General features: G+C 72.7%; 37 protein-coding genes (1 of these 37 only partly in view). 9 read left to right on the top strand and 28 right to left on the bottom strand.

All coding sequences use genetic code 11. The features are described 5' to 3' along the window. A partial coding sequence (locus tag FH608_RS47575; RefSeq protein WP_264372958.1) for a serine hydrolase domain-containing protein occupies nucleotides 1-632 on the bottom strand: 632 nt, incomplete at its 3' end. Nucleotides 633-904: 272 nt separating this feature from the next. On the opposite strand from FH608_RS47575, the gene FH608_RS54065 reads away from it, so the two are divergent. Next, nucleotides 905-3,571 (top strand): ATP-binding protein, encoded by a 2,667-nt coding sequence (locus tag FH608_RS54065; RefSeq protein ID WP_139637809.1) that lies wholly within the window; start codon nucleotides 905-907, stop codon nucleotides 3,569-3,571. Here FH608_RS54065 and FH608_RS47565 read toward each other — a convergent pair. The 6 genes from FH608_RS47565 to FH608_RS47540 all read right to left on the bottom strand — a co-directional run bounded on the left by FH608_RS47565 (nucleotide 3,568) and on the right by FH608_RS47540 (nucleotide 12,661). After that, a complete protein-coding gene (locus FH608_RS47565) occupies nucleotides 3,568-5,472 on the bottom strand; it encodes a hypothetical protein (RefSeq protein ID WP_139637808.1) in 1,905 nt (634 codons plus the stop codon). The genes FH608_RS54065 and FH608_RS47565 overlap by 4 nt on opposite strands. Beyond that, nucleotides 5,466-8,063: an alpha-mannosidase gene (locus tag FH608_RS47560; protein WP_139637807.1), complete on the bottom strand. Its 2,598-nt coding sequence runs from the start codon at nucleotides 8,061-8,063 to the stop codon at nucleotides 5,466-5,468. Before FH608_RS47560 ends, FH608_RS47565 begins: the two co-directional genes overlap by 7 nt. After that, on the bottom strand, nucleotides 8,048-8,710 hold the full coding sequence (locus tag FH608_RS47555; RefSeq protein WP_264372957.1) for a D-sedoheptulose-7-phosphate isomerase: 663 nt from the start codon (nucleotides 8,708-8,710) through the stop codon (nucleotides 8,048-8,050). The genes FH608_RS47560 and FH608_RS47555 overlap by 16 nt, the downstream gene beginning before the upstream one ends. Continuing rightward, nucleotides 8,703-9,674 carry an ROK family protein gene (locus FH608_RS47550; protein ID WP_139637806.1) on the bottom strand — a complete coding sequence of 324 codons (972 nt, stop codon included), beginning with the start codon at nucleotides 9,672-9,674 and terminating at the stop codon, nucleotides 8,703-8,705. The genes FH608_RS47555 and FH608_RS47550 overlap by 8 nt, the downstream gene beginning before the upstream one ends. Nucleotides 9,675-9,782: 108 nt before the next feature. Continuing rightward, nucleotides 9,783-10,823 carry a LacI family DNA-binding transcriptional regulator gene (locus tag FH608_RS47545; RefSeq protein ID WP_139637805.1) on the bottom strand — a complete coding sequence of 347 codons (1,041 nt, stop codon included), beginning with the start codon at nucleotides 10,821-10,823 and terminating at the stop codon, nucleotides 9,783-9,785. Next, nucleotides 10,820-12,661, bottom strand: coding sequence for an MBL fold metallo-hydrolase (locus tag FH608_RS47540; protein WP_226900527.1), 1,842 nt, complete (start codon nucleotides 12,659-12,661; stop codon nucleotides 10,820-10,822). The genes FH608_RS47545 and FH608_RS47540 overlap by 4 nt, the downstream gene beginning before the upstream one ends. A 131-nt stretch (nucleotides 12,662-12,792) precedes the next feature. On the opposite strand from FH608_RS47540, the gene FH608_RS47535 reads away from it, so the two are divergent. Next, the gene (locus FH608_RS47535; RefSeq protein WP_193319042.1) at nucleotides 12,793-14,532 is read left to right on the top strand and encodes a beta-N-acetylhexosaminidase family protein; all 1,740 of its coding nucleotides are present in this window, start codon (nucleotides 12,793-12,795) and stop codon (nucleotides 14,530-14,532) included. 48 nt (nucleotides 14,533-14,580) lie between these two features. Here FH608_RS47535 and FH608_RS47530 read toward each other — a convergent pair whose 3' ends face one another. From FH608_RS47530 to FH608_RS47505, 6 genes are read right to left on the bottom strand one after another with little or no spacing between them, the layout of a single operon-like run. Further along, nucleotides 14,581-16,086 carry an FAD-dependent oxidoreductase gene (locus tag FH608_RS47530; protein WP_139637802.1) on the bottom strand — a complete coding sequence of 502 codons (1,506 nt, stop codon included), beginning with the start codon at nucleotides 16,084-16,086 and terminating at the stop codon, nucleotides 14,581-14,583. After that, the gene (locus tag FH608_RS47525; protein WP_139637801.1) at nucleotides 16,083-17,792 is read right to left on the bottom strand and encodes an alpha-amylase family protein; all 1,710 of its coding nucleotides are present in this window, start codon (nucleotides 17,790-17,792) and stop codon (nucleotides 16,083-16,085) included. Before FH608_RS47525 ends, FH608_RS47530 begins: the two co-directional genes overlap by 4 nt. A 3-nt stretch (nucleotides 17,793-17,795) precedes the next feature. Continuing rightward, a complete protein-coding gene (locus FH608_RS47520; protein ID WP_139637800.1) occupies nucleotides 17,796-19,142 on the bottom strand; it encodes a GH1 family beta-glucosidase in 1,347 nt (448 codons plus the stop codon). After that, entirely contained in the window at nucleotides 19,139-19,966 is an 828-nt protein-coding gene (locus FH608_RS47515) for a carbohydrate ABC transporter permease (protein WP_193319041.1), read from the bottom strand. The genes FH608_RS47520 and FH608_RS47515 overlap by 4 nt, the downstream gene beginning before the upstream one ends. Then, nucleotides 19,963-20,895: a carbohydrate ABC transporter permease gene (locus tag FH608_RS47510; RefSeq protein WP_226900526.1), complete on the bottom strand. Its 933-nt coding sequence runs from the start codon at nucleotides 20,893-20,895 to the stop codon at nucleotides 19,963-19,965. Before FH608_RS47510 ends, FH608_RS47515 begins: the two co-directional genes overlap by 4 nt. A 1-nt stretch (nucleotide 20,896) precedes the next feature. Further along, nucleotides 20,897-22,288 (bottom strand): ABC transporter substrate-binding protein, encoded by a 1,392-nt coding sequence (locus FH608_RS47505; protein ID WP_139637799.1) that lies wholly within the window; start codon nucleotides 22,286-22,288, stop codon nucleotides 20,897-20,899. Nucleotides 22,289-22,649: 361 nt separating this feature from the next. Between FH608_RS47505 and FH608_RS47500 the strand changes: the two genes are divergently transcribed. Beyond that, the gene (locus FH608_RS47500; RefSeq protein WP_139637798.1) at nucleotides 22,650-23,252 is read left to right on the top strand and encodes a superoxide dismutase; all 603 of its coding nucleotides are present in this window, start codon (nucleotides 22,650-22,652) and stop codon (nucleotides 23,250-23,252) included. 14 nt (nucleotides 23,253-23,266) lie between these two features. On the opposite strand, the gene FH608_RS52245 is transcribed toward FH608_RS47500, so the two are convergent. Continuing rightward, entirely contained in the window at nucleotides 23,267-23,416 is a 150-nt protein-coding gene (locus FH608_RS52245; RefSeq protein ID WP_193319040.1) for a hypothetical protein, read from the bottom strand. Between the two features lie 287 nt (nucleotides 23,417-23,703). On the opposite strand from FH608_RS52245, the gene FH608_RS54275 reads away from it, so the two are divergent. Both FH608_RS54275 and FH608_RS47490 read left to right on the top strand, forming a co-directional pair. After that, complete coding sequence (locus FH608_RS54275) at nucleotides 23,704-24,705, top strand: iron chelate uptake ABC transporter family permease subunit (RefSeq protein WP_317135624.1); 1,002 nt, start codon at nucleotides 23,704-23,706, stop codon at nucleotides 24,703-24,705. Further along, a complete protein-coding gene (locus FH608_RS47490) occupies nucleotides 24,702-25,439 on the top strand; it encodes an ABC transporter ATP-binding protein (RefSeq protein WP_139637797.1) in 738 nt (245 codons plus the stop codon). Before FH608_RS54275 ends, FH608_RS47490 begins: the two co-directional genes overlap by 4 nt. A gap of 101 nt (nucleotides 25,440-25,540) precedes the next feature. Here the strand turns inward: FH608_RS47490 and FH608_RS47485 are convergent, their stop codons facing one another. The 3 genes from FH608_RS47485 to FH608_RS47475 form a co-directional block, all read right to left on the bottom strand. Beyond that, nucleotides 25,541-27,160 carry a solute symporter family protein gene (locus FH608_RS47485; protein ID WP_139637818.1) on the bottom strand — a complete coding sequence of 540 codons (1,620 nt, stop codon included), beginning with the start codon at nucleotides 27,158-27,160 and terminating at the stop codon, nucleotides 25,541-25,543. Between the two features lie 17 nt (nucleotides 27,161-27,177). After that, nucleotides 27,178-27,507 carry a DUF485 domain-containing protein gene (locus FH608_RS47480; protein WP_139637796.1) on the bottom strand — a complete coding sequence of 110 codons (330 nt, stop codon included), beginning with the start codon at nucleotides 27,505-27,507 and terminating at the stop codon, nucleotides 27,178-27,180. A 208-nt stretch (nucleotides 27,508-27,715) separates the two neighbouring features. After that, nucleotides 27,716-28,873 (bottom strand): trans-sulfuration enzyme family protein, encoded by a 1,158-nt coding sequence (locus FH608_RS47475; RefSeq protein ID WP_139637795.1) that lies wholly within the window; start codon nucleotides 28,871-28,873, stop codon nucleotides 27,716-27,718. A gap of 11 nt (nucleotides 28,874-28,884) precedes the next feature. On the opposite strand from FH608_RS47475, the gene FH608_RS47470 reads away from it, so the two are divergent. Together FH608_RS47470 and FH608_RS47465 are read left to right on the top strand one after the other, a co-directional pair. Further along, nucleotides 28,885-29,913: a LacI family DNA-binding transcriptional regulator gene (locus tag FH608_RS47470; protein ID WP_139637794.1), complete on the top strand. Its 1,029-nt coding sequence runs from the start codon at nucleotides 28,885-28,887 to the stop codon at nucleotides 29,911-29,913. Between the two features lie 77 nt (nucleotides 29,914-29,990). After that, entirely contained in the window at nucleotides 29,991-32,174 is a 2,184-nt protein-coding gene (locus FH608_RS47465) for a helicase-associated domain-containing protein (RefSeq protein WP_139637793.1), read from the top strand. A gap of 18 nt (nucleotides 32,175-32,192) precedes the next feature. Here FH608_RS47465 and FH608_RS47460 read toward each other — a convergent pair whose 3' ends face one another. The 6 genes from FH608_RS47460 to FH608_RS47435 all read right to left on the bottom strand — a co-directional run bounded on the left by FH608_RS47460 (nucleotide 32,193) and on the right by FH608_RS47435 (nucleotide 37,277). Then, complete coding sequence (locus FH608_RS47460; protein WP_226900525.1) at nucleotides 32,193-33,677, bottom strand: sodium/solute symporter; 1,485 nt, start codon at nucleotides 33,675-33,677, stop codon at nucleotides 32,193-32,195. Next, entirely contained in the window at nucleotides 33,674-34,054 is a 381-nt protein-coding gene (locus tag FH608_RS47455) for a hypothetical protein (RefSeq protein WP_139637792.1), read from the bottom strand. Before FH608_RS47455 ends, FH608_RS47460 begins: the two co-directional genes overlap by 4 nt. After that, a complete protein-coding gene (locus FH608_RS47450; protein WP_139637791.1) occupies nucleotides 34,051-34,800 on the bottom strand; it encodes a LytR/AlgR family response regulator transcription factor in 750 nt (249 codons plus the stop codon). The genes FH608_RS47455 and FH608_RS47450 overlap by 4 nt, the downstream gene beginning before the upstream one ends. A 33-nt stretch (nucleotides 34,801-34,833) precedes the next feature. Then, complete coding sequence (locus tag FH608_RS47445) at nucleotides 34,834-36,012, bottom strand: sensor histidine kinase (RefSeq protein ID WP_139637790.1); 1,179 nt, start codon at nucleotides 36,010-36,012, stop codon at nucleotides 34,834-34,836. A gap of 27 nt (nucleotides 36,013-36,039) precedes the next feature. Continuing rightward, nucleotides 36,040-36,444, bottom strand: coding sequence for an HIT family protein (locus FH608_RS47440; RefSeq protein ID WP_139637789.1), 405 nt, complete (start codon nucleotides 36,442-36,444; stop codon nucleotides 36,040-36,042). A gap of 107 nt (nucleotides 36,445-36,551) precedes the next feature. After that, entirely contained in the window at nucleotides 36,552-37,277 is a 726-nt protein-coding gene (locus FH608_RS47435; RefSeq protein ID WP_139637788.1) for a DUF1838 family protein, read from the bottom strand. 52 nt (nucleotides 37,278-37,329) lie between these two features. On the opposite strand from FH608_RS47435, the gene FH608_RS47430 reads away from it, so the two are divergent. Both FH608_RS47430 and FH608_RS47425 read left to right on the top strand, forming a co-directional pair. Continuing rightward, nucleotides 37,330-38,832 (top strand): MFS transporter, encoded by a 1,503-nt coding sequence (locus tag FH608_RS47430; protein ID WP_193319039.1) that lies wholly within the window; start codon nucleotides 37,330-37,332, stop codon nucleotides 38,830-38,832. After that, nucleotides 38,833-39,480 carry a TetR/AcrR family transcriptional regulator gene (locus tag FH608_RS47425; RefSeq protein ID WP_139637786.1) on the top strand — a complete coding sequence of 216 codons (648 nt, stop codon included), beginning with the start codon at nucleotides 38,833-38,835 and terminating at the stop codon, nucleotides 39,478-39,480. Nucleotides 39,481-39,486: 6 nt separating this feature from the next. Here the strand turns inward: FH608_RS47425 and FH608_RS47420 are convergent, their stop codons facing one another. From FH608_RS47420 to FH608_RS47405, 5 genes are all read right to left on the bottom strand, one after another. Further along, complete coding sequence (locus tag FH608_RS47420) at nucleotides 39,487-39,933, bottom strand: protease inhibitor I42 family protein (protein WP_226900531.1); 447 nt, start codon at nucleotides 39,931-39,933, stop codon at nucleotides 39,487-39,489. A 92-nt stretch (nucleotides 39,934-40,025) separates the two neighbouring features. Continuing rightward, nucleotides 40,026-40,730 carry a DUF3618 domain-containing protein gene (locus tag FH608_RS47415; RefSeq protein ID WP_139637784.1) on the bottom strand — a complete coding sequence of 235 codons (705 nt, stop codon included), beginning with the start codon at nucleotides 40,728-40,730 and terminating at the stop codon, nucleotides 40,026-40,028. Continuing rightward, on the bottom strand, nucleotides 40,727-41,107 hold the full coding sequence (locus tag FH608_RS47410; RefSeq protein WP_139637783.1) for a phage holin family protein: 381 nt from the start codon (nucleotides 41,105-41,107) through the stop codon (nucleotides 40,727-40,729). Before FH608_RS47410 ends, FH608_RS47415 begins: the two co-directional genes overlap by 4 nt. A gap of 50 nt (nucleotides 41,108-41,157) precedes the next feature. Next, nucleotides 41,158-41,334 (bottom strand): hypothetical protein, encoded by a 177-nt coding sequence (locus tag FH608_RS52240; RefSeq protein WP_153264146.1) that lies wholly within the window; start codon nucleotides 41,332-41,334, stop codon nucleotides 41,158-41,160. A 29-nt stretch (nucleotides 41,335-41,363) separates the two neighbouring features. Further along, nucleotides 41,364-41,687, bottom strand: the 3' portion of a protein-coding gene (locus tag FH608_RS47405; RefSeq protein ID WP_139637782.1) for a class I SAM-dependent methyltransferase. 444 nt of this gene lie beyond the right edge of the window; 324 of the gene's 768 nt are visible here — the last part of the coding sequence; the start codon falls outside the window, past its right edge; the stop codon is at nucleotides 41,364-41,366.

Raw genomic sequence — 41,687 nt, 5'->3', positions numbered from 1 at the left:
TCCTCGGCCTCGTCCCAGACCAGGAACTCGCCCGTTTCGGGGTCGGGGGCGTACAGGGTGGGCAGCCGGTCGATGTGCTCGGCGGGCACGTGGAAGCCGGTGTCGCTCATGCCCAGGGGGTCGAGGACGCGCTCGCGCAGGAACTCCTCGAACGGCCGGCCGGTGACGCGGGAGACCAGCACGCCGGCCAGGTCGCTGCTGATGTGGTACTGCCAGCGATGGCCGGGCTGGTGCATGAGGGGCAGTTCGCCCAGGCGGCGCAGCCATTCGTCCGGTTCGGGCACCTCGACCGGCAGGTTGGGGGTCAGGCCGCGCTCGAAGATCGCGTTCAGGATGGGGGTGCCGAGCGAGGTCATGTCCATGCCGAGGCCGAAGGTGGAGGTCAGCACGTCGCGCACGGTGATGGGCCGATGCGCCGGCACGGTCTCCTCCAGCGGGCCGTCGATCCGCCGCAGCACCCGCCGGTCGGCGAGTTCGGGCAGCCACCGCTCGACCGGGTCGTCCAGCCGCAGCCGGCACTCATCCAGCAGCACCATCGCCGCGGCGATCGAGACCGGCTTGGAGGTGGAGGCCATCCGGAAGATCGTGTCCCGGCGCATCGCCGCCCCACCGTCATGCCGCATCGTCCCCATCGCCTCGACGTGCGTCCGATCACCCCGGCTGACCAGCGCGACCAGCCCGGGAATCCGCCCCCATCGACATACCGGGCCAGCACGTCACGCAGCCTGCGCAGCCCGGACTCCGAGAAGCCCTTGTCGCCGTTCTCCATGATGAAATCTCCTTCGCGCACAGTGTCCGATCGTCAGAGCCCGTCCCCACCGGGCATCGAGAACGCTAGATCCGGGCGTGGCAGAAGGAATGAGTAAGGTGACTCATGATGTGTCGTAGGTAGCGGGGATGCGCGATGTTGCAGGGGCGGGCTGAGGAGGTCCGGGCCGTCGAGGCTCTCCTCGCCGAGGCGAGATCCGGGGCCGGCGGCGTCCTGGTGATCAGGGGCGAGCCCGGCATGGGGAAGTCCGCGCTCCTCGACCACGCCGCGCGGGCGGCCGCCGGGGCCGGCGTGCTGCGCGGGGCCGGCGTGGAGACCGAGGTCGAGCTGCCCTTCGCCGCCCTCCACCTGCTGCTGCGGCCGGCTCTCGACCGGCTCGACGCGCTCCCGGCACCGCAGGCCGCGGCGTTGCGCGGGGTGTTCGGGCTGGCGCCGGTGGCGGGGACCGACCGGTTCCTGGTCGGGCTGGCCGCGCTCACCCTGCTGTCGGAGCTGGCCGAGGAGCGCCCGCTGCTGGTCCTCGTCGACGACGCCCAGTGGCTGGACCGGGCCTCGGCTGAGGCTCTGGCGTTCGCGTCGCGGCGGTTGCGGTCCGAGGGCGTCACCCTGCTGATCGCGGCGCGCGACGACCGGGACGCCTTCCCCGCCACCGGGCTGCCGGAGCTGCGCCTCGGCGGGCTGCCGCGCGACGACGCCGAGCGCCTGCTCAGCGACGGCCTCCCCGCCCACCTGCGGGAGCAGGTGCTCAAGGAGGCCGACGGCAACCCGCTGGCCCTCATCGAGCTGTCCAGGGCCGCGTGCGAGGGCGAGTGGGAGCTCGGCGGGACGCTGCCGCTCACGCACCGGCTCCAGGAGGCCTTCACCGGCCAGATCCACCGGCTGCCGGAACCCGCCAGGAGGCTGCTCGCGGTGGCGGCCGCCGAGGACACCGGCGCTCTGGGGACCGTGCTGGCCGCGGCCGGCGCGCTCGGCATCCCCGCCGACGCGCTGGAGCCGGCCGAGCGGGCCGGGCTCGTCACGGTCACCGGCGGCGTCGTACGCTTCCGCCACCCGCTGCTGCGCTCGGCCGCCTACCAGGGAGCGCTCTCCTCCCAGCGCCGTGCGATCCACCGGGCGCTGGCCGGATCCGTGAGCGCCGACCGGCGGGCCTGGCACCTGGCCCTGGCCGCGACCGGGCCCGACGAGCACATCGCCGGCGCTCTGGAACGCTCTGCCGAGCAGGCCGGGGCCCGCCTCGGCTACGCGGCCATGGCGACGGCCTATGAGCGCGCCGCGTACCTCAGCACCGACCAGGGTCGCATGGCCCGCCGGCTGGCGGCGGCGGCCGGCGCGGCCGGCGAGGCAGGGCAGTCCGGCCGTGCGGCGGACCTGAGCGAGCGGGCCGCGCAGCTGACCGGCGACCCCGTCACCCTGGCCCGGCTCGCAGAGATCACCTCGACGGCGGAGCTCGACCAGGGGTCGCCGCGGCGAGCGGCGAGCGTCCTCATCGACGGGGCGGCCCCCATAGCCGGGACCGATCCCCGGTCGGCCGCCCGCATGCTCGCGGCCGCCTCGCGCAACGCCTGGGTCGGAGGCGACACCGCGCTGATCGCGGAGGCGTCACGGCTGCTCGACCGGCTCGGCCTTCCCCCGGAGGACGGTCTCGCCGCGCTCACCCGCGGGCTCGCTCACATCCACGGCGGCGACCTCGAGTCCGGGTACCCTCTGCTGGACGGCTTCCTCCGGCACGCCTCGCCGGCCGATGTCGAGGGGCAGCTGACGCTCACCCATCCCGTCTTCGTCGCCGGCCGCCTCGATCTCGCCCGTGACCTGTCCACCTCCCTGGCCGCCCGCTGCCGCGCGGAGGGCCGCATCCGGCTGCTCCCCTTCGTCCTCGACCAGCTCGCCTACAGCCGGCTCATGACCGGGCGCCACCGCGACGCGCGCGACAGCGCGGCGGAGGCGCTCCAGATCGCGCTGGACACCGGCCAGGCCCACCCCACCACGGGGCTGCGCGGCATGCTGGCCTGGCTGGCCGCCGTCGAGGGCGACGAGGAGCGCTGCCGCGCCATGGCCGAGGAGGGCGTCAGGTTCGCGCTCGCCCGCGGCTCCTGGCCCGTCGACCTGCTCGCGACCTGGGCGCTGGCCATGCTGGACCTGACCCAGGGACGCGACCAGGCCGCGCTCGACCGCCTCCAGATGCGCCCTCGCGGCTCGTCGCACTTCTCCCTCCGGGTCGTCGTCGACGAGGTCGAGGCCGCCGTCCGGCTGGGCACGCCCGAACGGGTGCTGGAGCCGCTGGCGCTCTTCCGGCGCTGGGCGGAGCTGTCGGGCGAGGCGTGGGCGGGCGCCCTGGTCGCGCGCTGCCACGGGCTGATCCACGATTCGGAGGAGCACTTCACCCGGGCGCTGGATCTGCACCGGCTGGCGGAGCAGCCGTACGAGCAGGCCAGAACGCACCTGGCCTACGGCGAGTGGCTGCGCCGCCGTCGCCGCAAGGCCGAGGCCCGCCCGCACCTGCGCCACGCCCGCGAGTCCTTCGAGCGCCTGGACGCCCGGCCCTGGGCCGATCGGGCAGCCGCCGAACTGCGCGCCGCCGGCGAAGCGCCGCCCACCCGCCGCCGCGCCGACCGGGGCGCCGCGCTGACCGCCCAGGAACTCCAGGTCGTACGGCTGGCCGCCACCGGCGCCACCAACCGCGACATCGCCGCCCACCTGCTCCTCAGCCCGCGCACCGTCGGGCAGCACCTCTACAAGGCCTTCCCCAAGCTGGGCGTCGTCTCCCGGACGGAGCTGGCCCGGCTTGAGCTCGACCGGCTCTAGCAACGAGCCCGTTCAGGGGGTGAGCCGCCGGGCGCGCCCGTGCGGAGGACCTCCTCGGCGTGCCGCCGTGCCTGCCCGCCCGCGATGACCTGCTCGCACGCCAGCAGCAGCACCCCGGCGCTCCAGGCGTGCGACAGCGTGAGGTACATGCCCTTGGGCTGGAAGCAGTCCGTCTGGTAGTAGCGCTCGGTGATCATGCCCCGGTAGGCGTTGAGCTCGCCGTCGGCGGCCGGGATCAGCTGGCGGAAGCAGTCGAGGGTCTCCCACGCCCGGTCCGCGTAGTACGGGTCGCCGAGGGCCCGCGACAGCTCCACCAGTTCGGCGGTGCAGACCAGCCCGTAGGCGTGCAGGTGCTGGTTGGACGGCGACGCCTGGTCCGCGCCGCGCGTCGCGAAGCCGTACACGCCCAGCGGGGTGCGCGGCCCGAAGCGCACGTTGTAGGTGTAGCGGAACGTGAGCATCCAGTCGGCGGCGCGGCGGGCCAGGTCGAGCCAGCGCGGCGCGCCCGTGGCCCTGAAGAGGGCCATGTACGCGAGCACGGCCGCGTAGCCGTCCTCCGAGGTGGGTGCGAGGTCGACGTCCTCCGGCGCGCCGTAGATGAACTCGTCCTCGACGAAGGAGGCGTAGTACTCCCCCGCCCGCTCGGCCGCCTCCAGGTGCCCGGACTCGGCGAGGGCGGCCACCCAGGTCAGGCCCGAGGCGCCGGACCAGGACAGGACCTCGCCGGTGGCGGCGTGGTGGAGGGTGCCGAGGTTGCCGTCGGGGCGCTGGCGGGCGAGCATCGCGTCCAGGTTGGAGCGGGCGGCGGCCTCCCACAGCGGGTTCGGCCGCCGCCGCAGCGCGCGGAGCAGGAAGAGCGTGGCCTCGCCGAGGGTGCGGGCGTGCAGGGCGTCCTTGGTGTGGCTCCAGCTCTGCGACCAGCCGGAGGCGCGGTACCAGGTGCCCCAGAACGTGCCGGACGGCGACAGGTTCGAGCAGATGAAGTCGATGACCCGTTCGGCGGCGGCGACGTGCTCGGGCCGCTGCTCGCGCAGGCCGTGCTCCAGCAGCGCCGCCGCCCACGGGATGCCGCTCACCCAGCCGACGTGCATGGCCTGCCGGTCCACCCGCTCGCCGTCGGTCCCGCTCACCTCCCGGTCGAACCCGACCGTCTCCAGCAGCACGCCGGGGTCGGGGTCGTAGTGCCAGCGGTAGAGCCCCTCGGCGGCGATGCCGGCGGCCGTCTCGACGTCGTGCCACGGCTCGACGGGCGCGGCGGCCCTGCGCAGCTCGCGGTCCTCGCGCAGCAGCGGCGCGTACGCGTGCCGGTCGGCGGGCAGCGGGCACGCCGCGAGGGTCAGGACGTGCTCCTCGCCGGGCCGCCACACGTGCGTGGCCTCCGACGGGGGCAGGGCCAGCGCGGAGCCGTAGTACGTGATCGGGTATTCCTGGTACGGGAACAGCAGCGACACCGTGGCCACGCCCGCGTCGTGCTCGATGGCGAGGCCGGTCGTGCCCAGCGCCGATTCCTCGTCCGCGATCAGGGCGAGGCCGGACCGATCACCCCACACCATGACGGCGGGGGTGGCGGCCCGGTCGGCGCGGAACCCCCACCGGGAGGAGACCATCTCCCCGGGCCGGTCCGCGCCCGCCTCGAAGCGGGGGAAGATCCGCTCGCACGCCTCCGGCCGGTTCTCGCCGTAGAAGAGGCCGGGGATCAGCCACCACGGATCTGCGGCGGCCACCGACCCGCTGACGCGCACGGTGCCGGGCGCGGGCTCGGCGCCGTCGTAGCGGACGCGCAGGCTCAGCTCGCGGCGGCCGCTCGGCAGCCGCTCCCCCCACACCCCCTCGATCGTGTACGGCCCGGCTCCCAGCACCTCGACGGCCAGTTCGCCGCCGTCGGGGCAGGCGATCACCATGCTTCCACCGTGAACGCGCCCCGGCGGGTGGTCAGCTCCACCAGGTCGGTCTCCACGGCGGAGAGCGGGTCGTCGAGCGGGATCCGGAACGTGCGGATCTGGCTCGGCCCGAAGTCGGCGGTCACCCGGACCCGGGCCAGCGGGATGTCGAGGGTCGCCGACGCGGCCTCGCCGGTGGTCTCGACGGCCCTGACGACCAGGTCGCGCGGCGCGTCCTCGTGCAGCTTGACCGCGGTCACCATGACCTGGCCGCCGCCGTCGTCCAGGTGGCCGCGCGCCGCCGGGAGCGGCCCGTCGTGGAAGCTCTCCAGCATGGCGCGTACCGGGGAGCCGAGCAGCGCGGCCCGCCGGGTGAGCCCGGCGGCGCGCCAGTCGCCCGCGTGCGGCACCAGCAGGTACGTGAACTGCTGCACCCCCTGGTCCTGGTACGCGTAGAAGCCCTCGGGGTCCAGCAGCCGCGGGTCGTGCCAGGCGTAGACCGGGCTGCGCACCGCGGTGATGCCGATGCTGTGGGCGCGGCCGGGGCCGGGCGGGGAGACGTCGTAGCCGTGCTTGGCGTTGTTCACCACGGCCAGCCCGGCGCCGGGGGCGGACAGGTCCACCCACGACTGCGCGGGCTCCTCGGCTCCGTCGACGGGCCTGGTCAGGTGCCCGTACGGGATCTCGTACGTGGCCACCGGGCTCTCGATCGCGACGGGGAAGCGCAGCTTCATCAGGTGGGCCCGCTCGCGCCAGTCGAGCGTGACGCGCACCTCAACCGCGTCGTCCCCGACGCCCAGGATGAACTCCTCGGCCATCGTGGAGCGGCCCCACGCGCGCTCGACGCGGATGCGGGCCCGCAGCGGGCCGCTCTCGCGCAGCACGACGCGGGTCGTGGCCATCGCCTCGCCCGGCCAGTCGTAGGACACGACGCGGTGTCCCCACGTGTCGGTCGGGTCCTCGCAGATCTGGGTGTGCTCGCCCGCCGCCCCGGCCACCAGGTCGGCGCCGGTGCGCTTGTCGAGCAGGCCGGCCAGCCAGCCCGTCGCCGGGTCGATCTCCAGGCGCAGCGTCTCGTTCTCGATGTGGTACTGGGAGGCGGTCAGGCCGCTGGTGTACGGGCTCTCGCCCCGGCGCAGCCGGTAGAGGCGGTAGCCCAGGGCGGGCAGCTCGGCCTGGAACACGGTGGCGCCGCGTCCCTTGTCGTCGGTGGTGGCGACCGACTGGGTGCGCTGGCACGGCACGTCGGCGCCGTCCGCGTCGACCACCCGCACGCCGGTGGGCGCGAGGCCGTACTGCATCTCGACCCGGGTCGTGACCGGCCACGGGTGCGGGTTGAAGACGACCACGGGCTGGGTGCCGTCCTCCTGCGGGATGCCGATGTCGCGGGCGATCACGTTGTGCGCCCTGGTGATGATCCGCTTGGAGATCGCGACCGCCTCGCCGAGCTGGTCGCGGGCGTCGTCGTAGGCGGGCTCGATGGCCGAGCCGGGCAGCACGTCGTGGAACTGGTTGAACAGCACCTGCTTCCAGGCCCGTCCCAGCTCCTCGCGCACGTCGTGGCCGGCCACGGCCGCCCAGCGCTCGGCCGACAGCAGCGCCGCCTGCGCCCGGCGCTGCCACCGCTTGATGCCGGAGTGCGAGGAGTAGCAGCCGGCCGCGTGGTGCTGCAGGTCGTCGCGCCAGACCGGCAGCTCGGCGAGGCCCTGCTCGCCCAGGCGCTTGACCATCTCGTCGAAGTAGCGGCGCGGCGAGGACATCGTCAGCTCGCCGAACGTGCCCATCCGGTCGTAGCGGTGGATGGACTCGATGTTCGCCTTGGTGGGGCCGCCGCCGTGGTTGCCCACCCCGTAGAAGACCATCAGGTCGCCGAGCGAGCGGTCGAGCTGGCCGAGCGCCTTCTCGGTCTGGCCCGCGACCTCGCCGGGCGGGCTGCAGTACTCGAACGGGATCCGGTAGGCCAGCACCCGGCTGCCGTCGGGGCTCTCCCACCAGAACATCGTGCCGGGCAGCTCGCTCTCGTGCGGCCCGGGGCGCAGGAAGCAGTAGGAGTCCATGCCCTGGCCGCGCAGGATCGCGGGCAGCATGGCGTTGTGGCCGAACGGGTCGACGTTCATGCCGACCGTGGCCGTGACCCCGAACTTCTCCTTCAGGTAGCGCTGGCCGTACAGGCCCTGGCGGGCGAACGACTCGCCCGACGGCATGTTGCAGTCGGGCTCCACCCACCAGCCGCCGACGTTCACCCAGCGGCCCTCGGCGACCCGCTCGCGGATCCTGGCGAACAGCTCGGGGTCGGACTCCTCGACCCACGACAGCAGGACGACCTGGTCGCAGGTGAAGACGAAGTCGGGGTACTCGTCCATGCGGTGGATGGCCGACCAGAACGTGGCCCGCGCCTCCTGGTAGCCCTCCTGCCACGGCCAGAGCCACACCGGGTCGAGGTGGGCGTTGCCGATCATGTGCAGGGTGCGGCCGGGGGTGGCCACCGGCCTCGGGGCCCTGGGGAGACCGCGCGGCTGGCTGCCGGAGGGGGCGTTCGACATGGGGGCCCTGCCGGAGGGAGTGCCGCCGGAGGGAGCGCCGCCGGTGGAGCCGGTCATGCGGCCGCCCATGCGTCGACCTTCTCGCTGATCATGTGCAGCATCAGTGTGTGGATCTCCTGGATGCGCGGGGTTTCGGGGGAAGGGGAAAGGAGGAGGCGGTCGGCGTGCCGGGCGGCGACGCCACCGTCCCCGCCGCCGAACAGTACCGTCACCGCGCCATTGCTCCGCGCGGCCCGCAGCGCGGCGACCACGTTCGGGGAGTTGCCGCTGGTGGTGAACGCTGCCACGACGTCACCCGGACGGGCCAGCGCCTGGACCTGCCGGGCGAAGACGTCGTCATAGGAGTAGTCGTTGGCGATGCACGTCATGACCGTGGCGTCGGTGGTGAGCGTCACGGCCGGGAGGGGGCGGCGGTCGCGCTTGTAGTGGCCGACCAGCTCGCCGGTGAGGTGCTGCGCGTCGGCCGCGCTGCCGCCGTTGCCCAGCGTGTAGAGCGTGCCGCCGCGGGTGAACGTCTCGATGAGCAGGTCCGCGACGGCCTCGACGGCGGGCACCAGCGCCGCCACCTGCCGGGCGGCGGCGACGTGCGCCTCGACGTGTCCGGCCAGCACCTCCCCCGCCGACTTCGACGGGGCGGACATGGACCGGGCGGACATGGACCGGGCGGACATGGACGGGGCGGGGGTGGGCGCGGGCGAGAGAGTGGGGTCAGGCATCGGACTTTCCTGAGAGAAGAAGGTCGTGGGCCACGGCGCCGGCGCCGACGACGCCGACGCCCGCGCCGAGCCGGGCCGGCTCGATGCGCGCGGCGCGGGCGGCGGGCGGCATGGCGTCCCTGGCGACGGCGGCGCGTACGGGGTCGAGCAGCATGGCGCCCGACCGGGTCACGCCGCCGCCGAGGACGACGAGCTCCGGCTCGAACGCGTTCACCAGGTCGGTGAGCGCGCTGCCGAGCGCCCAGGTGGTCTCGTCCCAGATCTCCGTCGCGAGCGGGTCACCGGCCGCGGCGGCGAGCGAGACGTCCTCGGCCGTGGGCAGCTCGACGGCGGACAGGGACGAGGCGCGCCCGGCGGCCAGGGCCTCGCGGGCGCGCTCGGCGATGGAGGTGCCGGACGCGTACGCCTCCAGGCAGCCCAGCCGGCCGCACGAGCACCTGCGCCCGCCCGGCCGCACCATCACGTGCCCGAGCTCGCCGCCGTTTCCGGCCGCGCCCCGGTGGAGCCGGCCGCCGATGACGGACCCGCCGCCGACGCCCGTGGAGATCGTGAGGTAGAGCATCGTGCTGGTGCCGCGGCCGGCGCCGTAGCGGAACTCGCCCAGCGCAGCGGCCGTGGCATCGTTCTCAAGCGCGTACGGGACGCCGAACGCCTCCGACGCCATCGGCCCCACCGGCACGTCGATCCAGCCGGGCAGGTGCGGCGGGCACTCCAGCACGCCGGTCGCGGTGTCCAGCGGCCCCCCGCAGGAGATGCCGACGGCCGCCACCTCGGGCAGGCCGGCCTCGGCGACCGCCTTCCTGCCCAGGTCGAACAGCCTGGCCAGGACCGGCCGCGGACCCTCCTCCCTGCGGGTGGGGGTGATCTGCCAGCCGTGGATCAGGCCGTCGAATGTCACCACGCCCGCGGCGAGCTTGGTGCCGCCGATGTCCAGCGACAGAACGGGGGGTAGATCGTGCTCCATGGGGCCTCCGACGGGAACGCGCGCCGCGGTCAAGGAATGTGACATCGTTCCCACACGAAATCCTAGGGTTATTTTTCCCCGCGGGTCAACGCGACAGATGGGGAAATGTCAGAGCACGGGGGGCGGCGCGGTGGATTCGCGCGCGACGAGGCGCACCCCGAGCACGGTGGTGACCGAGTCGGCGTCCGGCATCTCGATCCGCTCGTCCAGCCGGCGCACGGCGGTGGCGCCCAGGTTGAACGTGTCCTGCGAGACGGCGCTGACCTGGGGCGAGACCATGCTCATCCAGGGCGCGTCGTCGAAGGCCACCAGGCTGACCTCCCCGGGAGCGCGCAGCCCCAGCTCGCCGATCGCCCGCCAGACGCCCTCGGCCAGGACGTTGTTGGCGGCGAAGACGGCGGTGGGCCGGTCGGGGCCCGCCAGCATGTCGAGCGCCCTGCGCCGCGAGTCGGCGACGTCCCAGCCGGAGGAGACGACCAGGTCGGGATCGACCTTGATGTCCGCGGCCGACAGCGCCTCCAGGTAGCCCTGGTAGCGCTCGTAGCCGGTGGTCCAGTCGGTCTCGTCGATGAACAGCGCGATCCGGCGATGACCCAGCTCCACCAGGTGGGCGGTGGCGGTGCGGGCGCCGACGCGGTTGCCGACCACGACGCCGTCGGTCGAGCCCGCCGCGAACTGCCGGTCCACCTCGACGACCGGGATGCCGTGGGAGCCGAGATAGGTGGACACGGCCGAGGAGTTGGGCGTCACGACCACGCCGGCCACCCGGAGCGCGACGAGCGCCTCGGCGGCCTCGCTCTCCGCCTCTGCCGACAGGCTCGTGTCCGCCAGGACCATCGTGTAGCCGCGCTCGCGGGCCTCCCTGCTGGCCCCCGCCGCCAGCTCGGCGTAGAACGGGTTGCGCAGGTCGCTCACCAGGACGCCGACCGACCGGCTCACCTGCTGCTTGAGCGTGCGGGCCATCACGTCGGGCACGTAGCCGAGCTCGGCGGCCGCCCGCAGCACCCGCTCGCGCACGTCGGGAGCGGCGTAGCCGCGCCCGGTCAGCGCCCGCGAGACGGTCGAGCGCGAGACTCCGGCGGCCTCCGCCACGTCCTTGATCGTGGGCCGCCTGGAACGGCTGAGGGGGCCGCGCCGTTCGATGGTCATCTGATCCCTTCCCCGACGACATCGACCAGCGCCTCGGCGTGCTGCCCGAGGCGCAGGTCGCCGATGGTCACGTCGACCGCGATGCGCACGCGCCGCCGCGGCACGTCGTCCGCGCCGAGACGGAGCCGCACCTGCTCCATACCCCCTGCGGGGAGCCTTAGCGTCTCGGCGCCGCGTTCGACCCGCCAGCCCGGCGGGACGACCGGCGTGACGGTCGCCACGGCCTTGCCGGGCCAGGGGTTGCGCACGGTGGCCGTCAGCACGATCTCGCCGCCCGCGGGGACGCTGGAGTAGTACGGGGTCAGGCGGCACAGCACGCTGTCGGCCCCCAGGTCGAGCTGGTCGAGCGGGAGCAGGTCGTGGTGGAGCGCGACCAGCTCCTCGCCGCGCTCGGTCAGCATGTGGAGGTAGTCCTCGTCCACCCAGCGGGGGCGCCAGTGGCCGCTGACCATCAGCTCGGGGCGCAGGCGGCGGTAGAGGGCGGCGCTCTTGCGGTAGTCCTCGATCTGGAACCGGTTCTTGTACTGGAAGTTCAGGATCTCCTGGCGGGCCTGCTCGCCCGGCGTCTCGGCGGTGGCGGGAATGCCCATGCCGTCCTGCTGGTCGCCGGTGACCAGCACCCGGTGGCCGTCCACCTCGAACTCGTACGCCGCCGCGAACATCGTGTGCCCCGGCAGGTCGTGCACCGTGATGTCGTACTCCCGCCAGCGCACCGTCTCCCCCAGCCCGAGCACCCGGTCGGCGGGGATGGGCTCGAACCAGGTGCAGGGCAGGTCGTGGTGGAGCGGCGTGGCCAGGATGGGCGCGATGTGGGACGGCGCCCAGATCTCGGTGCCCTCGACCTCGCGCAGCAGCGGCATGCCCGCCACGTGGTCGTCGTGGTAGTGGGTGGGCACGGCCGCCTCGATGCCGGTGACGCCGTAGTGCTCGCGCAGCGCGGGCAGCGAGGCCAGCCAGGGGCGGCGGGCCGCGCGGGAGGTGTTGTGCACCAGGCCGGTGGACATGTCGTAGCCGAAGTCGAAGACCATGGCCGCGCCGGAATCCGACAGCAGGACGTAGCTGTAGGACTGGCTGCTCCTGTTCATCAGCAGGTGGGGCGTCACCTGGACGAACGGGTTGGCCAGCAGGCCGCGCACGTCCCACGGGTGCGGGCGGCGGAAGTCGACGTAGCGCTGCATGGCGGTGGACAGGCGCGCGAGCGCGTCGCCGGGGTCGGTCATCGGCTCGCCGTGCGAGGGCAGCAGCACGTCGAGCTCCTCCTTCTGGAGCAGCTCCGAGCTCACAATGACCATGGCGGGGCCCTCGTTCTCGGTGTACGACCACTGGGTGGCGGCCAGCGACCACACCTTGCCGGGGGCGTAGATCAGATCACCGGTGAACGCGACCTTCCCGACAATGTACGACACCGATCCGGGGGTGTGCCCGGGGGTGGGCAGGATCCGCACCTCCACGCCCCCGTAGTCGCGCGTGCGGTACTCCGGCACCACGCCGTCGACCGGCACCGGGTCGAGCAGGGAGAACCGGTCGTCGCGCAGGTCGTAGTCGTTGCTGATCTGCCGGCCCGCCCACATCTCGTCGACCCGCTCGAACAGGTCGCGCTCGACGGGCGGCACGTGCACCCTGACGCCCTCCTCGACCGCCCGGCGCAGCCCCTGCGCCTGGTCGCGGTGATGGTGCGTCATGAGCACGTCGGTGAGGCGGTCGATGCCGAGCTCGCCGAGGAGATCCAGCGCGCGGCCCGAACCGAAGTCGATGGCGATCCCGGTGCGCTCCCCGCCCGGATTTCGGACAGGGGCCGCTATGACGTAGACATGGCAGGTGTCCTCAACGCGGAACACCCCGGGCACAACTTCGGTGACATCCTTACCCACAACGCGCGAGTCTATCCGGTATCGTTCCCACAATGGATGCCCTGGAGTGGCTCGTTCCCTGTCCGAAAAAGGCCATAATCGGCCGATCGCACGTTGACTTGACCGCGTGCCGGATCCAGGGCACCCCCGCCGCCACGAACGCTGTGACCGCCCTGCGCGCCGCCCTCGCCGCCGTTTCCGGCGTGCCCACGGACGCGCCCGGCCTTGCCTCACCGGCGCGCGCCGCGACAGGTGCGGCGCTCCCTCCGGCGCCGGAAGAAGTTCCGGGAACCTCCGCCGCGACGAGCACCCTCGCGCGGCCCGAGGCGGGCGACGGCGGGCCGGCGGCTCTGCCCGGTGGGCTGCCCGGCGGAACGGTCGTCGAGGTCAGGATCGACGGCGAGGCCGGGCTGCCGCCCGAGGGTTACACGCTGACCGCCGGCCCCCAGGGGGTGGTGATCGTCGGAGCCGACGCCGCCGGCGCGTTCTACGGTGCCCAGACGCTGCTCGCCCTGGCCGAGGCCCCCTGCGACGAGCACCCGGTGTGCGTCCAGGAGGCGGACGTCCGCGACTGGCCCGACCTGCCCCTCAGGGGCACCATCGAGGGCTTCTACGGCACCCCGTGGACGCACGCCGACCGCATGGAGCACCTGCGCTTCTCGGGCCGGCACAAGCTCAACGCCTACGTCTACGCCCCCAAGGACGACCCGTTCCACCGGGAGCGGTGGCGGGAGCCGTACCCGGAGGAGGAGCTGGCGAGGCTCGGCGAGCTGGTCGCGGAGGCGGCGGCGCGGCACGTGCGGTTCGTGTTCGCGCTGAGCCCGGGCCTGTCGATGGTCTACAGCGACCCGGCCGAGCGGGCGGCGCTGCGGGCCAAGGCCGAGCAGGTGTGGGACGTGGGCGTGCGCGAGTTCGCGCTGCTCTTCGACGACATCCCCCCCGAGCTGGGCCACGAGCCCGACCGCACGGCGTTCGGGACGGAGGAGGGCGCGAGCGCGAGCGCCCACGCGGCCGTGTGCCGGGACTTCGCCGAGGAGTTCCTGGCGGCGCGCGGCGCGGAGCGGCCGCTGACCATGGTGCCGACGGACTACGCGGGCACCGGCCGCACCGCCTACCGCGACCGGCTGGCGGCGGAGCTGCCGCGGGACGTGCTGGTCTGGTGGACCGGCTCCGACGTGGTGGTCGGCCGGATCACGGCGTACGACATGACGGCGGCGGCCGCCTCCTACGGCCACCGGGTCGCGCTGTGGGACAACTTCCCGGTCAACGACTTCGACTTCTCCCGGGTGTTCCTGGGGCCGCTGGTCGGGCGGGCGACGGAGCTGGACGACGTCCCGCTGGAGGGCATCACGGCCAACCCGATGGTGCAGGCGGCGGCCTCCCGGCTGGCGCTGACGACGGTGGCCGACTACGCCTGGCACCTCGCGGCCTACGACCCGGCGCGCTCGCACGAGCGGGCGGTGCGGCTGGTGCCCGGCGCGACCGAGCTGCTGCCGCTGGTGGAGGCGTGCTCGTCGTGGCCGCCCGGCGACGACCAGAGCCCGGCCATGACCGCCCTGTGCGCCGCCGTCCTGGAGGGCGGGTCTCAGGAGCGGCTCCGCGCCGAGCTGGCCCGGCTGGCCGGGCTGCCCACGGACGTGCCCGGGCGGTTCGCCGCCGAGGTGGCCCGGTGGGTGCGGGCGGCCAGGGACATGGCGGAGGCGGGGCTGGCGGCGCTCGACCTGCTGGCCGGTCCGGCCTCCGGTGGCGGCCGGACGGCCGTGGAGGAGGCGCTGGCCCGTGCCGAGGCGCACGAGGCCAACGTGCTGCGGGGCGTGATCCCGCCGTTCGTACGGACGGTCCTGGAGCGCGCGGCCTGATCCGCACGCCTACGGCCCGCCGTGGCGACCAGGCCACGGCGGGCCGTCTTACAGCGACAGCACCTGGCCGGCGGCGGCCAGCTCGTCCTGGAGCGCCGCCACGTCCACGTCCTGCACCGCCGTCCCGCTCCTGACCGCCAGCGCGGCGGCGAGCCCGGCCGCGTGGCCGAGCATCTGGTACTGGACCTCCATCCGGATGGAGGAGAACGCCACGTGCGAGGCCGACACGCACACCGGCACCAGCAGGTTCGCGCACTCCTCGCGCCGGGGCACGAGGGCGGAGTAGGGGATCTGGTACGGCGCCACCCCGACCGACAGGTATCCCTCGGTCACCACCATGGGCACCGGGTCGGGATGCTCGTACACCCACCGCCAGGTCCGCTGCACCTCGCGGACGTCCAGATGGTACGAGCCCATCGCGACGACGTCGGAGTGCCGGGTGCCCTGGACGAGGTCGTGCTCGGTGAGGTGCCGCTCCCCCAGCATCCGCCGCGCCTCGCGGACGTAGAGCTGGTGCGGCAGGTGCCCGGTGTCGGCGAACTCGTCGGCGGGCAGCCCCCACCGCGCCAGCTCGGCCCGCACGCTCTCGGGCACCTCCAGGTCGTGCGAGAGGAAGTACAGCAGGTCCTGCGCGTGGTGCAGGTGGTGCAGGCGGATGCGCTCCCGCTCGGCGGGGCCGGCGTCGGGGTAGGACCAGGCCGACCGGTCGAGCACGCTGAGCGAGAACGGGCCGAGGGAGTTGCCGTCGGCCTTGCCGTTCGGCAGGTTCGGCTCCAGGCCGACCAGCCGCCCGGCCCTCGGCTCGACGCCCTGCTCGCGCCAGTGCCGGAACAGCCGCCGCCCGAGCTCCCAGTGCTCCTCGTCGTAGCCGGGCCGCCGCTCGAACGGGATCCGGTCGGGCGCGGTGCTCATGCAGACGCGGTAGCCGTACGACATGACGCCGCCGTCGCCGGCGCCCACCTCGGCCATGGGGCCGTCGGCGACCTGCGGGAGCAGCGTGCCGTCGGCGCGGAACGGCGAGATCCACGGCGGGAAGGTGTGCATGCCGGGCACCACCTCGCGGCGCCCGGCGAAGCGCTCGCCGTGCAGTGACCGGTCCTCCCGGCCGACCCGGTAGCCGACCCCGGCGGCGGCCAGCAGGTCGCCCTCGTAGCTCGCGTCCACGAAGGCCCCGGCGGCGTAGTCGCCCTGAGGGGTGGAGAGCCGCGAGATGCGGCCGTCCACGGACCGCAGCGGCGCGTCGTACACCACCTCGACGCCCGCGCGCTCCAGCCACGACAGGAAGATCCGCTCGGCGACGTGCGGCTCAGGGCCGGCGTAGTGACCGGGCGGCACGCCGTACGCGTCGGCGACGGCCTGGCGGAACTCGGCTGCCATCCCGCCCAGCACGCGGGCGTCGCCGATGTCGGTGTAGCCGAGCCCGCCCGAGGTCATGCCGCCGACGTGCCGGCCGGGTTCGAGGAGCACGGTGTCGAGGCCGCGCCGGGCGGCGGCGACGGCGGCGCACACGCCCGCCGACGTGGCCCCGTACACGACCAGCTCGGCCTGCCTCATCGGGCCCACCACCTCGCGACCTGCTCGAGGTCGTCGCCGGTGATCGGCTCGCCGGAGTTGTCGATGGACTCCACGTAGTACAGGGCGGGCACGCCCAGCGCGGGCTGCGCCTCGGCGTACGCGAGCCAGTCGGCCCTGCTGGGCATGGGCCACTGGTCGGTGTCGACGAGGTGCTCCGGCATGGCGTGCGCGGCCACCGCGTGGCGGAAGCGCAGCTGGTCGACGGCGGGCACGGGGGCGCCGTGGTGGTCGTACTCGAGGACGTCGTTGAGCCGGATCATGTCGCTGACGTCGCCGAACGCCGGGTGCGGGGTGTGGGTGACCATCAGGGCGTCCGGTTTGACGCTCTTGGCGGCCTCGTACATGGTGGCGAGGAGCTCGTGCAGGAGGGCCAGGCCCCAGGTCTCGCCGTACGACTTGAGGTGCGACCCGCTGGGGAACCACTGCGTGAAGTCGATCTTGAAGCCGTCGGCCCCGAGGTCGCCGAGCAGCCGTTCCATGATCGTACGGATCCGCCGCCGGTAGGCCGGGTTGGACGGGTCGGCGGCGACGGCGCGGCCGCCCGCGTCCGTCACGCACTCCTCGGCGGGCAGCCCGTCGGGCGCCCACGCCCGCCACCACAGCAGCACCCGCTGCCCGCGCGCGTGCCTGGCGGCGATCCACTCCTTCAGCGCGGGCCACTTGGCCGGGTCGGGCGCGGGATCGCCGTAGGTGAGCTGCCAGCGGTCGTCGATGACGACGGTGCCCGGCACGATGCCGTGCTCCTCCAGCCTGGCCAGCCACCCGTCGTAGAGGTCCTGCCGGGACAGCTCGGTCGGGGAGGCGCCGTCGGCGCGGGCGCACTGCGCGCCCCAGCCGCAGAAGATCGGCTCGCTCCACCAGTCGTGCCGCTCCCCGGTGGGCGCGGCGGGGGCCAGGCCGTGCGCGACCAGGTCGTCCCGGTGGTGCGTGATCGCCTCCCAGGGCGAGGACGCGGGCCTGAACACGACGGCCGGCGAGCGCCACGTGCCGCTGACCGTGGTGTGGCACTCGTAGTCGAGGCGCAGCAGCGCGCCGCCGTCCACCGGCTCGTAGCGCAGCTCGGTGAAGGTGAGGTCCTCGATCCCGGCGCGCACGGAGGCGCCCAGCCAGGGGCCGCCCGGCACGGCGGTGGCGCCGTCCGGCTCCTCCTGGCAGAAGGCCAGCACCAGCGGCGGCGGCGAGAAGACGGCGTGCAGGCGGCCCGGCGAGGCGTCGCCGATCACGGTGAGAGCGGCCGGCGTGGACACCGGCCGCACGACCTGCACCGGATGGGTGGGCGTCGGGTTGAACAGGCCGCGCGCGTGCAGCCCCGTGCGGAACGTGCCGGCCGCGCGGGTGTTGAGCACGGCCCGCCCGCCGAGCAGCGTCACGTCGCCGAGCACGCCGTGGCCCTCCACCCGCACCTCGATCGCGACCGTCTCGGGGGTGCAGGTCAGGCGGACCGTCTTCGCCTCCCACCCGGTCGAGCGCTGGGGGACGTCGAAAACGGCCTCGTTCTCGCGCTCGACGAGCACGGGGGGCAGCGTCTCGTACGTCTCGTCGCGCCCGCCCGCCGGGTCGACCGAGGCGATCAGGCTGAGCGTCATCCAGCCTTCCAGCTCGGCGCTCGGGCCGGTCCGCGAGACGGTCAGCCGGTATCCGCCGGCGTCCAGGTGGTAGGCCGTGTCGGTGGTGGTGATGCGCATGGTCTAGCCGAATGCCTCGATCCGGGGCAGGGCGGGGGCCGTGCCGCCCCCGGCGATGAGCCGGGCGTAGTAGCGCCCGGAGTCCTTGATCGTGCGAACGCCGGTCGCGTAGTCCACGTGGACGAGCCCGAACCTGGGCCGGTAGCCCAGCGCCCACTCGAAGTTGTCCATGAGCGACCAGTGCAGGTAGCCGCGCACGTCGGCGCCCGCGTCGACGGCCTCGCCGACGGCGGCGACGTGGTCGCGCAGGTAGGCGATCCTGCGGGTGTCGTGGACGCGGCCGTCGTGGGTGGGGGCGTCGCCGAAGACGCCGCCGTTCTCGGTGATCATCAGCGGCGTGCCGGGGAAGCGCCGGCTCAGGCCGATGAGCAGGTCGCGCAGCGCGCCGGGGTTGATCTCCCAGCCCTCGTCGGTCCTCGCCACGTCGCCGCTCGGGCCGACCACCCGCCAGGGGAACGGGTCGGCGGGGGCGGCGGCCATGACGCGGCGGGTGTAGTAGTTGATGCCGAGGAAGTCGCTGCGCCCGCCGATGGCGGCCTCGTCGCCGTCCAGCACGAAGGCGAGGTCGTGGCCGAGCGCGCGTTCCCAGTGCTCGCGCGTGTCGGCGGGGTAGCCGTCGCCGAGCAGCGGGTCGAGGTACCAGCGGTTGACGTAGCCGTCGGAGCCGGCCGCGGCGGCCCAGTCGGCCTCGCTGCCGGTCGCCGGGTCACAGGGGAAGAGGCTGAGTGCCGCGCCGGCCATGACGCCGGCGTGCGCGTGCAGCACGTCGGCCGCCGCGCCGTGGCCGAGCAGCACGTGGTGGCCCGCCTTGACGGCGGTGCCCAGGTCGGCGACGCCGGGCGCGTGCAGGCCGAGCTGGTAGCCGAGCAGCGCGATGATCCACGGCTCGTTCTGGGTGATCCACCAGGTGACGCGGTCGGCCAGCCGTTCGGCCACGGCGCCGGCGTACGACGCGAAGGCGTGCGCCGTGGAGCGCTCGGCCCAGCTCATGCCGGCGGGCATGTCCCAGTGGTTGAGCGTCAGCACCGGCTCGACGCCCGCGTCGAGCAGCGCGTCCACGAAGCGCTCGTAGTGGTCGAGCGCCTTGGGGTCGGCGCGGGTGCCCTCGGGCATGACGCGCGACCAGCCGGTCGAGAAGCGGTAGGCGCCCAGCCCGAGCTCCCGGATCAGCTCGACGTCCTCGCGCCAGCGCAGAAAGGAGTCGCAGGCGCGGGAGGCGTCGCCGCCGCCCTCGACGGCGCCGGGCCGGCGGCAGAACTCGTCCCACACCGACTCGCCCCTGCCGTGGTGTCCCTCGATCTGGTACGCGGACGTGCCCGCGCCCCACAGGAACCCGTCGGGGAAGCTCATCCCTTGCTCCCCGTGGTCGCGATGCCCTTGATGAAGTGCTTCTGGCCGAGGAAGAACAGGATGATCATCGGGATCGTGGTGATCACGCTGGCCGTCATGACGATCTCCCAGTGCCACTCCCCGCCGAAACCGAACTGGTCGAGCAGCGCCTTGAGCCCGCGCGGCACGGTGAACGTGGAGGAGTCACGCAGGTAGATGAGCGGCCGCATGAGGTCCGTCCAGGCCGCCTGGAACTCGAACAGCAGCGTCACCACGACCGCGGGCTTGCACAGCGGCAGCGCGATCCTGGTGAAGATCTTCCAGTTGTTCGCCCCGTCGATCTTGGCCGCCTCGAACGGCTCGCGCGGCAGACCGAGGAAGAACTGACGCAGCAGGAAGATGTAGAAGGCGCTGCCGAACAGGTTCTGGGCCCACAGCGGGGTGAGCGTGCCGACCATGCCGAGCGAGTTCCAGATGAGGAAGACCGGGATCATGGTGACCGCCCCCGGCAGCATCATCGTGGCCAGCACGACGCCGAACAGCGCGCCCCTGCCGGGGAAGCGGAAGTAGGCGAACCCCCACGCCACCATCGCGCTGGTGATCGTGACGGCCACCGCCGCCAGCACCGTGACCAGCAGCGTGTTGAACATCCACAGCGCCAGCGGCGCCTCCTGCCACACCTTGACGTAGTTGTCGAGGATGAACGTCTCGGGGATCAGCCGGTGGTCGAACACCTCGCCGCGCGGCTTGAAGGAGGCGCTGAGCAGCCAGACGAACGGGTAGATGAAGGCGACGGTGAAGACGCCGAGCGCGGCCCATGTCAGGATCTTCCTGACCCGGCTCACGGCTGCCCCCCTTCGTAGTGGACAAACCGCCTGGTGACGAGCATCTGCACGCCGGTGATCGCCATGATCACGATGAACAGCAGCCAGGCCAGCGCGGAGGCGTAGCCCATGTGCAGGAACTCGAACGCCTGCTGGAACAGGTAGATCGCGTAGAACAGCGCGGCGTCGTTGCTGTAGGTGGTGTTCCCCGAGCCGAAGAACGCGGTGTACGCCTCGGTGAACGACTGCAGGGCGTTGATGCTGTCCACGATGAACAGGAAGAACAGCGTCGGGCTGATCAGCGGCACGGTGATGCGGAACGTGCGCCGCCACCAACCGGCCCCGTCCACCAGCGCGGAGTCGTACAGCTCCTGCGGGACGCCGCGCAGCGCGGCCAGGATGATGACGATCGAGGACCCGACGGTCCACAGGCTCATCAGCACCAGGCCCGGCTTGACCCAGGCGGGATCGGTGGTCCAGGCGGGCCCGTCGATGCCGAAGACCCCGAGGAAGGCGTTGATCAGGCCGTTCTGCCCGTTGAACAGCATCAGCAGCAGGATGCCGATCGCGACCGGCGGCGTCATCTTCGGCAGGAAGAACGCCGTGCGGAAGAAGCCGGTGGCCTTCGTGGCGCTGTTGAGCAGCAGCGCCAGGGCCAGCGACACGACGAGCTGGGTCGGGACGGACATCACGGTGAACAGGAAGGTGTTCCGCAGCGCCAGCCCGACCTTCGGGTCCTGGAACAGCTGCACGTAGTTGTCGAAGCCGACGAACGACGGGTCGTTGATGACGTCGTAGTCGGTCAGCGACAGGTACGCGCTGTTGATGACGGGCCACGCGGTGAAGATCAGGAACCCGATGATCCACGGGCTGATGAACAGCAGCGCCGCGCGGGTGTCGCGCCACCGCATGGACCGCCAGAAGGGCGCCTTGGAGTGGGTTGCGGGCATCTCAGTTCGTACGCTTCGTCCAGCCGGCCCATGCCTTGTCGAGAGCGGCCTGGGCATCCTCCTGCGCCTTGTCGAGCGCGGCATGCGGCTCGTCCTGGCCGTTGAGCACCCGGTTCACGGCGTCCTGCCAGGCCTTCTTGAACTCCGAGTCGGCCGGGTTGGCCGGCAGGCTGAAGGTGTGCTCGTTGGCCTCGTAGAACGCCTTCACGCCGGCGTCCCAGGTCGCGCCGCCCGAGGTGAGCATCTTCTCGATCTCCGCGTCGGCCTTGACGTTGCCGGTGAGCACGCCGGTGAACGGCTTGCCCTCCTCCTTGCGCTTGTCGAGGCGCGCCTGCGCGGCGGCCTTCCAGGAGTCGACCAGCGTCATGGTCTTGGCGAAGCGGCAGGCGGCCCCGGGGTTCTTCGCGCCCTTGGGGATCGCCCAGGAGGAGCCGGAGGAGTAGGCCAGCGGCTCGCCCTGCGGCGTGCGGAAGGTGTCGAAGACCAGGGGCGCCTTGGGCGAGACGTCGTTGAGCACGTTGACGTACCACTGCTCCATGGGCATGGCGCCCAGCTCGTTCTTGGCGAACTGGTTGCCCTTGCCGAAGAAGTCGGCGGAGTCGCGCACCGCCTTGACCTTGGCGAAGCCGCCCTGCTCGTCGTAGATGCCGACCGCGAACTCCAGCGCCTTGACCACCTGCGGGCTGTTGAGCTGGGCGGTCTTGCCGTCGGCCGACAGCAGGTCGGCGCCGTTGGCCTTGGCCCACAGCGGCAGGAACTCCGGCAGCTTGCTGTCGTAGCCGATCACCTTCAGCTTGCCGCCCGGCGCCTTCACGAGCTTCTTGGCGGCGGCCGTGACCTTGCTCCAGTCGGAGCCGTTGACATCCTCGATCGTCAGCCCGGCCTGCTTGAGCAGGTCGCCGTTGGCCATGATGATCTGGACCTGGTTGAACTCGGGGATGGCCCAGATCTCGTCGCCGAACGTCACCTGCGCGAGCGCGTTCTTGTTGTACATCGAGGTGTCGATCTGCTCGCCCTCGACGCACGCGGTCAACGGGATGATCGCGCCGCGCGAGGCGAACGTGCCGATCTGGTCGCGGTTGGCGTAGATGATGTCCGGCGGGTCACCGGCGGCCACCGAGGAGAGGAACTGCTGGATGTCGAGGTCGCCCTCGATCAACTTGACGTCCGCGCCGCCGAGGGCCTTCTTCGCCAGATCGACGCGGGTCGATCCGATCTCGTCCGTCGCGCCGAAGCCCATGACGGAAATGCTGCCCTGGAACGTGGCGCTGGGGTTGAACTGACCCGCCGAGGGGGTCGCCGTGGCGCCACCGCCGGTGCCCTTGGCACACGAGGTGAGCGCCAGTGCCAGCGACACCGACAGGACGGACCAGCGGACGAGTGGGGTTCTCATGGGGGTTTCGCCTCCACACTGATCAAGCGGGGCATCAGGCATGCTGATGACGGCCACGTGGCGCCAGGCCAGTGTGGCAACGTTCACACATCTGAGAACGTACCCATACCGCTGAAACCCCGTCAACCACTCATTTCACAGCGTTTCAGTGTCGTTAATATCGCGGGCCGGTGTGGGACGCGTCCGATTCATCCCAGATCGCCGTCCCACACGGCTTTTCCGCACCCCACGACTCCCTTCGCGTCGCTCTCCGGCGGTCCGCGAAGTGCTGGAGGGCGGGCCGCCCGAGACAGGCTCTAGTTGCATGGCTATGGTTGTTGCGACTGATTTGCAACTATGAGATTTCGAGGAGAGACCGCTCATGGGTGAGTACACCCTCCCGGACATGCCGTACGACTACGCGGCGCTGGAGCCGGCGATCACCGGCGAGATCCTGGAGCTGCACCACGCCAAGCACCACGCCGCCTACGTCAAGGGCGCCAACGACACCCTCGACAGGCTGGCCGAGGCGCGCGACAAGGGCGAGTTCGGCGGCCTCGTCGGGCTGGAGAAGACGTTCGCGTTCAACCTGTCCGGGCACGTCCTGCACACGATCTTCTGGCAGAACCTGTCCCCCGACGGCGGCGACCGCCCCGACGGCGACCTCGCCGCGGCCATCGACGAGCACTTCGGCTCCTTCGACGCCTTCAGTAAGCAGCTCACCACCGCCACCTCCACCGTGCAGGGCTCCGGCTGGGGTGTGCTGGCCTGGGAACCGCTCGGACGCCGCCTCGTGGTCGAGCAGGTCTACGACCACCACGGCAACGTCGGCATGAACACCACTCCCCTGCTCGTCTTCGACGCCTGGGAGCACGCCTACTACCTGCAGTACCGCAACGTCCGCCCGGACTACGTGGAGAAGCTCTGGGGCCTGGTCAACTGGAACGACGTCATCGCCCGCTTCGACGCCGCCCGCGGCGCCTGACCCCTGCCGGAGACTCACCGCACGCGCCGCGGCATGAACCGCCTGTCAGGGGTGCTCGTCCTGGTGGCGGCCCTGGCCTTGGCCGCCTGCTCGCCCGCGCCCGTCCCCGCTCCCGCCGCCCAGGAGGCCGCGCCGTCCGCGCACCGGGCCGGCTTCCCGGTCACGGTGGAGAACTGCGGGCGCGAGCTCACCTTCGACGAGCCGCCCGCCAAGGTGGTGACGGGCTACCACCCGTCCCTGGAGACCCTGCTGGCCCTCGGCCTGGGCGACGGATCGCCGGGCGCACGAACTTCTCGGAGAGCCCGTTCCTGCCGGGCCAGGAGGAGCAGTACGCCAAGATCCCCTCCGACACGATCATGCTGCCGCAGAAGGAGGTCATGCTCGCCCAGGGCGCGGACGTCGTCCTCGACAACGCGATGGCGAGCTTCGACGCCGCCGGCGGTACGCCACCGTGGAGGAACTGGACGCGGCCGGCAGCCCGGTCTACATCCTGGGCGGCTGGTGCAGCCCCGAGGAGGTGCTGGAGTTCACCATCGAGGACACCTTCACCGACCTGGGCAACCTCGGCAAGATCTTCGGCGTCCCCGACCGCGCCGAGCGGCTGATCACCGAGTTGCGGGGCCGGCTGGCCGACGTGAAGCAGCGCGTCGAGGGCCGTACCCCGGTCGGGGCGCTGGCCGCCGACGGCGGCAAGGGGCCGGTCAGCGCCGCCCGGCCCGAGGCGGTGCTGATCAGCGACTACGCCACCCTGCGCGGCGAGGACATGCCGAGCTCGAAGGCCAAGGCCGCCGATGCCTTCGCCATCGCCAGGAACAGCCCGGCGGCCGAGCGGGAGCGCTACCTCGCCCTCCCCGTGGCGGCGCAGCACCCCGGCTACCGCAACATCCTGGCGATCACGACATCGCCCGGTTCCTGCACTCGGACGCCTTCGCCCGGTGACCAGCACGACCGAGAGGAGCCCGGCGTGGTGCCGCGCACCTGGACCCCGGTGCAGGAGCAGATCGTGTGGGAGTTCCGGCTGCCGAGGGCGCTGCTGGCGCTCCTCGTCGGGGCCGGGCTGTCAGTGGTCGGGGCGCTGCTGCAGGCACTGGTGCGCAACCCGCCGGCCGACCCGTTCCTGCTCGGGATCTCCTCCGGCGCCTCGTTCGGCGCGGTGCTCGTGCTGATCCTCGGCGCCTCGGCACTGGGCGGGCTGTCGCCGTCGGCCGCCGCCTTCGCCGGCCTGATCGTGCCGCATGCCGCACGCCTGCTCATCGGCGCCGACCACCGCCGCGTGCTGCCGGTCACCGCGCTGCTCGGGGCCGTGTTCCTCCAGCTCGTGGACGTGGCGGCGCGGACCGTGAACGCGCCGCGGGAGCTGGCGCTCAGCATCGTCACCGCGCTGTTCGGCGTGCCGTTCTTCCTGTGGCCGCTGCGCCGGCGCTCCGCCGACCGGGCGGTGAGCGTCACGTGAAGCTGGACCTGAGCGGCGTGTCCGTCGCGCTCGACGGCCACCCGATCGTGCGCGACGCCGGGCTGCGGGTGGACGACGGCGAGTTCGTGGCGCTGGTCGGGCCGAACGGCTGCGGCAAGTCCACCCTGCTCCGCACGGTCTACCGCGCCCTGCGGCCGTCCGCCGGCCTCATCGCCGTGGACGGCGACGACGTGCACCGCCTGCCCGCCCGGCAGGCCGCCCGGCGCACCGCCGTCGTCGCCCAGGAGACTCCGGCCGACCTGGACTTCACGGTGGCGGAGATCGTCCGCATGGGACGCACCCCGTACAAGGTGGACACTCGTGTGGACGAGGAGCTGTGCGCGCGGGCGCTGGAGCGCGCCGGGCTGGCCGGCGCCGCCGGACGGATCTTCGCCACGCTGTCCGGCGGCGAGAAGCAGCGCGTGCTGCTCGCCCGCGCGCTCGCCCAGCAGACCCGCCTGCTCCTGCTGGACGAGCCCACCTCCCACCTGGACGTCCGCCACCGGCTGGAGCTGCTGCACCTGGTCCGCGAGCTCGGCATCGCCACCCTGGCCGTGCTGCACGACCTCAACCAGGCCGCCGCCTTCTGCGACCGCCTCTACGTCATGGACGCCGGCCGGATCGTGGCCGGCGGCCCGCCCGAGCAGGTGCTCACCCCCGGCCTGATCCGCCAGGTGTACGGCGCGCGCGCCGTCCGGCGCACCCAGCTCGCCTTCGAGCAGATCGAGGAGTGATCGCCGTCCGAGCGTGAAAGGGCCCGGCCTCGCGACGGGAGGCCGGGCCCTGGGGGCAGGCGCCCGAGTGGGCAGGTGAGGCGCCTTTCAGGTCGCGGACGTCAGTGCTGGCTCGCCTTCTCGGCGCCGACGCCGGTGAGGGAGCGCACCTCGATCTCGGCGTACTTGGCCGCGTTGAACTCCTTGCTGAGGATCGTCCCGAGCCAGCCGCACAGGAAGCCGAGCGGGATCGAGACGATGCCCGGGTTGCTCAGCGGGAACCAGTGGAAGTCCACGCCGTGGATCAGCGCCGTCACCGCGACGCCCGCCGGGGGCGGCGGGGCGGACACGACGGGCGAGAAGATCACCAGGATCAGGGCCGAGCCCAGGCCGCCGTAGATGGCCGAGACCGCGCCGACCGTGTTGAACCGCTTCCAGAACAGGCTGTACAGGATGGCCGGCAGGTTGCCGGAGGCGGCGACGGCGAAGGCCAGGGAGACCAGGAAGGCGACGTTCCACCCCTGGGCCAGGATGCCCAGCCCGATCGCGATGGCGCCGATGATCAGGGCGGACACGCGGGCCACCACGACCTCCTGCCGCTCGCTGGCCTTGCCGCGCTTGAAGACGTGCGCGTACAGGTCGTGCGAGAAGCTGGAGGAGGAGGCCAGCGTGAGGCCGGCGACCACGGCCAGGATCGTGGCGAAGGCCACGGCTCCGATCAGGGCCAGCAGGATCATGCCGCCCGCGGAGCCGAAGATCTCCTCACCGATCCGCTGGGCCAGCATCGGGGCGGCCGTGTTGCCCGCCTTGTCGCCCGCCATGATCGCCTCCCTGCCGACCAGGGCCGCCGCGCCGAAGCCGAGGACCAGGGTGACCAGGTAGAACACACCGATGATGCCGATGCCCCACATGACGGACTTGCGAGCGTCCTTGGCGGTGGGAACGGTGTAGAAGCGGATGAGGATGTGCGGCAGGCCCGCGGTGCCGAGGACGAGCGCGAGGCCCAGGCTGATGAGGTCGATCTTGCCGATCAGCCCCTGGGCGTCGGTGCCGTACTTCAGCCCCGGGATGAGGAAGCTGTCGGGGTTGGCCTTGGGACCGCTGGTGGCGGCGGCCTGGGTGAGCAGGGACGACAGGTTGAAGCCGAACTTGCCGAGCACCAGCACCGTCACGAGCGCCGCGCCGCCCATCAGCAGCACGGCCTTGACGATCTGCACCCAGGTGGTGCCCTTCATGCCGCCGAAGACCACGTACACGATCATGAGCGCGCCGACGCCGACGATCGTCCACGCCTTGCCCGCCTCGCCGGTGATGCCGAGCAGCAGGCCGACCAGCGCGCCCGCGCCGACCATCTGGGCCAGCAGGTAGAAGATGCTGACCACGATCGTGGACACGCCGGCCGCCGTGCGCACGGGCCGCGGGCTCATCCGGAACGCCAGCACGTCGGCCATGGTGAACTTGCCGGAGTTCCGCATCAACTCGGCCACCAGCAGCAGCGCGACCAGCCAGGCCACCAGGAAGCCGATGGAGTAGAGGAACCCGTCGTAACCGGACAGCGCGATGATGCCCGCGATGCCGAGGAAGGAGGCGGCCGACATGTAGTCGCCGCCGATGGCCAGGCCGTTCTGCACGCCGCTGAAGGACCTGCCGCCCGCGTAGTAGTCGGCGGCCGTCTTGGTCTGGCGGCTCGCCCAGAACGTGATCGCCAGTGTCGCGGCGACGAAGACGAGGAAGAGGGTCATCCCCAGGGCCGTGGAGCTCACTTGGACTTCTCCTCAACCTCGTGACGGAGCTTGTCGGCGATCGGGTCGAGCTTCCTCTCGGCGTGCCTGGAGTACGCCCACGCGATGAGGAACGTGGAGACGAACTGCAGCAGGCCGAAGACGAGACCGACGTTGATCTCACCGACGATCTTGATGCCCATGAAGCCGCGCGCCCATCCGGACAGCACCACGTAGAGCAGGTACCACACGAGGAACGCCACGGTCATGGGGAACGTCCAGGCGCGGAATCGCCGTTTCAGGTCCTGGAATTCACTGCTCTCCTGCACTTGTTCATAGACCGACGCGTCATGTTCTTGTGTCGTCACGAGACCTCCACTGTGATGCGGATCACGCCCAACGTAAGAGCGCAACCTATCTGCCGTGGAGGCCCGTGATGGGGTTGTTCGGCGAGTCGCAGAGGTACGGCGATGAATTAGGGATGGTCTGCGGTGAAAGGTACGTTCAGCGCGACGAACGGTCCGGATAATCGCCGTCTGCAGGCCGGACGTCGCAGCGACAGCGCTGTCAGAAACGTCAGGTGAGCGACCCCTCCAGCGCCGCGCCGAGATCCTTGATCAAGGTGTCCGCCGGCTCCAGCCCGACCGACAGGCGGACGAGGCCGACGGGGATGCCCATGGTGGCCCGTACGCTCTCTTCGGTGGACAGGGCGGGCGCGTTCACCAGACTCTCGAAACCCCCCCAAGAAACACCAATCCTGAAATGCCTCAATTTATCGAGAAAAGCACCGACCTCTTCGCGTGATTCCGTGTCGAGCACGAGGCTGAACAGGCTGGAGAACCCGGACATCTGCCGCAGCGCGACCGCGTGCCCCGGATGAGACGGCAGCCCCGGGTGGTTGACCGCCCGCACCGCCGGATGGCCGGCCAGGAATTCCGCCACCGCCAGCCCCCGCTCCTGGTGGGCCGCCATCCGTACCGGCAGCGTGCGCAGCCCCTTGATCACCTTGGCCGCGTCGTGCGGCGACATGGCCGCCCCGTACAGCTGGTACTCGGTCAGCGCGAGGGGCCTGATCAGCCTCGACGGGCCGACCACCACGCCGCCGACCAGGTCGCTGTGCCCGCCGATGTACTTCGACAGCGAGTGGACCACCAGGTCGACGCCCATGGTGAGCGGCTTCTGGAACAGCGGCGTGGACCAGGTGTTGTCCATGACCGTCACCAGCCCGCGCTCGCGCGCCCACCCGGTCACCTCCGCGATGTCGACCACGGCGTAGGCCATGTAGGAGGGCGACTCGAAGTAGAGTAGGCGGGTGCTCGCCCTGATTGCGCTGTCACATTCCGCGAGGTCGCCGACGTGCGTATGCGTGACGCCGAACTTCTCCAGGTAGCGCAGGAACTGCGTGGTGGGCCCGTAGACCGCGCCCAGCACCAGCACGTGGTCGCCGGCCGACACGAGCGACGAGATCGTCGCCGAGATGGCACCCATCCCGGAGCCGAAACACTTGGCCCGCTCTCCCCTCTCCAGCGCGGCGAGCTTACGCTGGGCGAGGTCGACCGTCGGGTTGGTGCCCCGCCAGTAGACGTAGCGCTCGTCCTCGTTCCTGATCGCCTCGCCGAGCTCCTCCGCGCTCGCGAAGGTGAACACCGAGTTCTCGAACACCGGCGGGTTGACCGCGCCCAGCGCCCACGACTCGTCCTCGCCCAACCGGCCACAGATCCATTCGTCATCCATGGGGGCAGAGTATGACAGCGCGGGATCTGGACGACCGGGCCGCCTCCAGGAGCGTGCGCAAGCCCACCATGGCCGACGTGGCGAAATACGCGGGCGTGAGCCTCAAGACGGTCTCCCGGGTCGTCAACCAGGAGCCGCACGTCCGCGCCCCGCTGCAGGAGCGGGTGCAGGCGGCGATCAGCGCGCTCGGCTACCGCCGCAACGAGGCCGCCGCCCGCCTGGCCAGGGGCGCCGCCATGCTGACGCTCGGGCTGGTGATGGAGAACATCTCCAACGAGTTCTACTCCCGCCTCGCCGCCGCCGTCGAGTCCGCGGCTGCCGGGCACGAGGCGCTGGTGGTGTTCGGCTCGTACGAGGAGAGCGCCGACAAGGAGCGCATGCTCATCGAGTCCATGTACGCCAGGGGCGTCGACTCCCTCATCGTCGTCCCGTCGGCGGCCGACCACGCCTGGCTGGCCGAGCACGCCTCGCTCACCGCGGTCTTCGTGGACCGCGTGCCGCCCGGGCTGGACTCGGCGGACGTGGTGCTGCTCGACGACGTGTGGGGCGGGCGGGCCGCGACCGAGCACCTGCTGGCCCACGGGCACCGCCGGATCGCCCTGATCTCGGACGACGGCGCGGTCAGCTCGGTGCGCGACCGCGCGGCCGGCTACCGCGCCGCCCTGCGCGCGGCCGGGGTGGCGGCCGACGAGGCGATGGTGGTGCGCGGCGTGTTCGATCCGTGGCGGGTCGCGTACGAGGTGGGCCGGCTCCTGGACCTGCCCGACCCGCCTACGGCCTTCTTCGCCACCAACAACCGCGCGGCGATCGGGATCCTGCAGGCGCTGCGCGAGCGGCCCGAGCGGCCGGCGTACGTGGGGTTCGACGACTTCGCGCTGGCGGACGTGTTCAGCCCGGGGGTGACGGTGGTGCGCTACGACGTGACCCGCCTGGCCCGCGGCGCGGTGGACCTGCTCCTGAACCCGGCGCCCGGGCCGCGCCGCGTGCGGGTCCCGGTGGAGCTGATCGCCCGCGGCTCCGGCGAGCTCCCGCCCCGCTGACCGCGCCACGCTTCCCCCTCCACGCGCCCGGCGGCCTTCCGGCACATGCGCGACGTCGCCGCCGTTAGGGTCGGATGGTGGCTTTCTCTCCCACCCTCGACCGCCTCCTCCGCGAGCACGGGCTCGAGCCGGCGGCCGCTCCGCCTGACCTCGTCGAGCGCCTGCCGGCCGCGCCCGAGTTCGCGGTGCCCGTGCTGCTGGGCCTCGACGCCGACTGCCACGCCGTCAGCCAGGCGCTGCAGCTTCTCGGCGGCACGGCGAGCCGCGCGGCGCTGGCCGAGCTGCTGCACGACCCCGGCGGGCGGCTCGGCGAGACGCTCGCCACCCTGACCGCGTGGGGGCTGGTCACACTCGACGGCGACGGCGACGAGAGCACGGTGACATCGCCGCACCCCGACGGCCTGTGGGCGCACCCGTTCGGGCTGGGCCGGCCGCTCGCCGACCTGACGGGCGAAGAACTGAAGACCCTCGTGAGAGGGCTGGGCGGCAAACCCAGGGGCCGTAGGGCGGAGGTGCTCACGCAGGCGGTGGAGCTCCTGTGCGACGGGGCCGCCGTGCGCGCGCGGGTCGCCAGGCTGCCGCGCCGGGCGGCGGCTCTGCTGGAGTCGATGGCGGGCGGGGAGCCGGTCTTCGAGCACGTCGTCTGGTACGGCGCCGGCGATGCGGACCATCCGATCGAGCGGCTGGCCGAGGCCGGGTTCGTGGTGCGGGACGGATGGGTGTACGAGCTGCCCAGGGAGGTCGCGCTGGCGCTGCGCGGCGAGGGCTGGAAGCCGGAGCTGACGGGCCAGCCCGACGTACCGCTCATCGACACCGCCACCGCCATGCCTGGTGACGCCCACGAGGCGGCCGGGGGCGGTGCAGTGGCGGATGGGATGCTTGCGGCGACGGCCGCCGCGGACCGGGCAGAGGCGCTGATCGAGCTGGCCGGCGCGCAGCCCATCTCCGAGCTCAAGGCGGGCGGCGTCGGCGCCCGTGAGCTCAAACGCACCGCCAAGGCCCTCGGCGTGACCGAGCAGGCGGCCGCGTTCTGGCTCGACGTGGCCCTCGGCGCCGACCTGATCGCCTCGGAGCTCGGCGAGCGGCTGGTCAGCACCACCCTGGCCGACGACTGGCTGGCCAAGCCTCCGGCGGGCCGGTGGCGGGCGCTGGTGGAGTCCTGGCTGGCCCTGCCGCAGGCGCCCACGTTCAGGGTGACGGGTTGCTGCCCGGAGCACATGACGCCGCAAGCGCCGCCGTACCCGTTCGAGTGCGGCGCGGGCGACATCCGGCAGGCCACGCTCCGGGTGCTCGCGACGCTGCCTCCGGGGCGGGCGTCGACCCCTGAAGGGCTGCGCCCGGCGGTGGACTGGCGCACCAGGGCGACCCGGGAGTTCGCGCACGCCGCCACCGGCTTCGTGGCCGCCGCCCTGCGCGAGGCCGAGCTGCTCGGCCTGGTCCTGGACGGCGCGCTGACCGGGTTGGGGCGCGCCTACCTCGACGGCGCCGACGTGGACGCGCGCTTCCCCACCCCGTCCGGCACGGTCACGCTGCAGAACGACCTGACCGCGATCGTGTCGGGGGTGCCCGCGCCCGAGCTGGCTGTCCTGCTGAACGGCTGCGCCGACCTGGAGTCGCGCGACCGGGCCAGTGTGTGGCGCTTCTCGGAGACGAGCGTGCGCCGGGCGCTGGACGCGGGGACGGCGGCCGAGAGCCTGCTCGCCGCCCTGGCCGGCGTCTCGGCCAAGGCCGTGCCACAGCCGCTGCGCTACCTCGTCACCGACGTCGCCCGCCGGCACGGCGCCGTCCGCGTCACCACCGCCGCCGCCGTGCTCACCGCGGACGACCCGGCACTCATCACCGAGCTGTGCGGTACCAGGGCCCTGCGCAAGCTGGCGCTGCGGCAGGTCGCGCCCACGGTCGCGCTCAGCGCGCTGCCGCCCGACGAGACGCTCCGGCTGCTGCGGCAGGCCGGTCACGCCCCGGTCGCCCTCGCCGAGGACGGCACCGTCAAGGCCGAGACGCCGCAGCGCCGCCGCCTGCCCGTGGAGCCCGCGCGGGCCCTCGACGCGTTCCTGACCGGTGCCGAGCCCGGCACGCCCGGCGAGGCCCTCGCCGTGGCGGCCGTCACCGGGCAGGCGATCGTCGTGGTCTGGCAGCGGCGCGAGCACTACATGGAGGACGTCGAGCTGGCCCGCGACACGGTGAGCGGCTACTGCCATGACTGCGACCGGGATCACGCCTTCCAGCGGGCCCGGATCAAGGAGGCGTACCTGCCCTGAAGCGCGGTTCAGGCCGGCTCAGTCGCGGGGGCGCCAGTCGCCGCGGTCGAGGTCGAGGTTCTCCGGGGCGTGCAGCCGCACCATGGTCCTGGCGACCCCCGGCGGCACCCGGTGCGGCGTCAGGAACGACACCGACACCATCACGGCGAACGCGATCGGCACGGTCCACGCCGCCGGCTGGGCGAGCAGGGCCCCGGCGGCCCCGTCGTGCGGGCCCGAGGTGATCGTGACGAGCACCGCCGCGCACGCCAGCCCGCCGCCGACCAGCAGCCCGGCCAGCGCGCCCGTGCTCGACAGGCGGCGCCACCAGATGCCGAGCACGAGCAGCGGGCAGAACGACGAGGCCGCCACCGCGAACGCCAGCCCCACCACGTCCGCCACCGGCAGCGCCCGCGCCCACACCGCCAGGGCCAGCGGCACCGCCACCGCCATGAGCGTGGCGATCCTGAACGCGCGCACCCCGCCCTTGAGCAGGTCCTGCGCGATCACGCCCGCCACCGACACGGTCAGCCCGGACGAGGTGGACAGGAACGCGGCGAACGCCCCGGCCGTCACGAGCGCCGTCAGCAGGTCGCCCAGCGTGCCGCCGACCATCCGCGCGGGCAGCGCCAGCACCACGGTGTCGGTGCGCACCAGGTCGGGCGCGTAGATCCGGCCGAGCCAGCCGTAGCAGGCGGGCAGCAGGTAGAAGGCGCCGAGCAGCGACAGCACGACGAGCGTCGTGCGGCGGGCGGCCCGGCCGTCCGGGTTGGTGTAGAAGCGCACCAGGACGTGCGGGAGCCCCATGGTGCCGAGGAACGTGGCCAGGATCAGCGAGTACGTCGAGTACAGCGCGTAGTCCTTGCCGCCCGACAGCGGCTCCTGCCAGATGGCCGCGTCCAGCGCGCCCAGCCCCGGCGTCCCGCCGGCGCGCCAGGCCATCAGCAGGAACACCAGCGGCACGCCCAGCGCCGTCAGCTTGATCCAGTACTGGAACGCCTGCACGAACGTGATCGACCGCATGCCGCCGGACAGCACGTTCACGGCCACGACGACCGCGACCAGCAGCCCGCCCACCCACACGGGCGCGCCGGTGATCGTGCGCAGCACCAGGCCGGCGCTCTGGAACTGCGGCATCAGGTAGAGCCAGCCGATCAGCACGACGAGCACGCTCGCGGTGCGGCGCACGGTCATCGACTCGAGCCTGGCCTCGGCGAAGTCGGGCAGCGTGTACGCCCCGGAGCGCCGCAGCGGCGCCGACACCAGCACCAGCAGCACGAGGTAGCCGCCGGTCCAGCCGACGGGCAGCCAGAGCATGTCCACGCCGAACGACAGGATCAGCCCCGCGATGCCCAGGAACGAGGCCGCCGACAGGTACTCGCCGCCGATGGCCGAGGCGTTCCAGAGCGGGCTGACCGTGCGGGAGGCGACGTAGAAGTCGGAGGTGGTGCGGGAGAACCTGATCCCGAACGCCCCGATGAGCACGGTCGCCACCATCACGACCAGCACCGCGGTCAGGCTCACCGGCGCTCGACCAGCTCGGCGAAGTGGCGCTCGTTGCGCTCGGCCTGCCGTACGTACAGCCAGGCGCCGAAGACGAACGCGGGGTAGATGAGCCCGCCGAGCACCGCCCACGGCAGCGGCACGCCGAGCAGGTCCACCGAGCGCAGCTTCGGGATGAGCAGGAACAGCAGCGGCAGCCCGCCGACCACGCACGCCAGCACCGAGCAGACGAACAGCGCCAGCCTGAACTGGGTGCGCAGGAACGAGCGCATGTAGACCTCGCCGAGCCGGGTCTGCTCGTCGATCTCCCGGGTGGCGGGGTAGCGGGGGCGGCGGGCGGCGGCCGTGCGCGGGCTCGTCACGGCCACCCTGCGCCCTGGGCGCGGCTCGGGGCTCATAGGGTCCTCGCCTTCCTGGCGCGGCGTACCAGCAGGTCGCGCAGTTCGCGGGTGTGGCGGCGGCTGACCGGCAGCTCGGTGTCGCCGACGCGCACCGTGCACTTGCCCGAGTCGATGTGCAGCTCCTCGATGTGCTTGACCGCGACCAGGTGGCTGCGGTGCACGCGGACGAAGCCGGCCGAGGACCACCGTTCCTCCAGGGTGGCCAGCGGGATCCGGACCAGGTGGCTGCCCGCCGCCGTGTGCAGCCGCGCGTAGTCGCCCTGCGCCTCGACGTACATCACGTCGGCGCTGGACACGAACCGCGTCACCCCGCCCAGCTCGACGGGGATCGTGTCGCTCTCCCCGCCGTCCACGGGCACGTCGGCGGAGACCGCGACCCGCCGGATGGCCTCCGCCAGCCGCTCCGGGCGTACGGGCTTGAGCAGGTAGTCCTCGGCCTTGATCTCGAAAGCGTCGACGGCGTGCTCCTCGTACGCCGTCACGAACACGACCCGGGGCGGGTTCGCGAACTGCGACAGCAGCCTCCCGAGCACCACCCCGTCCAGCCCGCGCATCCGGATGTCGAGGAACACCGCGTCGATCGGCCGCCCGTCGGCGATGGCCCGGTCGAGCAGCCGCAGCGCCGCAGCGCCGTCCCTCGCGGTGGCCACCTCGCCGATGCGGGGGTCGGCACGCAGCAGGTACGACAGGTCTTCGAGGGCTGGCAGCTCGTCATCGACCGCGAGGACCCGTAGTTGCGCCATAGACAGTGATAAAACAGACAACAAAGATCAACATCAACGGGCAGAGACGCCTGGGTGATATTTCGGCAACCTGACGTTGACCTTGGTGCCGGCTCCCTTGGCGGTCTCGACCACGAGACCGTACTCGTCGCCGTACACCTGGCGCAGCCGCTCGTCCACGTTGGCCAGCCCGACGCCGCCCGTCGCGGCGATGTCACCTGCGAGGATGCGGCGCAGCCGGTCGGGGTCCATGCCGAGCCCGTCGTCCTCGACGCTGATGCGGCACTCGGCGCCGCCGTCCTCGGCGATGATCGTGATGCGGCCGACGCCGTTGCGGCTTTCGAGGCCGTGCCTGACGGCGTTCTCGACGAGCGGCTGCAGGCACAGGAACGGCACCGCGACCGGCAGCACCTCCGGCGCGATGCGCAGCGTCACCTGGAGCTGGTCGCCGAACCTGGCCCGCTCCAGGATCAGGTAGCGGTCGATCGAGCGCAGCTCCTCGGCGAGCGTGGTGAACTCGCCGTGCCGGCGGAAGGAGTAGCGGGTGAAGTCGGCGAACTCCAGCAGCAGCTCCCTGGCCCGCTCCGGGTCGGTGCGGACGAACGAGGCGATCGTGGTGAGCGAGTTGTAGATGAAGTGCGGCGAGATCTGCGCGCGCAGCGCCCGCACCTCGGCCTCCATGAGCAGCGTGCGCGAGCGGTCCAGCTCGGCCAGCTCCAGCTGCGAGTCGACCCAGCCGGCCACCTCCTGCGCGGCCCGCACCAGGCCCGCCGAGGCGTTCTGCCCGTAGGCGGCCAGGGCGCCGACCACGCGGTCGTCGGTGGTGAGCGGCACGACGACGGCGTGGCGGATGGGGCATTCGAGCAGGTCACAGCCGATGGTGAGCACCTGGGTACGGCCGTCCTGCAAGGTGGCCGCCGCGTGCTCGAACGCCTGGCCCGCGTGGTGGTCGCCGGCGCCGTCGTACACCAGGAGCCGCTCGCCGTCGGTGATCGCCAGCGCGGCGGAGCCGAGCAGCGCGCGCAGGTGCCGCGAGGCGCGCTCGGCGCCGTCGGCGGTCAGCCCGGCCCGCAGCGGCGGCCCGGCCAGCGAGGCGGTGTGCAGGGTCTCGAACGTGGCCCGCTCCGCCGGGCTGGTGCCCAGCTCGCGGCGGCCCCGCAGGACCCGCCAGAGCAGGATCGCGGGCACGCTGACGAGCGCCGCGACCACGGCCACGCCCACGACGTACTCCACGCCGGGGAGCTTAACCCAGGCGCCCGCTCAGAGGGCCTTCGCGATGAGGTCCGCGTACGACGTGGCCTCCTCGGCGGAGGCGTACGTCGTGCGCGGCCAGAAGAAGCCGCGCAGCCCGTCCTTCTTCCTGCGCGGCACGACGTGCACGTGCAGGTGGGGGACGCTCTGGCTGACGCGGTTGTTCATGGCCACGAACGTGCCGCCCGCCTCCAGCCCCTGCTCGACGGCCCTCGCCATGGCCTGCACCCGCTCGAAGAACGGCCCCACGCCGGCCAGGTCGGCCAGCGTCTCCACGTGGACCCGGGGCACCACCAGCACGTGCCCCTTGAAGACCGGCCGGCTGTCGAGGAACGAGACCGCCACCTCGTCGGAGTGCACCATGGTCGCCGGTCGCTCACCTGCGATGATCTCGCAGAACAGGTCAGTGCTCACCTGCCGACCCTATCCGCGAGGCCGCCCCACCCGCGCCCCACCCACTTCGCGAGGCCGGCCGGCCCGCCCGCCCGGTCAGCGCCGCGCTGACCGGCCCCTCCGCCCGGTCAGCGCGGCCGTCCCGCCTGTTCGGCGAAGGCCGTCCAGCTGGTCATGTTGGGCGCCGACCACTCCTCCGGCGCGTGCAGGAACCGCTCGCCGGCCCGCCCGGCCACCTCCGCGCGCAGCCGCTCGGGCACCTCGGCCACCTTGGCGCCCCGGCAGTGGTAGACCAGCCCGCCGCCGCGCTGCCCCATCGCCATCCACGGCAGCCACGGCGACACGCGGCACCAGGAGAACGCGCACGGCACGTCCGGCCTCCCGGAGTCGAGGTCGGCGGCCGAGACGAAGAACTGGAACAGCTCCAGCGCCCGGTAGGTGTCGCTCGCCGAGTTGTCGGGATAGTCGGCGACCTTCAGCGGCGAGGGGTAGGCCAGGCGCACGTCGACGTTGAAGACCACCTGGTCGCCCAGGCGGGTCGCGGGCACGGGATAGGCGCCGAGCCGCTGGTTGACCGGGTCGTTGAAGACGTGCCGCACCTCGACGGCCCGGCCCGTGAACGGGTTGTCCCAGGTGTCGAGCACCTGCCTCGTCGCGGGGTCGAGGTAGAGAGCGGCCTCCCTGGTCAGCAGCCGCCGGTCGCCGTCGGCCCCGACCGCCCTGGCCACGTTGAAGCCCTCGAACCCGAACAGGTGGTGCGGCCCGCCGTCGTCCTGCCAGCCGTACACGTCGCCGGTCCAGTAGGAGATCGTCTCCGCGCCGTCGGCGGACGCGCGCACCCGGATGAAGTCCATGATCCCCACAGTAACCCGTTGCTTCGCGACACGATGTTGCTATCTTAGCGACATGACGTTGCTAACCGGGGCGCGGCAGCAGAGCTGGCTCCCCCTCTTCGTGCTCGGGGTCGGGATGTCGATGATCATCATCGACGCGACCATCGTGAACGTGGCCGTGCCCGCGATCATGGCCGATCTCGGCCTGACGGCCACGGACGTCGAGTGGGTGAACTCGATCTACTCGCTGGCGTTCGCGGCCCTGCTCATCCCGCTCGGCCGCACCGGTGACACGCACGGCAGGCGGCGGATGTTCGCGATCGGGCTGGTCGTGTTCCTGGCCGCCAGCATGCTGGCGGCCGCGGCGGGCAGCGGCACGCTGCTGATCGGCGCGCGGGTCGTCCAGGGCGTCGGCGCCTCCATGGTGGTGCCGATGACCCTCGCCATCATCAACGCCCTCTACACCGGCCCGCGCAGGACCGTCGCGTTCGCCGTCTGGGGGTCGATCATCGGCGGCATGGCCGCGCTCGGCCCGCTGCTCGGCGGCTGGCTGGTGACCGACTTCGGGTGGCGCTGGGCGTTCTGGGTGAACCTCCCGATCGGCCTGCTGGTCCTGCTCGGCACCCTCAAGGTGCCCGAGTCGCGCGACCCGCGCGCGGGCGGCATGGACGTGCCGGGCGGGCTGCTGTCGGTGCTCGGCACGACGTCGCTGGTGTTCGGGCTGATCGAGGGCCAGCGGTACGGCTGGGGCGGCCCGATCCTGCTCGCGTTCCTGCTGGCGGTGCTGGCGCTGACCGCGTTCGTGCTGGTCGAGCGGGCCAGGGCGCGGGCCGGACGCCCGGTGGTCCTGGACTTCTCGCTGCTCGCCATCCCGTCCTTCCGTTACGGCGGCGCGGCCGCGATGATCATCTCGCTGGGCGAGTTCGGCATGATCCTCGTGCTGCCACTCTTCCTGCAGTCGGCCATCGGGTTCAGCGCGTTCCAGACCGGGCTGATCATCGCCTCGCTGGCCGGCGGCACGTTCCTGGCGGGCGGCCTCGTGCCGAAGCTGCCGCTGGCGCCACGGGTCATCGTCCGCGTGGGGCTCGCCCTCGAAGCCGCCGGCGCCATCGCGATCGGCCTGGCCGTCTCGCCCTCGCTCGGCCCGTGGACGCTGGTGCCCTGGCTCGTCGTGTACGGGATCGGCATCGGGTTCGCCTCGGCCCAGCTGCCGAACGTCATGCTGGCCGACGTACCGGCCCGCCAGTCCGGGGTGGCCTCGGGGCTGCAGAGCACGGTCCGCCAGCTCGGCGCGGCCATCGGCATCGCGGTGCTCGGCGCCGTCCTGGTGACCGGGCTGGACCAGGCCATGGCCGACCACCTGCCCGGCTCGCCCCAGTTGCGCGCCGCCGTACGCGAGAGCGCGGGCGCGGCCGTCGCGGGCATCAGGGACCCCGCGCGGCACGCCGCGGCGGTCGCCGCCTCGGCCGAGGCCACCGGCCGGGTCACCATCGTCGCGGGGATCGTGCTGCTCGGCGGCGTCGGCGCGACGCTGCTGCTGCCCGATACTGGGGGAAGGCGACGCGAGGAGGAGTGAGTGCCGAGGATCAGCGCGGCCACGGTGGCCGACCACCGGGCCAGCCAGCACGCCGCCCTGCTGGCGGCGGCGATGGAGATCCTGGCCGCCGAGGGCGCGGCCGGGCTCACCCCGGCGGCCGTCGGGGCACGCGTCGGGCTGGCCCGCTCCAGCGTCTACCGCTACTTCTCCTCGACCGCCGACATCCTGGCCCAGCTCGTCGAGGACGCGATCCCGCGCTGGGCCGGCCGGCTGGAGAGCGCCACCGCGCGGGGCGGCGGGGCGCGGGAGCGGGTGCGGGCGTACGGCGAGGTGACGCTGTCGTTCGCGACGCACCCCGACTACGCCCTGCTGCGCGCCCTGTCGGCGGTCGAGCTGCCCCCTGAGTGCAGGGACCGGCTGGACGAGCTGCACCAGACGCTGATCGCCCCGCTCCGCGCCGTCCTGGCCGACGCCGGGGAGCCGCACCCCGGCCTGGTGGCGCAGCTGGGGTGGAGCGTCCTGGGCGAGGGGATGCGCCGGCTCGCCGCCGCCGCGGGGCCGGCGACGGACTCATCGGCGGGTCCGTCAGCGCACCCATCGGCGGACCCGTCGGCGGAGGCGGTCGAGGACCCGGCGGTGATCATGGAGACCACGCTCACGGTGCTGTGCCGTGCGGTCCTGCCCTGACCGGGCTCAGGGGACCATCGTGGGAGGCGCCGGCTTGACCGTCACCGCGAAGATCGCCTCGCCGGACTGCTGCCTGCTGCGCTCGTCAGGCGGCGTCGTGGCCTGGCCGCACCGCCAGCAGTCACGCAGCCTGATCTCGGTCGTCCCGGCCTTCTTCCCGTTGAACACGAAGTACGTCGTGCCGCCGGCCCCCACCCCGTCGCCCTCGCCCTCGTGCTCCTCGCTGATGAACGAGGCCACCTTCGGGTCGGGCACGGCGGTCAGGTCCCACTGGTCGCCCACGGACGAGTTGTCGGCGACGGCCAGCGAGAAGCGCTGACCGGGCCGCACCTCGACCTGCACGGTCGCCCCCTTGGCGCCCTTGACCACCGCGCCGAGGTCGCTCACCGCCGAGCCGCCACCGCAGCCGGCGGCGAGCAGGACCAGCAGGGCGGCGGCGGCCGTTCGACGCATCACTCCGGCAGGCTATCGGCCCGCCCCGCCCATCAGCGTGGCGGCTCGGCCGTAACGGAGCGAACGCCCGGCGCCGGCGGTACCGCGGGCGGTCAGCGGCACATGCGGCGGCGATCACGCATCAGGCCGCCGAGTCCGACGGCGGCCGCGGCGCCGCCCGCCGCCATGAGCAGCATGGGCATCTTCGGCCGCCCGCTCGGCGCGCCGCTCCCGCCCTCGCGGACCTTGCCCGCGACCTGCCCCTTGATCTGCGACGTCTTCCCCCTGAAGGAGCCGACCATGCCCAGCGCGCGATCCTTGGCGGCCCCCGCCGCCTGCCCAGCCCTGGCCTTCACGTCGGCCTTGGCGGCGAGCGCGCTCACGGTGTCGGCCAGCTCTCTCCTGGTCTCCTCGATCTCCATGCGGAGCTCGCGGGCGCTCTGGTAGCGCACCCCCGGCTCGGTGTACGGCGACCGGTAGCGCGCCCCGTCCCCCACGGGCGCCGACTCGTGGTGTGCCGTCCCGCTCCGCGCGGGCGAGGACCCGTGATGGGTCCTGCCGCCCTGCCCGGGCACCGACCGCTCCTCGCCCTGCTGGTGCGCGGCGGCCTCGGCGCGCTCGTCGGGGACGGGCGGCTCAGGGATGAAGGTTTCGTGCCCCTCGCGGGCCTCGGCCGCGCGACGGGCGTTCTCCGCCGCGCCGGGCCTGGTGGGAGGGACGTTGATGGACTCGTGATCGGTCGGCAGGCCCACAGTGGCCCGGCGGGCGCCGATGTCGCCCGCGTGCTGCTCGATGTGTCCCGGGTCGGTCTCGCTCATCGCCGTGCACTCTCCTTGACCATGTCGATGTCGGCCCTGACGCTCGCGAGGGTCTCCGCCGGCATCGGCGGACCGACCCGCTTGACCTGGCTCCTGCCGGTCAGGCCGAGGAGCGCGGCGATGAGGAACAGCCCTCCCGCCACGATCAGGGCGGCCGCCCACGCGGGCAGAACCAGGGCGATGGCCAGGATGACGGTCGTCACGAGTGCCGCGCCGCCGAAGAACGCGGCCATCCCCGCCGCCCCGAACAGGCCAGCGCCGAATCCGGCGCGTTTGCCCTTCGCCGTCAGCTCCATCTTGGCCAGGCGCAACTCGTCCCTCACGAGCCTGGAAACCTGCTCGGAGAGGTCGGTGACCAGCTTGTGGGTATCGTTCACGACGTTCGCCTCCTCCGCTGAGGATGGCGCCTACCCAGACAACCGGCCTTCTATCGCCGCGCGCTCCGCCTGGCGACCTTGAGCAGCAGTCCGAGGGCGGACACGGCGGGGTCCTTCTGCACCTCGCACCAGTCGTCCGGCTGCTTCGGCTTGCTCCACGGCGAGGGGAGCTCGCAGGAGGGAGCCTGCGGCTTGGGCCGCTCGCACCACGGTTCTGGACGGTTCATACCGCCCATTCTAATCCTTCAGGTGCCGCTTATATAAGGTTCGCCTTGTCCTCAGCCCTGTCGCAGATCAGGTGGGTGAGCGCGGCCACCCCTCGGTAGGGGTCGGTCCTGCCCGCCCGCTCCTCCGCCGCCAGCAGCGCGCCGAGGTCGCCGGGAATGGGCGCGTCGTCGGGCACGGCGTCGCAGAACACGCGCACGCCGTACCACTGCCGGACCTCCAGCCCGTGTACGGCGAGCCGCCGCGTCAGCTCGTCCCGCCGGTCGGCCCTGGCGCTGACGCCCAGCCGGTTGACGTAGCGGGTGTCGTCGAACGCCCGCACCGCCTCCCCCCAGGCGCCCATGAGGCCGGGCCG

Source organism: Nonomuraea phyllanthi, from assembly GCF_006334985.2.
Taxonomy (GTDB): Bacteria; Actinomycetota; Actinomycetes; order Streptosporangiales; family Streptosporangiaceae; genus Nonomuraea; species Nonomuraea phyllanthi.
This window is presented reverse-complemented; position numbering and strand designations above follow the sequence as displayed.

Bases quoted from the DNA above. Each gene is read 5' to 3' on its own strand.
- FH608_RS47430 (WP_193319039.1), top strand. From the start codon at position 37,330: ATGACGTTGCTAACCGGGGCGCGGCAGCAGAGCTGGCTCCCCCTCTTC.
- FH608_RS47560 (WP_139637807.1), bottom strand. From the start codon at position 8,063: ATGGGCGGCCGCATGACCGGCTCCACCGGCGGCGCTCCCTCCGGCGGC.
- FH608_RS54065 (WP_139637809.1), top strand. From the start codon at position 905: ATGTTGCAGGGGCGGGCTGAGGAGGTCCGGGCCGTCGAGGCTCTCCTC.
- FH608_RS47415 (WP_139637784.1), bottom strand. From the start codon at position 40,730: ATGAGCGAGACCGACCCGGGACACATCGAGCAGCACGCGGGCGACATC.
- FH608_RS47470 (WP_139637794.1), top strand. From the start codon at position 28,885: ATGACAGCGCGGGATCTGGACGACCGGGCCGCCTCCAGGAGCGTGCGC.
- FH608_RS47510 (WP_226900526.1), bottom strand. From the start codon at position 20,895: ATGCCCGCAACCCACTCCAAGGCGCCCTTCTGGCGGTCCATGCGGTGG.
- FH608_RS47565 (WP_139637808.1), bottom strand. From the start codon at position 5,472: ATGGTGATCGCCTGCCCCGACGGCGGCGAACTGGCCGTCGAGGTGCTG.
- FH608_RS47435 (WP_139637788.1), bottom strand. From the start codon at position 37,277: ATGGACTTCATCCGGGTGCGCGCGTCCGCCGACGGCGCGGAGACGATC.
- FH608_RS47420 (WP_226900531.1), bottom strand. From the start codon at position 39,933: ATGCGTCGAACGGCCGCCGCCGCCCTGCTGGTCCTGCTCGCCGCCGGC.
- FH608_RS47555 (WP_264372957.1), bottom strand. From the start codon at position 8,710: ATGCCTGACCCCACTCTCTCGCCCGCGCCCACCCCCGCCCCGTCCATG.
- FH608_RS47450 (WP_139637791.1), bottom strand. From the start codon at position 34,800: ATGGCGCAACTACGGGTCCTCGCGGTCGATGACGAGCTGCCAGCCCTC.
- FH608_RS47520 (WP_139637800.1), bottom strand. From the start codon at position 19,142: ATGAGCTTCCCCGACGGGTTCCTGTGGGGCGCGGGCACGTCCGCGTAC.
- FH608_RS47500 (WP_139637798.1), top strand. From the start codon at position 22,650: ATGGGTGAGTACACCCTCCCGGACATGCCGTACGACTACGCGGCGCTG.
- FH608_RS52240 (WP_153264146.1), bottom strand. From the start codon at position 41,334: ATGAACCGTCCAGAACCGTGGTGCGAGCGGCCCAAGCCGCAGGCTCCC.
- FH608_RS47485 (WP_139637818.1), bottom strand. From the start codon at position 27,160: ATGACCCTCTTCCTCGTCTTCGTCGCCGCGACACTGGCGATCACGTTC.
- FH608_RS47525 (WP_139637801.1), bottom strand. From the start codon at position 17,792: ATGCGCATCACCACCACCGACACGGCCTACCACCTGGACGCCGGCGGA.
- FH608_RS47550 (WP_139637806.1), bottom strand. From the start codon at position 9,674: ATGGAGCACGATCTACCCCCCGTTCTGTCGCTGGACATCGGCGGCACC.
- FH608_RS47545 (WP_139637805.1), bottom strand. From the start codon at position 10,823: ATGACCATCGAACGGCGCGGCCCCCTCAGCCGTTCCAGGCGGCCCACG.
- FH608_RS47530 (WP_139637802.1), bottom strand. From the start codon at position 16,086: ATGAGGCAGGCCGAGCTGGTCGTGTACGGGGCCACGTCGGCGGGCGTG.
- FH608_RS47505 (WP_139637799.1), bottom strand. From the start codon at position 22,288: ATGAGAACCCCACTCGTCCGCTGGTCCGTCCTGTCGGTGTCGCTGGCA.
- FH608_RS47455 (WP_139637792.1), bottom strand. From the start codon at position 34,054: ATGAGCCCCGAGCCGCGCCCAGGGCGCAGGGTGGCCGTGACGAGCCCG.
- FH608_RS47475 (WP_139637795.1), bottom strand. From the start codon at position 28,873: ATGGATGACGAATGGATCTGTGGCCGGTTGGGCGAGGACGAGTCGTGG.